Source organism: Pseudomonas sp. GT1P32 (assembly GCF_054897805.1).
Genome location: NZ_CM142704.1, coordinates 5,687,003 through 5,743,653, shown reverse-complemented (window position 1 = coordinate 5,743,653; position 56,651 = coordinate 5,687,003). Strand labels below are relative to the sequence as shown.

Annotated in this window: 54 protein-coding genes (2 of these 54 running past the window's edge); 33 read left to right on the top strand and 21 right to left on the bottom strand. The window is 59.1% G+C overall.

Going from position 1 to position 56,651, the window contains the following annotated elements; translation table 11 throughout:
• On the bottom strand, positions 1-617 hold the 5' portion of the coding sequence (locus tag ACYZUC_RS26335) for a LysR family transcriptional regulator ArgP (protein WP_461991365.1). 277 nt of this gene lie to the left of the window's left edge; 617 of the gene's 894 nt are visible here — the first part of the coding sequence; it begins with the start codon at positions 615-617; its stop codon lies beyond the left edge, outside the window.
• 96 nt (positions 618-713) lie between these two features.
• Between ACYZUC_RS26335 and ACYZUC_RS26330 the strand changes: the two genes are divergently transcribed.
• The 10 genes from ACYZUC_RS26330 to ACYZUC_RS26285 all read left to right on the top strand — a co-directional run bounded on the left by ACYZUC_RS26330 (position 714) and on the right by ACYZUC_RS26285 (position 15,513).
• Entirely contained in the window at positions 714-1,115 is a 402-nt protein-coding gene (locus ACYZUC_RS26330) for an ACT domain-containing protein (protein WP_461991362.1), read from the top strand.
• Positions 1,116-1,120: 5 nt separating this feature from the next.
• Positions 1,121-1,723 (top strand): LysE/ArgO family amino acid transporter, encoded by a 603-nt coding sequence (locus ACYZUC_RS26325; RefSeq protein ID WP_008034357.1) that lies wholly within the window; start codon positions 1,121-1,123, stop codon positions 1,721-1,723.
• Between the two features lie 175 nt (positions 1,724-1,898).
• Positions 1,899-2,495 carry a superoxide dismutase gene (locus tag ACYZUC_RS26320; protein ID WP_008034365.1) on the top strand — a complete coding sequence of 199 codons (597 nt, stop codon included), beginning with the start codon at positions 1,899-1,901 and terminating at the stop codon, positions 2,493-2,495.
• 1,047 nt (positions 2,496-3,542) lie between these two features.
• Entirely contained in the window at positions 3,543-5,594 is a 2,052-nt protein-coding gene (locus ACYZUC_RS26315) for a putative bifunctional diguanylate cyclase/phosphodiesterase (RefSeq protein WP_461991361.1), read from the top strand.
• A gap of 239 nt (positions 5,595-5,833) precedes the next feature.
• The gene (locus tag ACYZUC_RS26310) at positions 5,834-7,183 is read left to right on the top strand and encodes an imelysin family protein (RefSeq protein WP_461991360.1); all 1,350 of its coding nucleotides are present in this window, start codon (positions 5,834-5,836) and stop codon (positions 7,181-7,183) included.
• A gap of 293 nt (positions 7,184-7,476) precedes the next feature.
• The gene (locus ACYZUC_RS26305; protein WP_461991359.1) at positions 7,477-8,904 is read left to right on the top strand and encodes a di-heme oxidoreductase family protein; all 1,428 of its coding nucleotides are present in this window, start codon (positions 7,477-7,479) and stop codon (positions 8,902-8,904) included.
• Between the two features lie 25 nt (positions 8,905-8,929).
• On the top strand, positions 8,930-9,994 hold the full coding sequence (locus ACYZUC_RS26300) for an imelysin family protein (protein ID WP_461991357.1): 1,065 nt from the start codon (positions 8,930-8,932) through the stop codon (positions 9,992-9,994).
• 14 nt (positions 9,995-10,008) lie between these two features.
• Positions 10,009-11,109: a DUF1513 domain-containing protein gene (locus tag ACYZUC_RS26295; RefSeq protein ID WP_461991355.1), complete on the top strand. Its 1,101-nt coding sequence runs from the start codon at positions 10,009-10,011 to the stop codon at positions 11,107-11,109.
• Between the two features lie 215 nt (positions 11,110-11,324).
• The gene (locus ACYZUC_RS26290) at positions 11,325-12,473 is read left to right on the top strand and encodes an efflux RND transporter periplasmic adaptor subunit (RefSeq protein WP_461991353.1); all 1,149 of its coding nucleotides are present in this window, start codon (positions 11,325-11,327) and stop codon (positions 12,471-12,473) included.
• Positions 12,474-12,486: 13 nt separating this feature from the next.
• Positions 12,487-15,513, top strand: a complete 3,027-nt coding sequence (locus tag ACYZUC_RS26285) for a multidrug efflux RND transporter permease subunit (RefSeq protein ID WP_461991351.1) — start codon at positions 12,487-12,489, stop codon at positions 15,511-15,513.
• A gap of 139 nt (positions 15,514-15,652) precedes the next feature.
• On the opposite strand, the gene ACYZUC_RS26280 is transcribed toward ACYZUC_RS26285, so the two are convergent.
• The 5 genes from ACYZUC_RS26280 to colR form a co-directional block, all read right to left on the bottom strand.
• Positions 15,653-15,880 carry a hypothetical protein gene (locus ACYZUC_RS26280; RefSeq protein ID WP_253431340.1) on the bottom strand — a complete coding sequence of 76 codons (228 nt, stop codon included), beginning with the start codon at positions 15,878-15,880 and terminating at the stop codon, positions 15,653-15,655.
• Positions 15,881-15,882: 2 nt separating this feature from the next.
• Positions 15,883-16,596 (bottom strand): lipopolysaccharide kinase InaA family protein, encoded by a 714-nt coding sequence (locus ACYZUC_RS26275; RefSeq protein ID WP_461991349.1) that lies wholly within the window; start codon positions 16,594-16,596, stop codon positions 15,883-15,885.
• Positions 16,597-16,600: 4 nt separating this feature from the next.
• Complete coding sequence (locus ACYZUC_RS26270; RefSeq protein ID WP_461991348.1) at positions 16,601-17,269, bottom strand: class I SAM-dependent methyltransferase; 669 nt, start codon at positions 17,267-17,269, stop codon at positions 16,601-16,603.
• Between the two features lie 152 nt (positions 17,270-17,421).
• Positions 17,422-18,702: a sensor histidine kinase gene (locus tag ACYZUC_RS26265; RefSeq protein ID WP_461991346.1), complete on the bottom strand. Its 1,281-nt coding sequence runs from the start codon at positions 18,700-18,702 to the stop codon at positions 17,422-17,424.
• Positions 18,692-19,375, bottom strand: a complete 684-nt coding sequence (gene colR / locus ACYZUC_RS26260) for a two-component system response regulator ColR (protein ID WP_008032118.1) — start codon at positions 19,373-19,375, stop codon at positions 18,692-18,694. Before colR ends, ACYZUC_RS26265 begins: the two co-directional genes overlap by 11 nt.
• A gap of 219 nt (positions 19,376-19,594) precedes the next feature.
• Between colR and ACYZUC_RS26255 the strand changes: the two genes are divergently transcribed.
• On the top strand, positions 19,595-20,338 hold the full coding sequence (locus tag ACYZUC_RS26255) for a phosphatase PAP2 family protein (RefSeq protein WP_461991344.1): 744 nt from the start codon (positions 19,595-19,597) through the stop codon (positions 20,336-20,338).
• Positions 20,339-20,504: 166 nt separating this feature from the next.
• Here the strand turns inward: ACYZUC_RS26255 and groL are convergent, their stop codons facing one another.
• From groL to ACYZUC_RS26235, 4 genes are all read right to left on the bottom strand, one after another.
• Positions 20,505-22,148: a chaperonin GroEL gene (gene groL, locus ACYZUC_RS26250; protein ID WP_027922861.1), complete on the bottom strand. Its 1,644-nt coding sequence runs from the start codon at positions 22,146-22,148 to the stop codon at positions 20,505-20,507.
• Positions 22,149-22,197: 49 nt separating this feature from the next.
• Positions 22,198-22,491: a co-chaperone GroES gene (locus tag ACYZUC_RS26245; protein WP_008032125.1), complete on the bottom strand. Its 294-nt coding sequence runs from the start codon at positions 22,489-22,491 to the stop codon at positions 22,198-22,200.
• A gap of 247 nt (positions 22,492-22,738) precedes the next feature.
• Positions 22,739-23,215 (bottom strand): FxsA family protein, encoded by a 477-nt coding sequence (locus ACYZUC_RS26240; protein WP_008032127.1) that lies wholly within the window; start codon positions 23,213-23,215, stop codon positions 22,739-22,741.
• 66 nt (positions 23,216-23,281) lie between these two features.
• Positions 23,282-24,013 carry a HugZ family pyridoxamine 5'-phosphate oxidase gene (locus ACYZUC_RS26235; RefSeq protein WP_223415697.1) on the bottom strand — a complete coding sequence of 244 codons (732 nt, stop codon included), beginning with the start codon at positions 24,011-24,013 and terminating at the stop codon, positions 23,282-23,284.
• Between the two features lie 164 nt (positions 24,014-24,177).
• Between ACYZUC_RS26235 and ACYZUC_RS26230 the strand changes: the two genes are divergently transcribed.
• On the top strand, positions 24,178-24,936 hold the full coding sequence (locus ACYZUC_RS26230; protein WP_150709817.1) for an SDR family oxidoreductase: 759 nt from the start codon (positions 24,178-24,180) through the stop codon (positions 24,934-24,936).
• 120 nt (positions 24,937-25,056) lie between these two features.
• On the opposite strand, the gene apbC is transcribed toward ACYZUC_RS26230, so the two are convergent.
• Positions 25,057-26,151: an iron-sulfur cluster carrier protein ApbC gene (apbC, locus tag ACYZUC_RS26225; protein WP_461991340.1), complete on the bottom strand. Its 1,095-nt coding sequence runs from the start codon at positions 26,149-26,151 to the stop codon at positions 25,057-25,059.
• 267 nt (positions 26,152-26,418) lie between these two features.
• Between apbC and metG the strand changes: the two genes are divergently transcribed.
• The 8 genes from metG (at position 26,419) to ACYZUC_RS26185 (ending at position 33,423) form a co-directional block, all read left to right on the top strand.
• Positions 26,419-28,470, top strand: coding sequence for a methionine--tRNA ligase (gene metG, locus ACYZUC_RS26220; RefSeq protein WP_008036458.1), 2,052 nt, complete (start codon positions 26,419-26,421; stop codon positions 28,468-28,470).
• A 129-nt stretch (positions 28,471-28,599) separates the two neighbouring features.
• Positions 28,600-29,169, top strand: a complete 570-nt coding sequence (locus tag ACYZUC_RS26215; RefSeq protein ID WP_461991338.1) for an electron transport complex protein RnfA — start codon at positions 28,600-28,602, stop codon at positions 29,167-29,169.
• A complete protein-coding gene (gene rsxB, locus ACYZUC_RS26210; RefSeq protein ID WP_461991336.1) occupies positions 29,166-30,386 on the top strand; it encodes an electron transport complex subunit RsxB in 1,221 nt (406 codons plus the stop codon). The genes ACYZUC_RS26215 and rsxB overlap by 4 nt, the downstream gene beginning before the upstream one ends.
• A complete protein-coding gene (locus ACYZUC_RS26205; RefSeq protein ID WP_461991335.1) occupies positions 30,373-31,362 on the top strand; it encodes an RnfABCDGE type electron transport complex subunit D in 990 nt (329 codons plus the stop codon). Before rsxB ends, ACYZUC_RS26205 begins: the two co-directional genes overlap by 14 nt.
• Positions 31,359-31,970, top strand: a complete 612-nt coding sequence (locus ACYZUC_RS26200) for an RnfABCDGE type electron transport complex subunit G (protein WP_461991333.1) — start codon at positions 31,359-31,361, stop codon at positions 31,968-31,970. Before ACYZUC_RS26205 ends, ACYZUC_RS26200 begins: the two co-directional genes overlap by 4 nt.
• Entirely contained in the window at positions 31,963-32,472 is a 510-nt protein-coding gene (locus tag ACYZUC_RS26195) for an Rnf-Nqr domain containing protein (protein ID WP_461991331.1), read from the top strand. Before ACYZUC_RS26200 ends, ACYZUC_RS26195 begins: the two co-directional genes overlap by 8 nt.
• Before the next feature lie 25 nt (positions 32,473-32,497).
• The gene (gene nth / locus ACYZUC_RS26190) at positions 32,498-33,136 is read left to right on the top strand and encodes an endonuclease III (RefSeq protein WP_008032146.1); all 639 of its coding nucleotides are present in this window, start codon (positions 32,498-32,500) and stop codon (positions 33,134-33,136) included.
• A gap of 107 nt (positions 33,137-33,243) precedes the next feature.
• Positions 33,244-33,423 carry a PA3496 family putative envelope integrity protein gene (locus tag ACYZUC_RS26185; protein ID WP_007898493.1) on the top strand — a complete coding sequence of 60 codons (180 nt, stop codon included), beginning with the start codon at positions 33,244-33,246 and terminating at the stop codon, positions 33,421-33,423.
• Between the two features lie 90 nt (positions 33,424-33,513).
• Here the strand turns inward: ACYZUC_RS26185 and ACYZUC_RS26180 are convergent, their stop codons facing one another.
• Positions 33,514-34,140 carry a response regulator transcription factor gene (locus tag ACYZUC_RS26180; RefSeq protein WP_008032148.1) on the bottom strand — a complete coding sequence of 209 codons (627 nt, stop codon included), beginning with the start codon at positions 34,138-34,140 and terminating at the stop codon, positions 33,514-33,516.
• Positions 34,141-34,626: 486 nt separating this feature from the next.
• Here ACYZUC_RS26180 and ACYZUC_RS26175 point away from each other — a divergent pair, with 486 nt between their 5' ends.
• On the top strand, positions 34,627-35,262 hold the full coding sequence (locus ACYZUC_RS26175; RefSeq protein WP_461991329.1) for a hypothetical protein: 636 nt from the start codon (positions 34,627-34,629) through the stop codon (positions 35,260-35,262).
• A gap of 136 nt (positions 35,263-35,398) precedes the next feature.
• Here the strand turns inward: ACYZUC_RS26175 and ACYZUC_RS26170 are convergent, their stop codons facing one another.
• Together ACYZUC_RS26170 and ACYZUC_RS26165 are read right to left on the bottom strand one after the other, a co-directional pair.
• Positions 35,399-36,616, bottom strand: a complete 1,218-nt coding sequence (locus ACYZUC_RS26170) for an argininosuccinate synthase (protein WP_008032151.1) — start codon at positions 36,614-36,616, stop codon at positions 35,399-35,401.
• Positions 36,617-36,745: 129 nt separating this feature from the next.
• Positions 36,746-37,654, bottom strand: coding sequence for a flagellar protein MotY (locus ACYZUC_RS26165; protein ID WP_461991327.1), 909 nt, complete (start codon positions 37,652-37,654; stop codon positions 36,746-36,748).
• 159 nt (positions 37,655-37,813) lie between these two features.
• Here ACYZUC_RS26165 and pyrC point away from each other — a divergent pair, with 159 nt between their 5' ends.
• Positions 37,814-38,860, top strand: a complete 1,047-nt coding sequence (gene pyrC, locus ACYZUC_RS26160) for a dihydroorotase (RefSeq protein WP_008036439.1) — start codon at positions 37,814-37,816, stop codon at positions 38,858-38,860.
• Positions 38,857-39,534: a ribonuclease T gene (rnt, locus tag ACYZUC_RS26155; RefSeq protein WP_008036438.1), complete on the top strand. Its 678-nt coding sequence runs from the start codon at positions 38,857-38,859 to the stop codon at positions 39,532-39,534. The genes pyrC and rnt overlap by 4 nt, the downstream gene beginning before the upstream one ends.
• Positions 39,535-39,699: 165 nt before the next feature.
• Here the strand turns inward: rnt and ACYZUC_RS26150 are convergent, their stop codons facing one another.
• The gene (locus ACYZUC_RS26150) at positions 39,700-40,302 is read right to left on the bottom strand and encodes a peroxiredoxin C (protein WP_461984067.1); all 603 of its coding nucleotides are present in this window, start codon (positions 40,300-40,302) and stop codon (positions 39,700-39,702) included.
• A 312-nt stretch (positions 40,303-40,614) separates the two neighbouring features.
• On the opposite strand from ACYZUC_RS26150, the gene ACYZUC_RS26145 reads away from it, so the two are divergent.
• Positions 40,615-40,833, top strand: coding sequence for a bacterioferritin-associated ferredoxin (locus ACYZUC_RS26145; RefSeq protein ID WP_008032160.1), 219 nt, complete (start codon positions 40,615-40,617; stop codon positions 40,831-40,833).
• Positions 40,834-41,032: 199 nt separating this feature from the next.
• Positions 41,033-41,509 carry a bacterioferritin gene (gene bfr / locus ACYZUC_RS26140; protein WP_008032161.1) on the top strand — a complete coding sequence of 159 codons (477 nt, stop codon included), beginning with the start codon at positions 41,033-41,035 and terminating at the stop codon, positions 41,507-41,509.
• A 156-nt stretch (positions 41,510-41,665) separates the two neighbouring features.
• Here bfr and grxD read toward each other — a convergent pair whose 3' ends face one another.
• The 3 genes from grxD to ACYZUC_RS26125 all read right to left on the bottom strand — a co-directional run bounded on the left by grxD (position 41,666) and on the right by ACYZUC_RS26125 (position 44,632).
• Positions 41,666-42,004: a Grx4 family monothiol glutaredoxin gene (gene grxD / locus ACYZUC_RS26135; protein WP_208669683.1), complete on the bottom strand. Its 339-nt coding sequence runs from the start codon at positions 42,002-42,004 to the stop codon at positions 41,666-41,668.
• Between the two features lie 97 nt (positions 42,005-42,101).
• The gene (locus ACYZUC_RS26130) at positions 42,102-44,207 is read right to left on the bottom strand and encodes a molybdopterin oxidoreductase family protein (protein WP_461991324.1); all 2,106 of its coding nucleotides are present in this window, start codon (positions 44,205-44,207) and stop codon (positions 42,102-42,104) included.
• Positions 44,208-44,341: 134 nt separating this feature from the next.
• On the bottom strand, positions 44,342-44,632 hold the full coding sequence (locus ACYZUC_RS26125; protein WP_150639464.1) for a hypothetical protein: 291 nt from the start codon (positions 44,630-44,632) through the stop codon (positions 44,342-44,344).
• 407 nt (positions 44,633-45,039) lie between these two features.
• Between ACYZUC_RS26125 and argF the strand changes: the two genes are divergently transcribed.
• Positions 45,040-45,960: an ornithine carbamoyltransferase gene (argF, locus tag ACYZUC_RS26120; protein WP_032829003.1), complete on the top strand. Its 921-nt coding sequence runs from the start codon at positions 45,040-45,042 to the stop codon at positions 45,958-45,960.
• Positions 45,957-47,066 (top strand): ABC transporter ATP-binding protein, encoded by a 1,110-nt coding sequence (locus tag ACYZUC_RS26115; RefSeq protein ID WP_461991322.1) that lies wholly within the window; start codon positions 45,957-45,959, stop codon positions 47,064-47,066. The genes argF and ACYZUC_RS26115 overlap by 4 nt, the downstream gene beginning before the upstream one ends.
• Positions 47,067-47,172: 106 nt before the next feature.
• Here the strand turns inward: ACYZUC_RS26115 and ACYZUC_RS26110 are convergent, their stop codons facing one another.
• Positions 47,173-47,955 (bottom strand): PhzF family phenazine biosynthesis protein, encoded by a 783-nt coding sequence (locus tag ACYZUC_RS26110; RefSeq protein WP_461991320.1) that lies wholly within the window; start codon positions 47,953-47,955, stop codon positions 47,173-47,175.
• A gap of 15 nt (positions 47,956-47,970) precedes the next feature.
• Complete coding sequence (ybaK, locus tag ACYZUC_RS26105) at positions 47,971-48,441, bottom strand: Cys-tRNA(Pro) deacylase (RefSeq protein WP_007971306.1); 471 nt, start codon at positions 48,439-48,441, stop codon at positions 47,971-47,973.
• Between the two features lie 369 nt (positions 48,442-48,810).
• On the opposite strand from ybaK, the gene ACYZUC_RS26100 reads away from it, so the two are divergent.
• The 4 genes from ACYZUC_RS26100 to glpD all read left to right on the top strand — a co-directional run bounded on the left by ACYZUC_RS26100 (position 48,811) and on the right by glpD (position 54,055).
• On the top strand, positions 48,811-49,662 hold the full coding sequence (locus ACYZUC_RS26100) for an MIP/aquaporin family protein (protein WP_461991318.1): 852 nt from the start codon (positions 48,811-48,813) through the stop codon (positions 49,660-49,662).
• Positions 49,663-49,737: 75 nt separating this feature from the next.
• Entirely contained in the window at positions 49,738-51,243 is a 1,506-nt protein-coding gene (gene glpK / locus ACYZUC_RS26095; RefSeq protein ID WP_461991316.1) for a glycerol kinase GlpK, read from the top strand.
• Between the two features lie 239 nt (positions 51,244-51,482).
• A complete protein-coding gene (locus ACYZUC_RS26090) occupies positions 51,483-52,238 on the top strand; it encodes a DeoR/GlpR family transcriptional regulator (RefSeq protein ID WP_008032173.1) in 756 nt (251 codons plus the stop codon).
• Between the two features lie 278 nt (positions 52,239-52,516).
• The gene (gene glpD / locus ACYZUC_RS26085; protein ID WP_461991314.1) at positions 52,517-54,055 is read left to right on the top strand and encodes a glycerol-3-phosphate dehydrogenase; all 1,539 of its coding nucleotides are present in this window, start codon (positions 52,517-52,519) and stop codon (positions 54,053-54,055) included.
• Positions 54,056-54,141: 86 nt separating this feature from the next.
• On the opposite strand, the gene ACYZUC_RS26080 is transcribed toward glpD, so the two are convergent.
• Positions 54,142-55,020: a LysR family transcriptional regulator gene (locus ACYZUC_RS26080; protein WP_461991313.1), complete on the bottom strand. Its 879-nt coding sequence runs from the start codon at positions 55,018-55,020 to the stop codon at positions 54,142-54,144.
• A 95-nt stretch (positions 55,021-55,115) separates the two neighbouring features.
• On the opposite strand from ACYZUC_RS26080, the gene ACYZUC_RS26075 reads away from it, so the two are divergent.
• Together ACYZUC_RS26075 and ACYZUC_RS26070 are read left to right on the top strand one after the other, a co-directional pair.
• Entirely contained in the window at positions 55,116-56,120 is a 1,005-nt protein-coding gene (locus ACYZUC_RS26075; RefSeq protein WP_461991311.1) for a zinc-dependent alcohol dehydrogenase family protein, read from the top strand.
• Between the two features lie 76 nt (positions 56,121-56,196).
• Positions 56,197-56,651 carry the 5' portion of an SDR family NAD(P)-dependent oxidoreductase gene (locus ACYZUC_RS26070; RefSeq protein WP_461991309.1) on the top strand. 358 nt of this gene lie beyond the right edge of the window, so only the first 455 of its 813 coding nucleotides appear in the window; the start codon lies at positions 56,197-56,199; the stop codon falls past the right edge of the window.

Below are 56,651 nucleotides of genomic sequence, written 5' to 3'. Positions count from 1 at the left end.
AGGTAGCGATGCTGTAGGAAATCGTCCGGCCCAAACACCAGCGCCGGCGTTTTCGACAACTGATCGGCGCGAACGCCGTGCGGAAAATGCCGGGCGATGAACGCAGGACTGGCCAGCGCGCGATAACGCATGGCGCCCAACAGGACGCTGCGCGCCCCGGCCACCGGACGTTCGCTGGCACAGACACACGCCGCCACTTCGCCTGCACGCATGCGTTTGAGGCCGACGGTCTGGTCCTCGACCACCAGATCCAGCAGCAAGTGTTGCTCGGCGCAAAAATCGCCGACCGCCTCGGCCCACCAGGTGGCGAGGCTGTCGGCGTTCAGGGCGATGCGCAGACGTTCCGGCAGGCCTTCTTCATCCAGCGCCGGCACCAGTGTCTGGAGATCGCGCTCCAGCAAGCGCACCTGCTGCACGTGGTTGAGCAAGCGCCGACCGATTTCAGTCGGAGCCGGCGGCGTAACCCGCACCAGCACCGGTTGGCCGACCCGTGCTTCCAGCAGTTTGATGCGCTGGGAGATCGCCGATTGTGACAACCCGAGCACCTGCGCGGCACGTTCGAAACCGGCCTGTTCAACCACCGCGGCCAAGGCAGACAGCAATTTATAGTCGAACATCAGTTTTCCTAATGAGCGATCAGCATGATTGGTTTTTCTTATACAGGTTAGCAGCAGAGAATGCGCGGCAAGAACTCTTGAACAAGGATTACCGACATGGCTGGCGAAACTTCACTGGCAACATTGCTACGCAGCATGAGCCCGCAACTCAACGCCGGCGAATACGTGTTCTGCACCCTGCGGGACGGTCAATTGCCATCGAACCTTGAGATTGTCGGCAGCTTTCGCGAGCAGGAAGGACTGACGGTGATTCTGGAACGTTCCCACGCAGAACAGGCCGGTTTCAGCTTCGACTACGTCGCAGCCTGGATCACCCTCAACGTGCATTCGGCCCTCGAAGCCGTCGGCCTGACCGCCGCGTTCGCCACCGCGCTGGGCCAGGCCGGGATCAGTTGCAACGTGATCGCCGGTTACTACCACGATCATTTACTCGTCGGCCAGGCCGATGCCGAACGCGCCCTGCAAGTGTTGCGGGATCTGGCAGCCAACGCGGAGTAAAACTTATGTGGCAAAGCTATGTGAATGGCCTGTTGGTGGCCGCGGGGCTGATCATGGCGATCGGCACTCAGAATGCGTTTGTGCTGGCCCAGAGCCTGCGACGTGAACACCACCTGCCGGTGGCAGCGCTCTGCGTGACCTGCGATGCGTTGCTTGTGGCGGCCGGCGTATTCGGTCTGGCGACCGTGCTGGCGCAAAACCCGACATTGCTGGCCATCGCTCGCTGGGGCGGCGCGGCGTTTCTGCTGTGGTACGGCAGCCTCGCGCTGCGCCGGGCCTGCTCGAAGCAAAGTCTGCAACAGGGTGAAAACCAGACGGTCCGTTCACTGCGCGCGGTGATGCTCAGCGCCCTAGCGGTGACCTTGCTCAACCCGCATGTTTATCTGGATACCGTTTTACTGATTGGCTCTCTCGGTGCGCAACAAACCGAGCCAGGGGCTTATGTGGTCGGTGCGGCCAGCGCTTCGCTGCTTTGGTTTTTCACGTTGGCGCTGGGCGCCGCATGGTTGGCGCCATGGCTGGCTCGACCAAGCACATGGCGGATCCTTGATTTGTTGGTGGCCGTCATGATGTTCGCCGTAGCCGGCCAACTGATCATCGCTACCTGATATTCCAAATGGCTCTGGAACCTCTATTCCACACAGTTGTTGCGTGGTTATGCCGCACCCCCGGTGCTATGATCCGGTTCGATGCGCCGCAAAGAGTACAAACTCCCCGGCGCTTGTCTGGCCGCCCGTGATCGGCCTTGCGCTCACCGCAACTGACCTGATTAGGAGAATCATCATGGCTTTCGAATTGCCGCCGCTGCCTTACGCACACGATGCCCTGCAGCCGCACATTTCCAAGGAAACCTTGGAGTACCACCACGACAAGCACCACAACACCTACGTCGTGAACCTGAACAACCTGGTGCCAGGCACCGAGTTCGAAGGCAAGACCCTGGAAGAAATCGTCAAGTCTTCCTCGGGCGGTATCTTCAACAACGCCGCTCAAGTCTGGAACCACACTTTCTACTGGAACTGCCTGGCGCCAAACGCCGGCGGTCAACCAACCGGCGCACTGGCTGAAGCCATCAATGCTTCCTTCGGTTCGTTCGACAAGTTCAAGGAAGAATTCAGCAAGACTTCCATCGGCACCTTCGGTTCCGGTTGGGGCTGGCTGGTGAAAAAGGCTGACGGTTCCCTGGCCCTGGCCAGCACCATCGGCGCCGGCAACCCGCTGACCAACGGCGACACCCCGCTGCTGACCTGCGACGTCTGGGAACACGCTTACTACATCGACTACCGCAACGTTCGTCCGAAATACGTCGAAGCGTTCTGGAACCTGGTCAACTGGAAATTCGTGGCTGAGCAGTTCGAAGGCAAAACCTTCACCGCTTAAGCTCGACGCCAGTCAAAAAACCCGGCTTTTGCCGGGTTTTTTTATGGGTTTGGAAACGTACAAAGCCAGGTGTTCCCGTAAAACGGGTCGGCAGCTCTGCCGCCATCGCCGGAACGCCGCCCGCAGCAAGCCGGCTCCTACAAGGTCTGGGTACAGTCGAGAAAACAGGTCGGCTGTCAGGCCGTCATCGCCAGCAAGCCGGCTCCTACAGGGGGGTGGGGACAGCCGTGAAAACAGGTCGGCTGTCAGGCCGCCATCGCCGGCAAGCCGGCTCCTACAGGGGGTGGGTACAGTCGTGGAAGCAGGTTGGCTGCCAGGCCGTCATCGCCGGCAAGCCGGTTCCTACAAAAGCAGACAGGCGCCCACCACTCGCTTCTCACCACTCATCAGGCCGAGCGTTAGCTCGCCTTCAGCTTTTGATCTGAGCGCCCCTTCGGGAGGCCGAGTGGAGGTTCTGCGCAGTGGGCAGCCCGGCATGGATGCCGGGCTAGCCGCCCCCGGCCATGGATGGCCGATGGCGGCGGGCCCACGGAGCAGGACCGGAGCGAGGGAACGCCGAGCCTTAGCGAGGGGCCGGACGCTGGGGCAAGACTTTTTGGTTACTTTTGAGGCGTTTGTCAAAAGTGACTCGCCGTAAGGGCGAAACCATAAGCGGCCGTTACCGCAGGAACGGATATGTACACCCGAAAGAAAATGGTCCGCCATTAGGCCGCCATCGTCGGAACGCCGCCCGCAGCAAGCCGGCTCCTACAGGAGATCGAGGTGTTACAGAGGGGTGATTTCAGGCAATGAAACAAGCGTTAAGCCCCTTGCCCCAACACCACAGACGTCTACCATCAACCAAATGGAAAATAAGTCCAAATCCCCCTCAAGTTGAAGGACTCGACTACCGACACAGTACTAATAGGGCAAATACTCCAGGCAACAGCATTTCGGCCAACCCACAGGCAAATTCCCCTGTGTTTGATTGTCCCTTTGACTGCCATCACGGGATTGCCAATACTCATGGCAACTTGATGCTACCTGCACGGAACAAGGAATGACTCTTTGAAGCTGGAACTCAAGAACAGCTTGTCGGTGAAGTTGCTCCGGGTCGTGCTCCTGTCGGCATTGATCGTCGGCGTGGTCTTGAGCTGCGCGCAGATCGTTTTCGATGCCTATAAAACACGCCAGGCCGTGGCAGGCGATGCCCAGCGCATCCTCGACATGTTCCGCGACCCCTCGACCCAGGCCGTCTACAGCCTGGACCGGGAGATGGGCATGCAGGTGATTGAAGGCCTGTTTCAGGACGACGCCGTCCGCCAGGCCTCCATCGGCCACCCCAATGAAGCCATGCTCGCGCAAAAATCCCGCGAGTTGCAGCAGTCCAGCAGCCGCTGGCTGACCGACCTGATCCTCGGCAAGGAACGCACCTTCACCACTCAACTGGTGGGTCGCGGCCCGTACAGCGAGTACTACGGCGACCTGAGCATCACCCTCGACACCGCCACCTACGGACAAGGGTTCATCGTCAGCTCGGTGATCATCTTCATTTCCGGGGTATTGCGCGCCCTCGCCATGGGGCTGGTGCTGTATCTGGTCTACCACTGGCTGTTGACCAAACCGCTGTCGCGGATCATCGAGCACCTGACCGAAATCAACCCGGACCGCCCCAGCGAGCACAAGATTCCACAGCTCAGAGGCCACGAGAAAAACGAACTGGGCATCTGGATCAACACCGCCAACCAGTTGCTCGAGTCTATCGAGCGCAACACCCACCTGCGCCACGAAGCGGAAAACAGCCTGCTGCGCATGGCCCAGTACGATTTCCTCACCGGCCTGCCGAACCGCCAGCAATTGCAACAGCAACTGGACAAGATCCTCGTCGACGCCGGCAAACTGCAACGCCGGGTCGCGGTGTTGTGTGTTGGCCTCGATGACTTCAAGGGCATCAACGAACAGTTCAGCTATCAGACCGGCGACCAACTGCTGCTGGCGCTGGCTGATCGCCTGCGGGGCCACAGCGGTCGCCTTGGCGCCCTCGCCCGACTGGGTGGCGATCAGTTCGCCCTGGTTCAGGCCGATATCGAACAACCCTACGAAGCCGCCGAACTGGCGCAAAGCATTCTCGATGACCTGGAAGCGGCATTCGCCCTCGATCATCAGGAGATTCGCCTGCGCGCCACCATCGGCATCACCCTGTTCCCCGAGGATGGCGACAGCACCGAGAAGCTGCTGCAAAAAGCCGAGCAGACCATGACCCTGGCCAAGACTCGCTCGCGCAACCGTTATCAGTTCTATATCGCCAGTGTCGACACCGAGATGCGTCGTCGTCGCGAACTGGAAAAGGACCTGCGCGACGCGTTGATCCGCAACCAGTTCTACCTCGTCTACCAACCGCAGATCAGCTACCGCGATCATCGGGTGGTGGGCGTCGAAGCATTGATTCGCTGGCAACATCCCGAACACGGGCTGGTGCCGCCGGACCTGTTCATCCCGCTGGCCGAGCAGAACGGCACCATCATTGCCATTGGCGAATGGGTGCTGGATCAGGCCTGCAAACAATTGCGCGACTGGCATGACCAGGGCTTCACCGACCTGCGCATGGCGGTGAACCTGTCCACGGTGCAATTGCACCACGCCGAGCTGCCGAGGGTGGTCAACAACCTGTTGCAAATGTACCGCCTGCCACCGCGCAGCCTGGAGCTGGAAGTCACCGAAACCGGCCTGATGGAAGACATCAGCACCGCCGCCCAGCACCTGCTGAGCCTGCGTCGCTCCGGTGCGTTGATCGCCATCGACGACTTCGGCACCGGTTACTCATCGCTGAGTTACCTGAAAAGCCTGCCGCTGGACAAGATCAAGATCGACAAGAGCTTCGTACAAGACCTGCTCGATGACGACGACGATGCAACCATCGTTCGGGCCATCATCCAGTTGGGCAAGAGCCTTGGCATGCAGGTCATTGCAGAGGGGGTGGAAACCGTCGAGCAAGAGGCCTACATCATTTCCGAAGGCTGCCACGAAGGTCAGGGCTACTTTTACAGCAAGCCATTGCCGGCGCGAGAACTGGGCGCCTATCTCAAGCAGGCCCAGCGCAGCAACGCGGCTATTTTGTAAAAATCAAAAGAGATCGCCGCCTCGTTTCACTCGACAGCTCCTACATTGGACCTCGTGCGCCTGTAGGAGCTGTCGAGTGAAACGAGGCGGCGATCTTTTGATCTGCGACACAATCCCTGTCTGAATAAGAAATATTTCCAAGAACAACCCTTTACACATAATGCGAAAGATTTGCATTATGTCGCAGTTTTGCGCGCTAGCTGCGCCATTCCACCCCCTCTCGAAGCAGGATGTTCGCCATGATTCGTATGCCTCTGGCTACCGCCAGTCTGTTGGCCATCGCTATTTCCCTCGCCGGTTGTGGCGAAGGCAAAGACAAAGCTGCCGCCCCAGCGCCTACGCCAGCCGCCACTACCACTGCCCCCGCTGCCGCACCTGCGCCAGCTGCTGCCGGTAAAGTCGACGAAGCCGCTGCCAAAGCCGTTGTCGCGCATTACGCCGACATCGTCTTCGCCGTTTACAGCGATGCCGAATCCACCGCGAAAACCCTGCAAACCGCCGTCGACGCCTTCCTTGCCAAGCCGAACGCCGAAACCCTGAAAGCCGCCAAGGCTGCCTGGATCGCTGCTCGCGTTCCTTACCTGCAGAGCGAAGTGTTCCGCTTCGGCAACACCATCATCGACGACTGGGAAGGTCAGGTGAACGCCTGGCCACTGGACGAAGGCCTGATCGACTACGTCGATAAATCCTACGAGCACGCACTGGGTAATCCGGGCGCTACCGCCAACATCATCGCCCACACTGAAGTTCAGGTCGGCGAAGACAAGATCGACGTGAAAGACATCACCCCGGAAAAACTCGCCAGCCTGAACGAGCTGGGTGGTTCCGAGGCCAACGTCGCCACCGGCTACCACGCCATCGAATTCCTGCTCTGGGGCCAGGACCTGAACGGCACCGGCCCTGGCGCCGGCAACCGTCCAGCCTCCGACTACCTGGAAGGCAAAGGCGCCACCGGCGGTCACAACGATCGTCGTCGCGCCTACCTGAAGTCCGTGACCCAACTGCTGGTCAGCGACCTGGAAGAAATGGTCGGTAACTGGAAGCCGAACGTGGCCGACAACTACCGCGCCACCCTGGAAGCGGAACCAGTGGATTCCGGCCTGCGCAAAATGCTGTTCGGCATGGGCAGCCTGTCCCTGGGCGAACTGGCGGGCGAGCGCATGAAGGTTTCCCTGGAAGCCAACTCCCCTGAAGACGAACACGATTGCTTCAGCGACAACACCCACAACTCGCAGTTCTACGATGCCAAAGGCATTCGTAACGTGTACCTGGGCGAATACACCCGTGTCGACGGCACCAAAATGACCGGCGCCAGCCTGTCCTCCCTGGTGGCCAAGGCGGACCCGGCGGCCGACACCGCGCTGAAAGCCGACCTGGCTGCAACCGAAGCCAAGATGCAGGTCATTGTCGATCACGCCAACAAGGGTGAGCACTACGACCAGTTGATCGCCGCCGGCAACACCGCTGGCAACCAGATCGTTCGTGACGCCATCGCTTCGCTGGTCAAGCAGACCGGTTCGATCGAAGCCGCCGCTGGCAAGCTGGGCATCAGCGACCTGAACCCGGACAACGCTGATCACGAATTCTGATCAACGCTGGCTGAATAAAAAGGCGACCTTCGGGTCGCCTTTTTCATGCCTGCCTGAATGCATTCCCTGTGGGAGCGGGCTTGCCCGCGATGGCGGCAGCACATTCAACACATGTATTTACTGGCCCACCGCTTTCGCGGGCAAGCCCGCTCCCACAGGAATTTCGATTAACCTGATGCAGTGATCATCTCCAAACCCTGCCCCACATCAACCAAACGATAATTCCTCTTATTCAATCTCCCCTGCCCTGTTAGACTTTACGCCCTTGTTTTGCTCGTCTTGCAGGATGTCTGATGCCCTCGCTGCCTCTTCGCTTGTCCGCACTGTTTCTGGCCCTGGGCCTGAGTGCCTGCGATGACGCCCCGCGTTTTACCCAGGCCGAACCCGGTGAAGCCAGGTCCGGTGGCAGCGCGACCGTGCGCAAGACCGATCAGAACGCCTTTTCCCTGCCCTCCGCCAACCTGCCGCCTTCACGGCGCGTGGACTTCAGCGTCGGCAACAGTTTCTTCCGCAACCCCTGGGTGATCGCCCCGTCGACCACCACGGCCCGCGACGGCCTCGGCCCACTGTTCAACACCAACGCTTGCCAGGGCTGCCATATCAAGGACGGTCGCGGTCACCCGCCTGCACCTGATGCAGTGAATGCCGTTTCGATGCTGGTGCGCCTGTCGATACCCGACTCACCGACCTACGCCAAAATCATCGAGCAGCAAGGTGTCGTGCCGGAGCCGGTCTACGGCGGCCAGTTCCAGGACATGTCGGTGCCCGGCGTGACTCCGGAAGGCAAGGTGCGGGTCGATTACACGCCGGTGCCGGTGCGTTTCAAGGACGGCACCGAAGTCGAGTTGCGCAAGCCGACATTGCAGATCACCCAACTCGGCTACGGCCCGATGCACCCGGACACGCGTTTCTCGGCGCGCGTCGCCCCTCCAATGATTGGCCTCGGTTTGCTTGAGGCGATCCCGGAAGAAGCGATCCTGGCCAATGCCGCCGCGCAGGCCAAAGAGAAAAACGGCATCAATGGCCGACCGAACCAGGTCTGGGATGACGCACAACAGAAAACTGTCCTCGGCCGATTCGGCTGGAAGGCCGGGCAACCGAACCTCAATCAACAGAATGTTCACGCGTTTTCTGGTGATATGGGCCTCACGACCAGCCTGAGACCCTTTGATGACTGCACCGATGCGCAAACCGCCTGCAAACAGGCGCCGAACGGCAACGGCCCGGACGGCGAACCGGAAGTCAGCGATAACATTCTGCGTCTGGTGCTGTTCTACAGCCGTAACCTTGCCGTACCGGCTCGCCGCGATGTCGGCACACCGCAAGTGCTGGCCGGCAAGACCCTGTTTTTCCAGGCTGGATGCCAGTCCTGCCACACACCGAAATACACCACCGCCGCCAACGCGGCAGAACCTGAACTGGCCAATCAAGTGATTCGCCCTTACAGCGATCTGCTGCTGCACGACATGGGCGACGGCCTGGCCGACAACCGCAGCGAATTCCAGGCCAGTGGCCGCGACTGGCGCACGCCGCCGTTGTGGGGCATAGGCCTGACGCAGGCAGTCAGTGGCCACACCCAGTTCTTGCATGACGGCCGCGCCCGCAATCTGCTCGAAGCCGTGCTCTGGCATGGCGGCGAAGCAAAAGCGGCCCAGCAACAGGTTTTGTCTTTCAATGCCGAGCAGCGCGCTGCGTTGCTGGCGTTTTTGAATTCCCTTTAAACGTATTCCTTAGCGGGAGCCCTAAATGTTCCGTCCCAAGTTGTTGTTCACCAGCCTTGCCGCACTCGCCCTCGGCGCCTGCTCACCGCAGGATCCACAGGCTGTCACGTCGGCGGCCATCGCCAAGTCGGTGATCCTGCCGACCTACACGCGCTGGGTTGAAGCCGATCGCCAGTTGGCCGTCAGTGCGTTGGCCTATTGCGAAGGCAAGGAAAACCTCGACACCGCCCGCGCCGATTTCCTGCATGCGCAGAAAGCCTGGGCCGAACTGCAACCGCTGCTGATCGGGCCGCTGGCCGAAGGCAATCGCGCCTGGCAGGTGCAATTCTGGCCGGACAAGAAAAACCTGGTGGGCCGTCAGGTCGAGCAACTGGTCACCGCCCAACCACAGATCGATGCCGCCGCCCTGGCCAAATCCAGCGTTGTGGTGCAAGGCCTTTCGGCCTACGAATACATCCTGTTCGACAGCAAGCCTGACGTGGCCAACGAGGCGCAAAAAGCCAAGTATTGCCCTCTGCTGAAAGCCATTGGCGAGCGCCAGAAACAGCTGGCCGAAGAGATTCTGAAAACCTGGAACAACACCGACGGCATGCTCGCGCAGTTGAGCAAATTCCCGAACCAGCGCTACGCCGACTCCCACGAAGCGATTGCCGATCTCCTGCGTGTACAGGTCACCGCTCTCGACAGCCTGAAGAAAAAACTCGGCACGCCGATGGGCCGCCAGACCAAGGGTGTTCCGCAACCATTCCAGGCTGACCTGTGGCGCAGCCAGTCGTCCCTGACGAGTATGGAAGCGAGCCTCGCCGCCGCCAAAACCGTGTGGGAAGGCGTCGACAACAAAGGCCTGCGCGGCTTGCTGCCAAGCGAGCAGAAGCCTTTGGCCGACAAGATCGACGCCGCTTATGCCGCGTCCCTGAAACTGTTCGCCAGTAATCAGCGCTCGCTGACCGAGATGCTCAACGACGACGCCGGTCGCCAGCAACTCAACGACATCTACGACAGCCTCAACGTGGTCCACCGCCTGCACGAAGGCGAACTGGCCAAGGCGCTGGGCATCCAACTGGGCTTCAACGCCAACGACGGTGACTGATGAGGGCGAGTGCCATGCTGCGACGACAGGCTCTGACGTTAGGTAGTTTGCTGCTGGGAGCAGTGACACTGGGCGGCTGGACGCTGTTCAAGCAAAAGGACAAGAGCCCGCTGCTGCTTTCGGCGCGGGACGATGGCGACGGCAAGCACTACGCCGTCGGTTATCGGCTGGACGGTACGCGGGTGTTCGCCACCCAGGTCGGCCAGCGTTGCCACGACATCATCAACCACCCGACGCTGCCGATCGCGCTGTTCGTCGCCCGGCGCCCGGGCACCGAAAGCTATCTGATCGACCTGCGCGACGGCACGCTGCTGCAAACCGTGGTCTCGCAACCGAACCGGCATTTCTACGGTCACGCGGTGATTCACCAGAGCGGCGACTGGCTGTATGCCACCGAGAACAACACGTCCGATCCCGGTCGCGGCTTGCTCGGTGTGTACAAGTTCGAAGGCGAGCGTCTGGTGCACAGCGGCGAGATTTCGACCCACGGCATCGGTCCGCATCAGGTGTCGTGGATGCCCGATGGCGAAACCCTGGTGGTGGCCAACGGAGGCATTCGCACCGAGGCAGAAAGCCGCGTCGAGATGAACCTCAACGCCATGGAACCGAGCCTGGTGCTGATGCAGCGCGACGGTACCTTGCTGAGCAAGGAAACCCTCGTCCAGCCGATGAACAGCGTGCGGCACCTGGGGATCGCCAGCGATGGCACCATCGTCGCCAGTCAGCAATTCATGGGGCCGTCCCATGAGTCGTCGGAGCTGTTGGCGATCAAGCGTCCGGGGCAACCGTTCGTGGCGTTCCCGGTGCCCGAGCATCAATTGCAGGCCATGGGGCATTACACCGCCAGCGTCGCGGTGCACAGTGATTTGCGCCTGATCGCGTTGACGGCGCCACGGGGCAATCGCTTTTTCATCTGGGACATGGACAGCGGTGAAGTGCGCCTGGATGCGCCGCTTCCCGATTGCGCCGGGGTGGGTGCGGTGGCCGATGGTTTTGTCGTGACCTCGGGTCAAGGCCGATGCCGGTACTACGATTGCCGTCAGACAAATCTTGTTGCAAAACCCCTCGAACTGCCTGCGGGGCTCTGGGATAACCACCTGCATTTGATGGCGTAATGACCCGGTTCCTTCAGCAAACGTACCCCTTGTAGGAGCCGGCTTGCTGGCGATGGCGATCTAGAGATCACCGCACCGTTTAACGGCCAAATCGCCAGCAAGCTGGCTCCTACAGGTTTTGCGGTGGCCTGTAAAAAGTGGCAGTTGGAATACCCGGCACACTCGGAGTAATGTGCCCGACTGTCTCACCTGATTTTCTCCAAGGAAGTGGAAATATGCTGCGTCGCCGCATGCTGATCATGTTGGGTGTTGTTCTGTTGATCGTGCTGGTCCTGGCCGGTTACAAAGCCTTCTCCATCTACACGATGATTCAAGGCTTCGCTGTGCCGAAACCGCCGATCAGCGTCGCCGTGGCTACTGCTACCGAGCAACCGTGGCAGGAACGCCTGCCTACCGTCGGCACGCTCAAGGCGCTGCAAGGCGTGGACCTGAGCCTGGAGACTGACGGCACCGTCATCGATTTGCAGTTCGAGTCAGGGCAGAAGGTCAAGGCCGGTCAACCACTCCTGCGCCTCGACAGCGCCGTGGAAAGTGCCTTGCTGGAAACCGCCCAGGCCGACCTCGGGCTGGCCCAGCTCGATTACGGTCGCGGTAGCCAACTGGTGGGCAGCCAGGCCATTTCCAAAGGTGAATTCGACCGACTTTCGGCGGTGCTGAAAAAGAGCAAAGCCACGGTCAATCAACTCAAGGCTGCGCTCGGCAAAAAAAGCATCGTTGCCCCCTTCAGCGGGACCATCGGCATTCGGCAGGTGGACGTTGGCGACTATCTTGCCAGCGGCACCATGATTGCCACCCTGCAAGACCTCAGCAGTCTCTACGTCGACTTTTTCGTGCCCGAACAGTCGGTGCCGAAGATCGCCATCGGCCAGCCGGTTGCAATCATCGTCGCGGCTTACCCGGCGCAGACCTTCCCCGGCACCATCAGCGCGATCAATCCGAAAATCGAGAACAGCACGCGCAACATGCAGGTCCGCGCGACCCTGGCCAACCCCGACGGCAAACTGTTACCGGGCATGTTCGCCAGCCTCCAGGTGATGCTGCCCGACCCGCAGCCCCGCATCGTCGTGCCGGAAAGCGCGATCACGTACACGCTGTACGGCAACTCGCTGTACGTCGTCGCACAGAAAAAAACCGAAGACGGCAAGCTGGAAAAAGACGACAAGGGCCAACCGATCCTGATTGCCGAACGCCGTTTCATCGAAACCGGCGAGCGACGCGATGGGCAGGTGATGATTACCAAAGGCGTGCAGAGCGGCGAAAAAGTGGTCACCGCCGGCCAGATCAAACTGGACAACGGCGCGCACATTGCCATCAGCGACGACAAGACTTTAGCCGAGAAGAACAGCCCGCCACGCGCGGACTGATCAAGGAATCCCCATGGCTTTTACCGACCCGTTCATCCGCCGCCCGGTGCTCGCCACCGTGGTCAGCCTGTTGATTGTGCTGCTGGGCTTTCAGGCCTGGAGCAAGCTGCCGCTGCGCCAATATCCGCAAATGGAAAACGCCCTGATCACGGTGACCACCGCGTACCCCGGGGCGAACGCCGAAACCATTCAGGGCTACATCACCCAACCGATGCAACAGAGTCTGGCGAGCGCCGAGGGCATCGACTACATGACCTCGGTCAGTCGCCAGAACTTCTCGGTGATCTCGATCTACGCGCGCATCGGTTCCAACAGCGACCGCTTGTTCACCGAGCTGCTGGCCAAGGCCAACGAAGTGAAAAACCAGTTGCCTCAGGACGCCGAAGACCCGGTACTGAGCAAGGAAGCCGCCGATGCGTCGGCGCTGATGTACATCAGCTTCTTCAGCAAGGAAATGACCAACCCGCAGATTACCGACTACCTCTCGCGAGTGATTCAGCCAAAACTGGCGACCCTGCCAGGCATGGCCGAGGCCGAGATTCTCGGCAACCAGGTATTCGCCATGCGCCTGTGGCTGGACCCGGTGAAACTGGCGGGGTTCGGCCTCAGCGCCAGCGATGTGACCGATGCCGTGCGCAAGTACAACTTCCTCTCCGCCGCCGGCGAAGTGAAAGGCGAGTACGTGGTCACCAGCATCAACGCCAACACCGAGCTCAAATCCGCCGAAGCCTTCGCCGCGATTCCGCTCAAGGTCGACGGTGACAGCCGGGTGCTGCTCAGCGATGTCGCGCGGGTCGAGATGGGCGCCGAAAACTACGACACCATCAGCTCCTTCGGTGGCACGCCCTCGGTGTACATCGGCATCAAGGCCACGCCCGGCGCCAACCCGCTGGACGTGATCAAGGAAGTGCGCAAGATCATGCCGGACCTGGAAGCCCAGCTGCCGCCGAACCTCAAGGGTGAAATTGCCTACGACGCCACGCTGTTCATCCAGGCCTCGATCGACGAAGTGGTGAAAACCCTGTTCGAAGCGGTGCTGATCGTGATCGTCGTGGTGTTTCTGTTCCTCGGTGCGCTGCGTTCGGTGGTGATCCCGGTGGTGACCATTCCGTTGTCGATGATCGGCGTGATGTTCTTCATGCAGATGATGGGCTACTCGATCAACCTGCTGACCCTGCTGGCGATGGTATTGGCCATTGGCCTGGTGGTGGACGACGCCATCGTGGTGGTGGAAAACATCCACCGCCACATCGAAGAAGGCAAGACGCCGCTGGACGCCGCCATTGAAGGCGCCCGGGAAATCGCCATGCCGGTGGTCTCGATGACCATCACACTGGCGGCGGTCTACGCCCCGATCGGCTTCCTGACCGGCCTCACCGGGGCGCTGTTCAAGGAGTTCGCCCTGACACTGGCCGGGGCGGTGGTGATCTCCGGCATCGTCGCCCTGACGTTGTCGCCGATGATGTGCGCCTTTCTGCTGCGCCACGACGAAAACCCCAGCGGCCTTGCTCACCGGCTGGACCTGATTTTCGAAGGGCTCAAGCGCCGCTACCAGCGCATGCTGCACGGCACGCTCAACACTCGGCCGGTGGTGCTGGTGTTCGCGGTGATCGTGCTGTGCCTGATTCCGGTGCTGCTCACCTTCACCAAATCGGAACTGGCACCGGACGAGGACCAGGGCGTCATTTTCATGCTGGCCAGCGCCCCGCAGCCGACCAACCTTGATTACCTGAACACCTACACCGACGAGTTCGTCAGCATCTTCAAGGCGTTTCCCGAGTACTACTCCTCGTTCCAGATCAACGGCTTCAACGGCGTGCAATCGGGGATTGGCGGTTTCCTGCTCAAACCGTGGAACGAGCGTGACCGCACGCAAATGCAGATCCTGCCTGCGGTCCAGAGCAAACTGGAAAGCATTCCAGGGTTGCAGATTTTCGGCTTCAACCTGCCTTCCCTGCCAGGGACCGGCGAAGGGCTGCCGTTTCAATTCGTCGTCAATACCGCCAACAATTACGAGTCGCTGCTGCAAGTGATGGACCGGGTGAAAAAACGCGCGATGGAGTCCGGCAAATTTGCCTTCGTCGACGTTGACCTGGCCTTCGACAAACCCGAAGTCGTGGTCGATATCGACCGAGCGAAGGCCGCGCAAATGGGCGTGTCCATGCAGGATTTGGGCGGCACGCTGGCGACGTTGCTGGGCGAGGCGGAGATCAACCGGTTCACCATTGAAGGTCGCAGCTACAAAGTCATCGCGCAGGTCGAACGGCCCTTCCGGGACAACCCCGACTGGCTGAACAACTATTACGTGAAGAACACCAAGGGCGAACTGCTGGCCCTGTCGACCCTGATTACCGTGACCGACCGGGCACGCCCGCGGCAACTGAATCAGTTCCAGCAACTCAACTCGGCGATCCTGTCCGGGGTCCCGCTGGTGAGCATGGGTGAAGCCCTCGACGCGGTGCGTCAGATTGCCCGGGAAGAGGCACCCGCGGGTTTTGCCGTCGACTATGCCGGTGCATCGCGGCAGTACGTGCAGGAAGGCAGTGCGCTGTGGGTCACTTTTGCCTTGGCATTGGCGATCATTTTCCTGGTGCTGGCGGCGCAGTTCGAAAGCTTCCGTGATCCGCTGGTGATTCTGGTGACCGTGCCGCTGTCGATCTGCGGCGCACTGATTCCGCTGTTCCTCGGCTGGTCGAGCATGAACATCTACACCCAGGTCGGGCTGGTGACGTTGATCGGGTTGATCAGCAAGCACGGGATCCTGATCGTCGAGTTCGCCAACCAGTTGCGCAAGGACAAGGGCCTGACGCCGCGCGAAGCGGTGGAAGAAGCGGCGGCCATTCGTCTGCGGCCGGTGCTGATGACCACCGCGGCGATGGTGTTTGGCATGGTGCCGTTGATCATTGCCACGGGGGCGGGAGCTGTCAGCCGGTTCGACATCGGCACGGTGATCGCCACGGGGATGTCGATCGGGACGTTGTTTACACTGTTTGTGCTGCCGTGCGTGTACACGTTACTGGCTAAACCCGATAAACCATAAAAAGCTGTGTAGGAGCGAGGCTTGCCCGCGAAAGCGGTGTGTCAGGCACGACGCCTTCGCGGGCAAGCCTCGCTCCTACAATAACGGGCATGAAAAAGGCCTCGCATATGCGAGGCCTTTTATTTGGGCTTCAATCTGGTCAACTCTGCGGCCTCAGTCCTTGAGAAAGTCCGAACATGAACAGCAATAAATCATGATCGGGTTGGGTTGCAACGGTCGCCTTCGCAACCCGCGGCATAGGACAACGCGCGTCCCCGTTCACTGAACTGAGGACTTGCGTGCGGGGCTGCTCCCAAGCCGCCACCGCCAGTGAAGCAACTGCCAAGGCTCCTATCAAGAACAAACCTCTAGCAATTTCGAGTTTCATTGCTATAAACCTTTGATAGCGCTGCCAAACGCCGTCTCATAAAGGTAGACGAGATTTTTCCAGTCCGTATCGCTGAACGACGAGTGGCGACGCAGTTGCCTCATGTCATGGGTAGCGGCGCGACGGGCGGTCAAACGCCGCCGACTCTTCTCCAGATCGAGCATGGCAACCTCGACGTTCGCGGCCTCGCCCTCGCCAGTGACGCGTACGAATACGTGCTTCATATAGAGGCAGCCGTGCTGCCAGCGGTTCTTGTGCATGCGGGCCAGATTCTCGGCCAGATCCTTCAGGACCCGATCATGCACCGCCTCGCCATGACGCTCGCGAGCACCGCCTGCATACCATTGTTCGATTTCTTCGAAACCGTCCAGTGCCTTGGTCACCAGCAATGCGCGCCACTTGTGAACCGGGTCATGCTGCGCACCACAGAAAACGATTTCCGGAACGCGCACGTCGATCAGGCGCATGCCCAGGAGCGCATCTCGCTCACGCAACACCGTCGGCCGACCGAAAGGATGCAGCCAACTCCGATAGGTATGTCCGGTCTGACGTTTGACGTAGAGCAGTTGTCCCTTGCTGCTCTTGATACGCTGCACGCCACTTTCCCCGCCGCGACGGACATTGGGTTCTTCAACCCATTCACCGCGTTGATTCCAGAAATAGTCAAAGCGGTCTTGGGAAGCGACGTCCGTTTCTGCTGCACACTGCACTGCCATTGAGTTACCTCTTGCGTAATACATAAATCCGCCACATGGCATAGAGCGGTAGAAAGTCCAGTTGTTCCTGGATTCGAAAACCCGCCTGCTCGAACTCCTTTTCGACCGTAGCCACAGGTAACACAAATCGGTTTTGGTAACCGAGATGCCCACGTGTTTTTTCAAGCCGCCTGCGTTTCCAGGCTTTGAAGTTGCCGTCCACCCACAACGAAAGGATCACGCTATCACGCGTGACGCGTTCGAGTTCACGCAGAATGACCAGTCGATGCTCGGCTTCACCGATGTGGTGCAGCAAGCGCATACAAAAAATGCTGTCGACGGCATTATCAGGCAAGGCAATGTCGAATGCAGATGTGTGCAAGGGTTGTACCCGTTTCACCACATCGGCCGGTTGCGCCTTCAAAGCGATCTTCAGCATGGACTCGGAGTTGTCCGCACCGATAATCACCCGATTGGTTTTTTCCGCCAGTAGTGGCCAGAAGCGCCCGGCACCGCAGGGCAAATCGAGAACCAGGCCAGGTTCACCGGCCAGTGCCAAAGCCTTGCGCACCAGTTGCTCGTCACGCCAGTGAGACAGTCGGCGACCGAGTCCGTCCTGATGTTTGTGCAGGTCTTTCTGAGCGTGTTGATCGTCGTATTTTTCGGAAAAATCAAGTTTGATCGGGCCCGCCATCACGAAGGACTCCTGCGTTTCTGATGACCACTATCCTAGGGGATGGCGTGTCAGCGTCAGGTCATGCCTTCGTGAAAAAATCGTGGTGTAAAACCCCGAATTATTTCGAAGTTTTACAGGTTGACGGCGGTGGCCGAGGGCCACCAACGAAATCAACTGTCGCGCTGACTCAACGTCACCTGAAAGCGACAGCCATTGGGCTCCATGGTCGTCAGGCTGACATTCCACCCCTGGTTCTCGCAGATCCGCTGCACCAGCGACAGGCCCAGCCCCAGGCCTTCACCGCGTTTCTCGTTGCCACGCACAAACGGCTCGAACATCGCCTCGCGTTTTTCCTCGGGAATGCCCACACCACTGTCCTCGACCGTGAAACCGGTGGTCGTCAGCGTCAAACGGATGAAGCCCCGTTCGGTGTAATGCAGCGCGTTACGCAGCAGGTTACCCATGACTGCGTGCAACAGGGTTGCGTTGTAGCAGGTGCTGACCGGATTGCCCGGTTCAAATATCAGCGACAGCCTTTTTGCCTCGATCGGTTCTCGCCATAAATTGAGCAGCCCGTCGGCGACCTGGCTCAAGGACTGCTGCGGCGCCATGCTGGCGTCTTCATGCTGGGCGCGGGCCAGCATCAGGAAGGTTTGCACCAGCTCACGCATCTCCTCGCAGGCGCGGGCGATTCGTTCTACCTGAGCCCGCCCCCGCTGGTCGATGCCGGGGTTTTCCAGCAACAGCTCACAGGAACTGGCCAGCACCATCAACGGGGTGCGCAATTCGTGGCTGACGTCACTGGTGAACAATCGCTCCCGGGTCAATGCCTGCCGCAAGCGCCCGAGGGTGGCGTCGAAGGCGACCGCCAGCTCGCCCACTTCATCAGCGGCGTAGTCCGGTGCCAACGGAGGCGCCAGCCCCAGGAGCTGATCACGGTGACGCACCTGCCGGGCGAGACGCACCACCGGCGCCATCACTTTGCGCGCAAGGATCCAGCCGAGGAAGACCGCCAACGCCAGGCTCAGGACGAAGCCCACCAGCACCACCGCGAACAACACCCGCTCGCGCTCTTCGAAATCACTCTGGTCTTGCAGCAGCACATAACGCCGGCCGTCGACGACTTCGACCATCGCGTGATACGACAGCTGCTCCCGGAACACCTCGTGAAAACCCGGCTCCAGATGACGTAAATCCTTAGGCAAGTCGAAATCGCCCGGCCCGCCGCTGAAGTAGAACAGCTGGTCTGGTTCCGGACGATGGCTCCAGTCCGAGACACTGTCCATCAACAACAGACGTTGCAGATCGCCACCCAGGCCTGCCGAAATCAGTTTTTCTTCCACCAGGTGCACGGTTGCCACAATGCCCATGGCGAAGGCGCCCGCCACCAATGCGCTCATCAGCGCAAAGGCGATGATGATCCGCTGAGCAAGGCTTTGTTTAAACTCCATCACGGCCCTCGGCCAAGCGATAACCCACACCGTGTACGGTTTGCAGCAACGGTTTGGCGAACGGTTTGTCGATCACCTGACGCAATTGGTGGACGTGGCTGCGCAGGCTGTCGCTGTCCGGACAGTCATCGCCCCACAGGGCCTCTTCGAGAATTTCCCGACGCAAGACGTGCGGACTTTTCTGCATCAGCACGGCCAACAGTTTCAGGCCGACCGGGTTGAGTTTCAGCAAGCGCCCTTCGCGGGTGACTTCCAGAGTATCGAGGTCGTAGCTCAGATCCCCGACTTGCAGGGTACGACGACCGCCGCCCTGCGCCCGGCGCATCACCGCTTCGATCCGCGCGGCCAGTTCAGACAGGGCGAAAGGTTTGATCAGGTAATCATCGGCCCCGGACTTGAAGCCTTGCAGCCGGTCGTCCAGTTGATCGCGAGCGGTCAGCATGATCACCGGGGTGTCACGACGAGCGTCTTCGCGCAGGCGTTTGCACAGGGTATAACCGTCGATGCCGGGCAACATGATGTCGAGCACGATCAAGTCGTAGTGCTCGGTGGCCGCCAGGTGCAGGCCTGACAAACCGTCCTGCGCGCAATCCACGGTGTAGCCTTTGAGCCCCAGGTAATCAGCCAGATTGGCCAGGATATCGCGGTTGTCTTCAACCAAAAGAATTCGCATGGGCACCTCCTCCGTACACAGTAACGGCCGTCTTGGCCCGCGCAGCTTAAGGCCTGGCGTGGCGCAGAGCCAGAACTGTGTGCAGTGGTCAAATCCATTGATAAGCCGGGTGTGACGTTGACGATTTTTTCACTATCGATTCACACAGCAGCGACAGAAACAGGCCCAAACTCCGCGCGGCTGCGCTCTCAAGAACATTTAACCAACCAAGGAACTGCCATGGTTTCGACCACTGCCCGCCCCGCCTCTCGCCCTCTAAACTTCTGGGTGTGCCTGGGTGTGCCCGCCGTTGCGGCGATCATTCTGGTGCTGCTCGAACTGACGCCCGTGGACATGGACCTGGCGAGGATGTTTTACGACCCGGCTGCGGGGGATTTCATCGGACGACACAGTTACTTCCTCGAAAACATCCTGCATGACCGCGCCAAGCAAGTGGTCATCGCGTTTTCGGTGTTGGCCATCTTCGGCTTCATCGGCGCCTTTTTCATCGACCGGCTCAAACCCTTCAAACGGGAACTGGGCTGCCTGGTGCTGTCTCTAGGCCTGGCGACCTCTTTTGTCACGCCCGTCAAAGCGGTAACCGCAGTTCAATGCCCATGGAGCCTGGAGCAATTCGGCGGTCATGAAACCTACAGCGAACTGCTCAGCCCGCGCCCACCTACCGACAAACCTGGCCGTTGCTGGCCGGGGGGTCATGCCGCCACCGGTTTCACGTTGTTTGCGCTGTTTTTCGTGCTGCGCGACCGACGTCCGCGTCTGGCGAGCAAGGCGCTGGTATTCGCGTTTGCGCTGGGCACGGTGTTTTCTATCGGCCGGATGCTGCAGGGCGCGCATTTTTTCTCGCACAACGTGTGGACAGCGATTTTCTGCTGGCTGATTTGTCTCGGGTCGTATTACTTCCTCCTGTATCGGCCTGTGGTGAAAGTCGAACAAGCAGCCAAGGCAGAACCAGTCAGCGCCTGATCTGACGCCTTCGCGGGCAAGCCTCGCTCCTACGGTGTGTGATTAACCTGTAGGAGCGAGGCTTGCCCGCGAAGGGGTCCTCAAAGACAACACAACTTTCCGGCACGCAATAAAAAACCCCGCCTGCTTTCGCAGGCGGGGTTTTTTCGTACGGGGTAAGGCTGGCTTACATCATGCCGCCCATGCCGCCCATACCGCCCATGTCTGGCATACCGCCGCCAGCTGGAGCGTCGTCCTTGATCTCGGCGATCATGGCTTCGGTAGTGATCATCAGGCTGGCAATCGACGAAGCCGCTTGCAGAGCCGAACGAGTCACTTTGGCCGGGTCCAGGATACCCATTTCGATCATGTCGCCGTATTCGCCGGTCGCAGCGTTGTAACCGTAGTTACCCGAACCCTGCTTGACCTTGTCCACAACTACGCTTGGCTCGTCGCCGGAGTTGGCAACGATCTGGCGCAGTGGAGCTTCTACAGCGCGACGCAGCAACTGGATGCCAACGTTCTGGTCATCGTTGTCGCCTTTCAGCTCGGAGATAGCCTGCAGAGCGCGAACCAGTGCCACGCCGCCACCAGGTACCACGCCTTCTTCAACGGCTGCACGGGTAGCGTGCAGGGCGTCTTCAACGCGGGCTTTCTTCTCTTTCATTTCAACTTCGGAACCAGCGCCAACCTTAATCACTGCAACGCCGCCGGACAGCTTGGCCAGACGCTCTTGCAGTTTTTCACGGTCGTAGTCGGACGAAGTGTCGGCCACTTGCTGACGGATCTGCAGAACGCGAGCCTGGATGTCAGCCTCAACGCCGGCACCGTCGATCACGGTGGTGTTTTCTTTGGACAGGATCACGCGCTTGGCATTACCCAGGTGTTCCAGGGTAGTGCTTTCCAGGCTCAGACCGATCTCTTCGGAGATAACGGTACCGCCAGTCAGAACAGCGATGTCCTGCAGCATGGCCTTGCGACGGTCGCCGAAGCCTGGAGCCTTGACGGCTGCGACTTTGACGATGCCACGCATGTTGTTCACAACCAGAGTCGCCAGGGCTTCGCCTTCAACGTCTTCGGCCACGATCAGCAGTGGACGGCCGGCTTTGGCAACGGCTTCCAGTACTGGCAGCATTTCGCGGATGTTCGAGATTTTTTTGTCGACCAGCAGGATCAGCGGACCGTCCAGCTCGGCAGTCATGGTCTCTGGCTTGTTGACGAAGTACGGAGACAGGTAGCCACGGTCGAACTGCATGCCTTCAACAACCGACAGTTCGTTTTCCAGGCCCGAGCCTTCTTCAACGGTGATCACGCCTTCTTTACCGACTTTTTCCATGGCTTCGGCAATGATGTCGCCGATGGAGTTGTCGGAGTTGGCCGAGATGGTGCCGACCTGAGCGATTGCCTTGGTGTCAGCGCATGGCTTGGACAGGGCTTTCAGCTCTTTGACGATCGCGATGGTCGCTTTGTCGATACCGCGCTTGAGGTCCATCGGGTTCATGCCGGCAGCGACGGCTTTCAGGCCTTCGTTGACGATCGATTGAGCCAGAACGGTAGCGGTGGTGGTGCCGTCGCCTGCGTCATCGTTGGCACGGGAGGCAACGTCTTTGACCAGCTGCGCGCCCATGTTTTCGAAGCGATCTTTCAGCTCGATTTCTTTGGCAACGGATACGCCGTCCTTGGTGATGGTCGGAGCGCCGAAGCTCTTCTCGATGATCACGTTACGGCCTTTAGGGCCCAGGGTCGCTTTTACTGCGTCAGCCAGGACGTTTACACCGGCGAGCATTTTCTTGCGGGCGGAGTCGCCGAATTTAACTTCTTTAGCAGCCATGATCGATATTCCTTAAATACTTTGTAGTAGCGGGAAAATGAGCGGGGAATCAGCCTTCGATAACAGCGAGAATCTCGTTCTCAGCCATTACCAGCAGGTCTTCGCCGTCGACTTTCACGGTGTTGCTGCCGGAGTACGGGCCGAACACAACCTTGTCACCCACTTTCACGGCCAGCGCACGCACTTCACCGTTGTCCAGCACGCGGCCGGTACCTACAGCGAGCACTTCGCCGCTGTTGGCTTTTTCAGCAGCCGAACCTGGCAGGACGATACCGCCAGCGGTTTTCTTTTCTTCTTCGCTGCGACGGATGACGACGCGGTCATGCAGAGGACGAAGCTTCATTGTCGATCTCTCCTAATTGTGGTTTTCATCGGCCGGTGTAATCCCGGCGGGTTTAACAAATCCGGCGGTGCCGGGTGCGTCTCGACGAGCGTGACGCGGAAGTCTGTCTGGCGTGATTGCCAGAAACCTTGCGGTGACCGTTACATAAGGGCGCATAAGCTTATTACAAGGGCGGGGATCGAAATTTTTTACGTTGATGCCCCGAAAACGAACACGGCACCCGAAGGTGCCGTGCAGGTGAAACGATTTACTTGGAATCGCGGTGTTCGAACTCACCTTCGATCACGTTCGGCTCTCGGCCCAACGGCTCGCGCGGGGCAGGACCGCCACGCGGCTGCAGATCATCGGCGAACGCGCGCTGACGGATCGCCGCCTCTTCGGCGCGCTGGCGCATTTTATTGGCCAGCAGTCGACGCGAGATCGGCAGCAGCATGATCAGGCCCAGCACGTCGGTGACGAAGCCCGGCAGAATCAACAGACCACCGGCCAGGGCCAGCATCAGGCCTTCGAGCATGGTCTGGGCTGGCAGTTCGCCGCGGTTCAGACTTTCACGCGCACGCAGCGCAGTTGCCAGGCCGGCGATACGCAGCACGAACACGCCGAGCATCGAGCCGAGAATGACCAGCAGCAGCGCCGGGAAAAACCCGATCGCACCGCTGACCTTGACGAATACGAACAGCTCCAACACCGGAAACAGTACAAAGAGCAATAAAAAAGGGCGCATCAAATGGTTCCTCAACGCAAGAATGCCTTGCCAGTCTTCCCTAGATGACGTCGCCCTTTCGTGAATTCAAGCACCGGCCACTTCATTTTTCGGCCAATGTTCGGCGTGAGCCAGGAAAACCAAGGCCTCCCGAACTTGTGTCGGCGTATTACATGGGGCTTGAAACGGTAGCCAGTACAGCGCCTGACCAATGCGCAGGTGCATGCCTTCAGTGTCGATCCCGGCCAGTTGCGCCGGCTCGGTTTTCGGCAGCCCCGCCAGTTCGACGTAGTGGGCGATGGCTTTGGCGTGATCGGCGTTCATGTGCTCGACCATGCTCACTTCGGCCTTGCCGGCGAACGGATTGGCCAACGTCAGTTGATCGACCCAATGAATCGCGCCGAAGCCGCCGATGTAACGGTGACGCACGGGTTTGAGCACCCAGAAATCGAAATCGTGGGCCTTGTGATAATTCTGCGAATCCGGGAAGTAGCGGTAGTAGCGCTCGGCGGCCGCTTCAATTGCAGCCGCGTCCTCGAGTTTTTCTGCTTCGGCGAGGTAAGTCAGGCGGCCGACTGCTTGCACGTCTTCGGCCCCGCGCTCACCGACGAACAGCGAACACTTCGGGTCTTTCTGCAGGTTGTGGGTGTGCTGGGCGATGCGGCTGATCAGGATCAGCGGCCGGCCCTGCTCGTCCAGACAGTAAGGAACCACGGAGCCAAACGGGAAACCGGGCATCGCCTTGGAGTGCGTCGACAGCACTCCGCGGTATTCCTTGAGAAGCAATTCTCGGGCATTCTTGGCCGCTTCTACGCTCAATTTATGACTCCTTAAATAGAATCCGTCAAAAAAACGGACAGGCGACTGGTGAAAGTTCCAGTCCGCCATCGGGGCAGTTCTCATGTGCAACCAGGCCACATCAGGTGCAGATCGAGAGGCTCTCTAGAAGGAAGACCACTCCAACCTGCAACTGGGGCATGCGAATGCAACTCACTGACAAAGTAATCATTATCACCGGCGGTTGCCAGGGTTTAGGCCGTTCGATGGCCGAGTATTTCGCCGGCAAAGGCGCGAAGCTTGCGCTGGTTGACCTGAACCAGGAAAAGCTCGATGACGCCGTTGCCGCGTGCAAGGCCAAGGGTGTCGAGGCCCGCGCCTACCTGTGCAACGTCGCGAATGAAGAGCAAGTGACGCACATGGTCGCTCAGGTGGCCGAAGATTTCGGCGCGATCCATGGCTTGATCAACAACGCCGGGATCCTGCGTGACGGGCTGCTGTTGAAGGTCAAGGACGGCGAGATGACCAAGATGAGCCTGGCACAATGGCAGGCGGTCATCGACGTCAACCTGACCGGCGTGTTCCTGTGCACCCGCGAAGTCGCGGCGAAAATGGTCGAACTGAAGAATAGCGGCGCGATCATCAACATCTCGTCGATCTCCCGCGCCGGCAACGTCGGCCAGACCAACTACTCGGCGGCCAAGGCCGGGGTTGCGGCGGCGACCGTCACTTGGGCAAAGGAATTGGCGCGTTACGGCATTCGCGTGGCGGGCATTGCACCGGGCTTTATCGAGACCGAGATGACGCTGGGCATGAAGCCTGAAGCGCTGGAAAAAATGACGTCCGGGATTCCGCTCAAGCGCATGGGCAAACCGGAAGAGATCGCCCATTCGGCGGCGTACATTTTCGAGAACGACTATTACACCGGCCGGATTCTGGAAATGGATGGCGGGTTGCGGATCTGACCAACACCGCAAAACAAATGTGGGAGCGAGCCTGCTCGCGATGGCGGATCAACATTCAACAGATGCGTTGACTGGTACACCGTTATCGCGAGCAAGCTCGCTCCCACAATTGGATCGCGTTTAATCGTCGCTGATGGTGATGTTCGGCATCGCCGGGGTCGCCGCTTCCTGCAACACGATCCGTGCGCCGACATGGCGGGCGAGTTCCTGATACACCAGCGCAATCGGGCTGTCCGGCTCGGCGATCACCGTTGGCTTGCCGCCATCGGCCTGCTCGCGAATGGCCATCGCCAGCGGCAACGACGCCAGCAGTTCGACACCATATTGATTGGCCAGCTTCACACCACCGCCCTCACCGAACAAATGCTCGGCATGCCCGCAGTTCGAGCAGATGTGCACCGCCATGTTTTCCACCACGCCCAGCACCGGGATGTTGACCTTGCGGAACATCTCCACGCCTTTGCGCGCGTCCAGCAACGCCAGGTCTTGCGGGGTGGTGACGATGACGGCGCCCGCTACCGGGACTTTCTGCGCCAGGGTCAGCTGGATGTCACCGGTGCCGGGCGGCATGTCGATGACCAGGTAATCCAGATCGCCCCAGGCGGTTTGTGTCACCAGTTGCAACAGTGCGCCAGAGACCATCGGCCCGCGCCAGACCATCGGCGTGTTGTCGTCGGTCAAAAACGCCATGGACATCACTTCGACGCCATGGGACTCAATCGGCACGAACCACTTCTGATCCTTGACCTTTGGTCGGGTGCCTTCGGGAATGCCAAACATGATGCCCTGGCTCGGACCGTAAATGTCCGCATCCAGAATCCCCACCTTCGCGCCTTCGCGGGCCAGGGCCAACGCGAGGTTGGCGGCGGTGGTGGACTTGCCCACGCCGCCCTTGCCGGACGCCACGGCCACGACATTCTTGACGTTGGCCAGGCCCGGGATTTGTGCCTGAGCCTTGTGCGCAGCGATCACACTGGTGATATCAACGCGGGCGCTGGTGACGCCGTCAAGGCCTTCGATGGCCATTTGCAGCATCTGCGCCCAGCCACTTTTGAACAGGCCGGCGGCGTAACCCAACTCCAGCTCGACGCTGACGCGATCACCCTGGATGTCGATGTTGCGCACACACCCGGCGCTGACCGGGTCCTGGTTCAGGTAAGGGTCGGTGTATTGGCGAAGGACGGCTTCCACCGCTGCGCGATTGACGGCGCTCATGGGCAACTCCGATAGCAAGACTGGAAAATCAGGCGGGTATCGTACCTGTTCTGATCGTTTGGCGGCATGCCGAAAAGTTCTGTAGGAGCCGGCTTGCCGGCGATAGCTGACTTGAGGACGCCATCGCCGGCAAGCCGGGCTCCTACAGGAACGCGGCGCATCGCATGAATCCACGTCAGTCATCCAATGAAACAGGCGCACGGGGTGAAAAATATGCGCCGGCGCTTTATAGTGGCCGACCTCCGTTTCATCAAGTAGCCGAGCCCCATGTCCGAGCCACGCAAGATCCTCGTCACCAGCGCCCTGCCCTATGCCAATGGTTCGATCCATCTTGGCCACATGCTGGAATACATCCAGACCGATATGTGGGTGCGCTTCCAGAAGCACCGCGGCAACCAATGCATTTATGTCTGCGCCGACGACGCCCACGGTTCGGCCATCATGCTGCGCGCGGAAAAGGAAGGCATCACCCCGGAACAACTGATCGCCAACGTCCAGGCTGAACACAGCGCCGACTTTGCCGAGTTCCTGGTGGACTTCGACAACTTCCACTCCACTCACGCTGAAGAAAACCGTGAGCTGTCGAGCCAGATCTACCTGAAGCTGCGCGACGCCGGGCACATCGCCACGCGCTCGATCACGCAGTATTTCGACCCGGAAAAGAAAATGTTCCTGGCCGACCGCTTCATCAAGGGCACCTGCCCGAAATGCGGCACCGAAGACCAGTACGGCGACAACTGCGAGAAATGCGGCGCGACCTACGCACCGACTGACTTGAAGGATCCGAAGTCGGCCATCTCTGGCGCCACCCCGGTGCTCAAGGATTCCCAGCACTTCTTCTTCAAACTGCCGGACTTCCAGGAAATGCTGCAAACCTGGACCCGCAGCGGCACTTTGCAAGACGCCGTCGCGAACAAGATCGCCGAATGGCTGGATGCCGGCCTGCAACAGTGGGACATCTCCCGCGATGCGCCGTACTTCGGTTTCGAAATCCCAGGCGAGCCGGGCAAGTACTTCTACGTCTGGCTGGACGCGCCGATCGGCTACATGGCCAGCTTCAAGAACCTGTGCAACCGCACGCCGGAGCTGGATTTCGATGCGTTCTGGGGCAAGGATTCCACCGCCGAGCTGTACCACTTCATCGGCAAGGACATCGTCAACTTCCACGCGCTGTTCTGGCCTGCAATGCTCGAAGGCGCCGGCTTCCGCAAGCCGACCGGCATCAACGTGCACGGCTACCTGACCGTCAACGGCCAGAAAATGTCCAAGTCCCGTGGCACCTTCATCAAGGCCCGGACCTACCTGGATCACCTGTCGCCGGAATACCTGCGTTATTACTACGCGGCCAAGCTGGGACGTGGTGTCGACGACCTCGACCTGAACCTCGAAGACTTCGTGCAGAAGGTCAACTCCGACCTCGTCGGCAAAGTCGTCAACATCGCCAGCCGCTGCGCCGGTTTCATCCACAAAGGCAACGCCGGTGTGCTGGTGGCCGGTAACGCCGCACCGGAACTGACCGAAGCTTTCCTCGCCGCAGCGCCAAGCATTGCCGAAGCCTACGAGGCTCGCGACTTTGCCCGTGCCATGCGCGAAATCATGGGCCTGGCCGACCGCGCCAACGCCTGGATCGCCGACAAGGCACCGTGGTCGCTGAACAAACAGGAAGGCAAGCACGACGAAGTCCAGGCGATCTGCGCGCTGGGCATCAACCTGTTCCGCCAACTGGTGATCTTCCTCAAACCGGTGCTGCCACTGCTGGCCGCCGACGCCGAGGCGTTCCTCAACGTCGCGCCGCTGACCTGGAACGATCACGCGACCTTGCTCAGCAACCATCAGTTGAACGAGTTCAAGCCGCTGATGACCCGCATCGACCCGGTGAAAGTGCAAGCCATGACCGACGCTTCGAAAGAAGACCTGACCGCCAGCCAGACCGACACCGGCGACGCGGCACCGGCCGGCAACGGCGAACTGGCGAAGGATCCGCTGTCGCCAGAGATCGAATTCGATGCGTTTGCCGCCGTCGACCTGCGCGTTGCGTTGATCGTCAAGGCCGAAGCCGTGGAAGGCGCCGACAAGCTGCTGCGCCTGACCCTCGACATCGGGGACGAGCAACGCAACGTGTTCTCCGGGATCAAGAGCGCTTACCCGGATCCGTCCAAGCTCGATGGTCGCCTGACCATGATGATCGCCAACCTCAAGCCACGGAAAATGAAGTTCGGCATCTCCGAAGGCATGGTGATGGCAGCCGGTCCTGGCGGTGAAGAAATCTACCTGCTCAGCCCCGACAGCGGTGCCAAGCCAGGTCAGCGTATCAAGTAAGATCCTGCGGTAAACCGATCCCACAGTCGTGCCCGGCGCGACTGTGGGATTTTCATGTCTGGCCCCCCCTCCTTCCTTGCCGGATAATGCCTAACCTTGTTAGCAAGGCTTCTTTCTTCCGGCACGATCATGACCGAGATGCTTCTTACGCTTATCAGCGCTGCCCTGATCAACAACGTCGTGTTGCACTGGCCGCTGGGCGTCGATCCGCTGCTGGGCTCCGAGCGCCGTCAGGTGCATGCGCTGGGCATTGCGACGACGTGCCTGACGCTGATCGTCGGAATGCTCGGCTACGCGCTCTACCACTGGCTACTGGCGCCGCTTGAGCTGACTTCGCTGCGTTTGTTCGCGTTTCTGCCGCTGAGCGTGTTGTTGATCACACCGCTGCTGAAGCTGCTGCCGAAAGTGTTTTCGACGCTTTCGTTCAAAGGGCTCTGGCCGCTGCTGCTCGGCAATGCCGGCGTGCTCGGTCTGGCGCTGATCAACGCCCAGGAAAACCACGGATTTTTCCACGCCACAGCCCTGAGCCTCGGCGCCGGGCTGGGGTTCTGGCTGGTGCTGAGTCTGTTCAGCGACTTGCGCCAGCGCACCCTCGATAACGATGTTCCCCTGCCCTTTCGCGGCCTGCCGATCGACCTGATCGGCGCCGGACTGATCGCAGTGGCTTTTCTCGGTTTCAGCGGACTGATCAAAACATGAGTCTGATTCAACGCATCGACGCCCTCTTGCCGCAGACCCAGTGCGGCAAATGTGGTCATCCCGGATGCAAGCCGTACGCAGAAGGCATCGCCAGCGGCGAGCCGATCAACAAGTGCCCGCCCGGCGGCAGCGAAACCATTGCAGCCCTGGCTCAATTGCTGAAAGTGCCGGTGCTGGAGCTGGACGTCAGTCGCGGTTCGGCCCCGGCGCAAATCGCCTACATCCGCGAAGCCGAGTGCATCGGTTGCACCAAGTGCATTCAGGCCTGCCCGGTAGACGCCATCGTCGGCGCAGCGAAATTGATGCACACGGTGATCATCGACGAATGCACCGGTTGCGACCTTTGCGTGGCTCCTTGCCCGGTGGACTGCATCGAAATGCGGCCGTTGCCGCTGGCCACGGTGTTGCCGATTGTCGGTGGCCTGGCGATCAGCCCTGAAGAGCAACAGGCGCGTACCGCCAAACGCAATCACGCCCGGCGTCGCTTTGAACAGCGCAACGCCCGCTTGCACCGCGAAGAAGAACAGAAACTCGCCGAGCGTCAGGCCCGGGCACATCGCGCCGCGCAACAGCAGCACAGTGAAGTGACAACGCTAGACCCGGTTCAAGCCGCACTGGAGAGAGTTCGTGCGCAGAAAGCGGCCAATGCCGACGCGGCGTTGAAAAAAGCCAAAATAGATCTGGCGATGAGCCGCGCGCAACTGAACAAATCGCTCAAGGCGTTCGGCCATCCGCCGACCTTCGAACAGCAGTCGCAACTGATCGTCCTGCAACAGCAATTCGACGCCGCCGAACACGCCTTGGCGCAGTTGGAAAACAGCGCACCACCCGCCGCTGCGCCTGCGGCGCCAGTGAAGGACGCGGAGCTGAAACGGGCGAAAATACAGTTGGCCATGCGCCGCGCCGAACTCAAGAAAGCGCAAACCAATGACGCGCCGGCCGAGCAGATCGAAGCGCTGGAGCGTGCACTCGGCGACGCTGAAAAAGCCCTGCACGCGGCAGAAACTGCAAGCGAGCAGCCTTTACCTGACCTGACGCGTATCGAAAAACGCCCCATCGACAGCCAGCTTCGACAGCTGAAAACCGAATTGGCTTACGCTCGGGCTGATGTCAGCAAACTCGAACGTCGCACCGACACACCCGCTGAGTTATTGGACAAGGCGCGCGCCCGCCTGCAAGAAGCCGAGCACCAGGTGGATGCCTATGTCGCCCCTTGAATCGGTCGACGAGCGCCTTCAGCAGGCCATGAAGCTGGTGTTGCTGGCCACCGTGCCGGGAATGCTGGTGCTGTTCTGGCTGTATGGCTGGGGCGTGTTGATCAATTTGATGCTGGCCGGCGTTACCGCGCTGGCCACTGAAGCGGCCGTGTTGTGGCTGCGCAAACGCCAGCTCAAACCGACCTTGAGCGATGGCAGCGCGCTGGTCAGCGCGACGCTGCTGGCCCTGGCCTTGCCGCCGTATTGCCCATGGTGGCTGACGGTCTGCGCCGCAGCATTCGCGCTGCTCGGAAAACAGTTGTATGGCGGCGTGGGGAAAAACCCGTTCAACCCGGCGATGCTTGGTTTCGCTTTGGTGCTGGTGACCTTTCCCCAACCAATGACTCACTGGCCTTCGTCCCACGGCATGGACCTGCTCGGTGGTCTGCAGCAAGTGTTCGGTTTCAGCCTCAGCCAGACGCCGGATGCGTGGGTCCAGGCCACGGCGCTGGACAGCTTGCGAATCAACAAAAGCCTGACCATGGACGAACTCTTCGCCGGCAATCCGGCGTTCGGCCACTTCGGCGCGCGCGGCGTGGAATGGGTCAACCTGGCGTTTCTGGCGGGCGGTTTGTTTCTGCTGCAACGGCGGGTGTTCAGCTGGCACGCGCCGGTGGGTATGCTCGCCAGCCTGTTCGTCATCAGCCTGCTGTGCTGGAACGGCTCGGGCTCCGACTCCCATGGCTCCCCCTTGTTTCATCTGCTCACGGGCGCGAGCATGCTGGGCGCATTTTTTATCGTCACGGAGCCGGTGTCCGGCGCAAAAAACCCAAGCGCCCGACTGCTGTTCGGTGCGGGCGTGGGATTGCTGACTTACCTGATTCGAACCTGGGGCGGCTATCCGGACGGCGTTGCGTTTGCAGTGTTGTTGATGAATCTTTGCGTGCCGGCGCTGGAGCGGTTTGTCGCGTCCAGGCGGGAGCCGATTTCGCCATGAGCCGAACATCGAGCGTTGTGATTCTGCTGTTGCTGGCAGGCCTGGGGATTGGCGCGACTTACCTTGTGCAGTACAGCAGCGCGCCACGTATCGCAGCCGAACAGCGACGGATCGACAGCCGCAACCTGCTGGATCTGCTGCCTTCCGACAGTTACGACAATCAACCGTTGGAGCAGCCGCTGCACCTCGGCAACACGGCATTGACCAACAGCACCTTGCTGGGCGGCTACCTCGCAACCAAGGCCGGTCAACCCGTTGCGGTCTTGCTGCGCAGCCAGACGATCGGGTATGCGGGCGCCATAGACTTGCTGATCGCCATTGACGCGAACGGCAAGTTGCTGGGGGTCAAGACCCTGAAACAATCGGAAACCCCGGGGTTGGGTGCGCGTATCGCCGACTGGCCCAATACCTGGCTTCAGGCGTTCACTGGCAAATCCTTGAATGAACCCGCCGACAGCGGTTGGGCGTTGAAAAAAGATCAGGGTCAATTTGATCAAATCGCTGGCGCGACCATTACCTCTAGAGCGGTGATCAATGCGATCCACGATGCTCTGCGCTACTTCGATGAACGCTCGCGTCAGTTGATCGGGAGCAGCCTGCATGAATAAGTCCGCGAATTTACAGAACTCGCTGATGCTCGCGCCTCTGATTGGCGCCACTGACTCGTTAGTGACCGCACTGGGTGTGTGGCTGATGTTCATCGTGGTGATCAGTGCGTTTGGAGCAAGCATGGCCGCCTTGCGATCCCGACTGATCCCGGCATCACGCTTGCTGGCCGGCATCCTGCTGGCGGCCACGCTGACCAGCTGCGCGGAACTCGCTGCGCAGGTCTGGTCACTTCAATGGCACCAGCATTCGGGATTTTATGCAGCACTGATCGCTTTGCAGTGCGTCGTGTTGGAACACAGCGGTTTTTTCCAGAGTGCATGGCGTGAACGCCTGCGCCTGTGTGTCCTGTTCGGCGCGCTGATGGTCGGCCTGGGCCTGCTGCGCGAACTCCTCGGCGACGCAGGCTTGCGCCTGGCCACGTTGGCACCTGGCGGATTCATTCTGCTGGGACTGCTGATCGCCGCCTGGCAAGCCTGGACCCGCCCGACTCCCTCACATTGATCGCTTTCGAGGAAACGCACTGCCCATGAATGCCGCAAAACGTCTGGAAATTTTCCGCAGGCTGCATGAAGACAACCCGGAGCCGAAGACCGAACTGGCTTACTCCTCGCCATTCGAATTGCTGATCTCGGTGATTCTCTCGGCACAATCGACCGATGTCGGCGTCAATAAAGCCACCGCCAAACTCTACCCGGTGGCCAATACGCCGCAGGCGATTTACGCGCTGGGCGTGGAAGGTCTGTCCGAGTACATCAAGACCATCGGCCTGTTCAACAGCAAGGCAAAAAACGTGATCGAAACCTGCCGCTTGCTGGTGGAACGCCATGGCGGGGAAGTGCCGCAGACCCGTGAAGAGCTGGAAGCGTTGCCCGGTGTCGGCCGCAAGACGGCCAACGTTGTGCTCAATACTGCTTTCCGCCAATTGACCATGGCCGTGGATACGCATATTTTCCGGGTCAGCAATCGTACCGGCATCGCTCCCGGCAAGAATGTAGTCGAGGTCGAGAAAAAACTGATGAAGTTCGTGCCGAAGGAATATCTGCTCGATTCCCATCACTGGCTGATTCTTCATGGGCGTTACGTTTGCCTGGCTCGCAAGCCGCGCTGCGGCAGTTGCCGGATAGAAGACCTGTGCGAATACAAGCACAAGACTTCGGACGATTGAGGCGCTATTAGGTTTTTTGATTTATCGATTGAAAAAATCTTTTTTACCCGCGAGGCGATTATCGATATAAGGAGCGCCAAAGGCAGTCTTAGCCTGGAGTTAACCTTATGAGCACTGGCAAAGAGCAATTGGACGTAGAAGACGACTTCACACCCGTTGAGGCCGATGACGCGGAACCGGTGGTTGAAGTGGCAAAGACCAACCTGAGCAAACGCCGCACCATCGACAATCTGCTGGAGGAGCGCCGACTGCAAAAGCAATTGGCCGATTACGATTTTGACCTATGACACCTGAAAGCCTCCCGAAACGGAGGCTTTTTACTAGGTGCGAAACCTTGAAAACGCCCACTCTTTACGCCCCTTCAAGCACTGGCGCAGTCATACCAACCCATTGCGTTGAGCCAGTTCGATCAGGTCAACCAGGGACCGCGCATTGAGTTTCAACAACAGCCGCGTCTTGTAAGTACTGACGGTTTTATTGCTGAGAAACATTCCATCGGCAATTTCCTTGTTGGTCTTGCCGCGAGCCAACTGTTGCAAGACCATCATCTCCCGCCCCGAAAGACGATCCACCATATCGGCTTCACTGGCATTCCCCAGACTGGAGCGCACGGTATGCAAGGCTTGATTGGGAAAGTAACTGTAGCCCGACAATACAGCCTTTATTGCACTGAGCAACTCAGTGAGATCCTGTTGTTTGCAAACATATCCTGCAGCACCGGATTGCATGCAACGCATCGAAAAATGCCCGGGAGCCTGTGAAGTCAATATCAGTACTTTCATTGGCATCGCTGCCGATGCCAGACGTGCAATGACTTCCAGCCCATCCAGTTTGGGTATTCCAATATCCAGGATGACAATATCCGGCATATGTTCACGAGCTAGTTGCAATGCATCCACGCCATTATCTGTTTCTGCAATGACTTCGTAGCCATGACGCTCCATCAGCATACGTACCGCAAGACGAATGACGGGGTGATCATCCACGATCAGCACTTTATTCATGGGCAAGTCCAATTTTCGCTGTTCGAATTTTTAGAGCCCGCACAATAGCCTAGTCGTTTCACCCATGGCATGCCGCTCCCCCCGGCCACCTACACCGAGAGACATTCCCTACAAACAACGCGGAATAATCTTACAAAAAATCTTGAAACACAGCGCACCAGAAACTTTATCTGTCTCATGATATTTCAGTATTCAACAGTTTTTTGTTTCGATTTACAACCAGCGCACCACACAACAACAGTTGACCAAGATGATCCGACACACGCCAACGATTAGTCTACCCTTGTAGGGTAATTGATATTTCCCGGCCGCCCCTTACACCAGAAATATCAAACACAAAACCTTACACCAAAAGTCAATTAACAATAAATGAATAGCAAAACAGATATATCCGAACTATAAATCCACCGCTACCATATCAACTCAACACCTTAACAACCACCCACTAACATAATGAGAAAAGACGAACTAATATGAGTAAAAAATATGATAAAACTCAAACAACGAATCACCAACCCCATGACAGTCATCGCGATATTCGCAACACTGTCTGAAACATCAGCCGCCATCTCTCTGCCCTTCCTCGATGACGAAGACAAAGAGATCTACATCTGGTTTTTGATCAGCTTTCCCTTTTATTTGCTTTTTCTTTTCTTCGCCACCCTTAACTTCAATTATCGATCGCTTTACGCGCCTTCCGATTTTGAAAAGGGAAAGCATTTCATAAAGGTGATGGACAACGCAGAGCGCCCAGGTAACGCGCAAGGTCCGCCCGACGAGATCGGCTTACAGCCAAGTCTCTCGGTTCAGTACCCTATTCGGCTGCCCGAGTCACTCAAGGACCTGCATATCATTGATGCACGGTGGATGAACAAAAAAAATGAGTTCCGTGCCCTTCTGGAAAAGCTTCGCCAGCCCAAGGGGAATCCGGCACACGTTGTCGTGTTTCTCGTTGTTGGCGAATCGGAGACGTTACTGAAAGAAAGCGCACTCAAGTTTTGCCGAAACGCAAAAAAACGCAGCAGCGCAACGTTCTGTATTGCCTACAATTTGAGTTCACGTGATGTGACTGTCATTGATCAATATTGCCGGGCTGACACACAGCAGGCAGTCGCTCTTTAAGATCAATGGGAGAGGACAGGAAGGTATTTAAAACAACAAGAATGTTGAATCGCAATGTCAGATAGAAAATCCCTGTTTTCAAATGTGTGGCCTTGTCCTGGACAAGGCCACACATTCCATCAGCGTGTCAAAGATCTCAGAACAGCTTGCGACCTTTGTTTGCCGCGATACGCATGCGCAGCGCGTTGAGCTTGATGAAGCCCGCCGCGTCGGCCTGGTTGTAAGCGCCGCCATCTTCCTCGAAGGTCGCGATGTTGGCATCGAACAACGATTCGTCGGACTTGCGACCAGTGACGATCACGTTGCCCTTGTACAGCTTCAGGCGCACGACGCCGTTCACGTGAGCCTGGGACGCATCGATCATCTGTTGCAGCATCAGACGCTCAGGGCTCCACCAGTAACCGGTGTAGATCAGGCTGGCGTATTTAGGCATCAGCTCGTCTTTGAGGTGAGCCACTTCGCGATCCAGCGTGATCGATTCGATCGCACGGTGGGCGCGCAGCATGATGGTGCCGCCAGGGGTCTCGTAGCAGCCACGGGACTTCATGCCCACGTAACGGTTCTCGACGATGTCGAGACGGCCGATACCGTGTTCGCCACCGATACGGTTCAGGGTCGCCAGCACGGTGGCCGGAGTCATTTCGACGCCGTCCAGTGCAACGATGTCGCCGTTACGGTAAGTCAGTTCGAGGTATTGCGCCTTGTCAGGAGCCTTCTCCGGGGAGACGGTCCATTTCCACATGTCTTCTTCGTGCTCGGTCCAGGTGTCTTCCAGCACGCCGCCTTCATAGGAGATGTGCAGCAGGTTGGCATCCATCGAGTACGGGGATTTTTTCTTGCCATGACGCTCGATCGGGATCGCGTGCTTTTCAGCGTAATCCATCAGCTTTTCACGGGAGAGCAGGTCCCATTCGCGCCACGGAGCGATCACTTTCACACCTGGCTTCAAGGCATAAGCGCCCAGTTCGAAACGAACCTGGTCGTTACCCTTGCCGGTGGCACCGTGGGAAATGGCGTCAGCGCCGGTTTCGTTGGCGATTTCGATCAGGCGTTTGGCGATCAACGGACGAGCGATGGAAGTACCCAGCAGGTACTCGCCTTCGTAAACGGTGTTGGCGCGGAACATCGGGAATACGAAGTCACGCACGAATTCTTCGCGCAGATCGTCGATGTAGATTTCTTTTACGCCCATGGCCTGAGCCTTGGCGCGAGCCGGCTCGACCTCTTCGCCCTGACCCAGGTCAGCGGTAAAGGTCACCACTTCACAGTTATAAGTATCCTGCAGCCACTTGAGGATCACCGAAGTGTCCAGGCCGCCGGAATACGCCAGAACGACCTTGTTTACGTCCGCCATGCCATCACTCCACGGGGTTCTACGGAAAGCCGTCAAGTCTACCGGTCATGCAGGATAATTTACAGAGGCGCGACAGCTTATGACGACGAAGCGACAGATTATGTCGAGCGGGCGACGATGACAGCCGGTTCAGGATGTCTTCGCGGGGCTCGCCGATGCGGTTGTCTGAGGCGCCGGTTGCTCGGTGGGTGCGACCCGCGCCAAGTGCACATTGACCCGACGGTTCTTCGCCCGATTGGCGGCATTGGTGTTGGGTGCCAATGGATAACGCTCGCCGTGAAAACGCACGGTGATCTGCGATTCCTGAAAACCGTTGGCCTTGAAGAACTCCATGACCGCCAAGGCCCGACGCCGCGACAGGTCACGATTGGCCAGGCGATTGCCGCTGTTGTCGGAGTGGCCGTCGAGTTCGATGTGATTGACCGTCGGATCGGCCTTCATGAACTCCAGCATGACCTGCAACTGAGCCTTGGCTTGCGCGTCGAGATCCAGGCCGTCGCCGGGAAAGCCGATCTGCGTTTGTTTGACTTGCTCGAAATTCTTCGGCAGCAGCTTCGCCACACAGCCTTGATAATCGTTAAACGCCTTGCTGAACTTGACCGGCAACAACCGCACTTCCGACACCCGGCCATCGCCCGAATAATGTCGAACGACCGGGCTGCGCCCATCCATCAAGCCACTGATCAGGCGCCCGGCCTGAACTTGCGAGCTGTTGAACAGCACATTGCCGCTGCCAATCTGCACGGAGCCCAGATTGATGTCGCCCCGTCCCGGCTGCCAGGGCGCTGCGGCTGCCAGCAGGGTCGCCGAGCCGCCGCCGACCATCGAGTTATAGGCTTTCAGACGAAACGTCGCCTGCTCGCCGGCGCGGCGCACGAACTCACCCGAACCGAAATCGGTGATCGGTTGAGTCAGGCGGCACTCGAACTTGTCCCCTTCGACCGTCCACTCGATGCTCTCCAGACGGGTCTGGAAAGTGAGCGCCATCGCGGGAAGGCTGGCAAACACGCTGAGCAAGGCTAAATAACGCTGGCGCACGGGAGGCTCCACTGGCTTCTACAACAAAAAGACCGACACACACATGTTTACGGCATACCTGTTGGATATCGGAAGCTTCCTGCAAAACTTGATAGCGAGTGCCTGAGAGAGTCTTTTCCGGTAGCATTCCCTTCAGTTTGACCCGCCTGGAATCCCCTCATGTCCGACCGCCTGACCCTGCTGCGTCCCGACGACTGGCATATTCATCTTCGCGATGGTGCCGTGTTGACCAATACCGTTGCGGATGTCGCGCGCACCTTTGGTCGCGCCATCATCATGCCCAACCTGGTACCTCCGGTGCGCAACGCCGCTGAAGCCGACGGCTATCGCCAGCGGATTCTCGCTGCACGTCCGGCCGGCAGCCGTTTCGAACCGTTGATGGTCCTTTACCTGACCGACCGCACCCAGCCCGAAGAAATTCGCGAGGCCAAGGCCAGCGGTTTCATTCATGCCGCCAAGTTGTACCCGGCCGGCGCGACCACCAACTCGGACTCTGGCGTCACCAGCATCGACAAGATCTTCCCTGCACTTGAGGCCATGGCCGAAGTCGGGATGCCTTTGTTGGTGCACGGTGAAGTCACCCGTGGCGATGTCGACGTGTTCGACCGCGAAAAAATCTTCATCGATGAGCACATGCGTCGAGTGGTCGAGCGTTTCCCGACGCTCAAAGTGGTGTTCGAACACATCACCACCGCGGACGCCGTGCAGTTCGTCAACGAGGCTTCGGCCAACGTTGGCGCGACCATCACCGCGCATCACCTCTTGTACAACCGCAACCACATGCTGGTGGGCGGGATTCGGCCGCACTTCTATTGCCTGCCGATCCTCAAGCGCAATACGCATCAGGAAGCCCTGCTCGACGCCGCCACCAGCGGCAGCGAAAAGTTCTTCCTCGGCACCGACTCGGCGCCTCACGCCCAGCATGCCAAAGAAGCCGCGTGCGGCTGTGCCGGTTGCTACACCGCTTATGCGGCGATCGAGATGTACGCCGAAGCGTTCGAACAACGTAACGCACTGGACAAGCTCGAAGCCTTCGCCAGCCTCAACGGCCCGCGCTTCTATGGCCTGCCGGTGAACACCGATCGCATTACTCTGGTCCGCGACGAGTGGACCGCCCCAACCAGCCTGCCATTTGGCGAGCTGACCGTTATCCCGCTGCGCGCCGGTGAAAAACTGCGCTGGCGCCTGCTGGAGGAACACGCGTGAGTGAAGACCATTACGACGACGAACAGGACGGTCAAGGCGGCGGAGGTGGTCCACGCCACCCGATGGCAGCTCGATTCCGTGGATACCTGCCAGTCGTTGTCGACGTTGAAACCGGTGGTTTCAACTCTGCCACTGACGCTTTGCTGGAAATAGCCGCTACCACGATCGCCATGGACGAGAAGGGTTTTGTATACCCTGACCACACCTACTTCTTCCGCGTCGAGCCTTTTGAAGGCGCCAACATCGAAGCGGCCGCGCTGGAGTTCACCGGGATCAAACTCGATCACCCGCTGCGCATGGCGGTGAGTGAAGAAGCGGCGCTGACAGACATCTTCCGCGGCATCCGCAAGGCGTTGAAAGCCAACGGCTGCAAGCGGGCGATTCTGGTCGGGCACAACAGCAGCTTCGATCTGGGCTTCCTGAACGCGGCGGTTGCGCGTCTGGACATGAAGCGCAATCCGTTTCATCCGTTCTCCAGCTTCGACACGGCCACCCTGGCCGGTCTGGCGTACGGTCAGACGGTGCTGGCGAAAGCCTGTCAGGCCGCCGATATCGACTTCGATGGTCGCGAGGCTCACTCGGCTCGCTACGACACCGAGAAGACGGCTGAGCTGTTCTGCGGCATCGTCAATCGCTGGAAACAGATGGGCGGCTGGGAAGACTACAACGACTGATCGGCTTTTCGTAGGAGCCGGCTTGCTGGCGATTCAGCCACCGCGGTCTGTCTGATTACCGAGGTGCCTGGATCGCCAGCAAGCCGGCTCCTACAGGAATCACCGTTTCTCCACCCATAAAAAAACCGGCCTCAACGGCCGGTTTTTTTGTGCCTCGAATGCGCCTTACAGGGCAGCAGCATTCTCGGTCAGGTAAGCCGCGACGCCTTCGGTCGAAGCGGTCATGCCTTTGTCGCCTTTTTTCCAGTTGGCCGGGCAAACTTCGCCGTGCTCTTCGTGGAATTGCAGAGCGTCGACCAGACGGATCAGCTCTTCGATGTTACGGCCCAGTGGCAGGTCGTTGATGATCTGCGAACGGACAACGCCTTTGTCGTCGATCAGGAACGCGCCACGGAAAGCCACGCCGCCTTCGGATTCAACGTCGTAGGCCTTGGCGATTTCGTGCTTCAGGTCGGCTGCCATGGTGTAGCGAACTTCGCCGATGCCACCATTGTTGACCGGGGTGTTGCGCCACGCGTTGTGGGTGAAGTGCGAGTCGATCGAAACAGCGATCACTTCAACGTTGCGGGACTTGAAGTCGGACATGCGGTTGTCCAGAGCGATCAGCTCGGATGGGCAAACGAAGGTGAAGTCCAACGGGTAGAAGAACACCAGGCCGTATTTGCCTTTGATGGCCGACGACAGGGTGAAGCTGTCGACGATTTCGCCATTGCCGAGTACGGCCGGTACGGTGAAGTCAGGGGCTTGCTTGCCTACGAGTACGCTCATTGAATATCTCCTGGTGTAAAAACGTGAAGTTCCGGGTTTGCGCCAGCCTGCCACCCTCAGGCGACAGCCCTGTGACACCCACCCGCTTCATAAGGACCGGCCATCATACACTGCGTTTTTGAGCTGTCCTCAACGGATTTTCACCGACAGGCTAAATTCCCGGCGACACGCTTACTGGCAGATTGCCCGAAGAAAACCGTTCGTCAGTCACCCTCGCTTATAACGCAAAGCTTTCAGAAACCACTTTGACAATCATTCTCGTTAACATTAAGATCCATCGCAATTGAGTCATAACCAGCGACGGTTTCAGTTATGTATGTCTGCCTCTGCACTGGCGTCACCGACGGACAAATCCGCGAAGCAATCTATGAAGGTTGCTGCAGCTACAAGGAAGTCCGCCAAGCTACCGGCGTAGCAAGCCAATGCGGCAAATGCGCCTGCCTTGCCAAGGAAGTGGTGCGTGAAACCCTGACCAAATTGCAAACAGCCCAGGCTGCGATTCCTTTCCCTGTAGAATTTACTGCCGCGTAAATACCCTATTCCAAAGAACCGGACTTCATGTCCGGTTTTTTTATGCCTGAAAATCAATTGGTTACGCCCTAGACGCGGAACACAAACATTCTTATTCCGATTAATTTTCACTTAAGTTTCAATAACTTAGGTTTGACACTCTTAGTTGTGCGGCTCAAACTCTACTTTATAGACGGCTAATACAGGGCAGGACCCCATCATGAAAGGCGACATTACAGTCATCCAGCATCTCAACAAGATCCTTGCCAATGAGCTGGTCGCGATCAATCAATATTTTCTGCATGCGCGCATGTATGAAGATTGGGGTCTGAACAAGCTCGGCAAGCACGAATACCACGAGTCCATCGACGAGATGAAACACGCGGACAAGCTGATCAAGCGCATCCTGTTCCTGGAAGGCCTGCCTAACGTGCAGGACCTGGGCAAGCTGCAGATCGGCGAGCACACTCAGGAAATGCTTGAGTGCGACCTGCGCATCGAACGCACCGGCCATGCAGACCTGAAAGTCGCGATCGCTCATTGCGAAACCGTTGGCGACTACGGTAGCCGTGAACTGCTCGAAGATATTCTTGAATCCGAAGAAGAACATATCGACTGGCTGGAAACCCAACTGGGCCTGATCGACAAAATCGGTCTTGAGAACTATCTGCAATCGCAGATGGGCGACGACGAGTAAGTTAGCGCCCGTTAAACTCAAGACAATAAAAAGCCCCGCTCTCTTTTAAGAGGCGGGGCTTTTTTATGCCTGCTCTTGTAGGAGCGAAGCTTGCTCGCGAAAGCAGTGTGTCAGATACGACGCCTTCGCGGGCAAGCCTCGCTCCTACAAGTCGGGTCAGGCTTCGGTCTTGGCAGCAGCAGCTTCAACAGCCGCTTTGATGGTGCTTTGCAGCGAACCGTCTGCAGCCATCTCGGTCATGATGTCGCTACCGCCGACCAGCTCACCACCGACCCACAGTTGCGGGAAAGTTGGCCAGTTGGCGTATTTTGGCAGGTTGGCGCGGATTTCCGGGTTCTGCAGGATGTCCACGTACGCAAACTTTTCGCCACATGCCATCACGGCCTGCGCGGCTTTCGCGGAGAAGCCACACTGCGGGGCATTCGGCGAACCTTTCATGTAAAGCAGAATGGTGTTGTTAGCAATCTGCTCTTTAATCGTTTCGATGATATCCATGAAGCACCTCGGCTGAACTTTCCGACTCGGGGGTCGGCACGGTGGCGCATTGTAACGGAAAGCCGAGCGCCATGCTCTGTCTCCCCGACAGACTCAATCAAGCCGCCGCTACGGTCACCGGCACACCGTTCAATGCCGCATTCCCCGACAACTCATCGAGCTGACACTCGTCGGTCAGGTCATTGGCACTGGAACCCGGCTGGCCGCTGGCAATCGTCATCTGCACGCCAGGTCGCGCATGGCCCCAACCGTGCGGCAGGCTGACCACTCCTTTCATCATATCCTGACTGCCCAGTACTTCCACTTCGATCATGCCGACCCGGGAACTGACCCGCACCCGCTGCCCATCGCTGAGCCCGCGACTGGCAAGATCGTCCGGATGCATCAGCAATTGATGACGCGGCTTGCCCTTCACCAGTCGATGATAGTTGTGCATCCACGAGTTATTGCTGCGCACGTGACGACGGCCAATCATCAGCAGTTCATCGGCCGCCGGTGCTTGCAACGCTGCAAATCGCGAGAGGTCGGCAAGGATCGCCGCCGGCGCTGCCTGAACGCGCTGGTTGGCGGTTTTCAGGCGTGGTGCCAGGTTGGATTTCAGTGCGCCAAGATCAACGCCATGCGGTTGATCAAACAGCGTCGCCAAAGACAGCTTGTGCGGCGAGGCGTCGCCATACAGCCCCATTCGCAAGCCACGATCGATCATCTGCGCGGGGGGAATCGTCGGTTTCAGTTCCTTGCCGGTCTTCGCGGCAAAGGCCTTGGCCAGCCCGACGAAAATCTCCCAGTCGTGCAACGCGCCTTCCGGCTTGGCCAGGATCGCGCGGTTGAACCGGCTGACGTTACGCACCGCAAACATGTTGAACGTGGTGTCGTAGTGATCGTTTTCCAGGGCTGAAGTGGACGGCAGGATCAGGTCGGCATAGCGCGTGGTTTCGTTAATGTACAAGTCAACACTGACCATGAACTCCAACCCGTCCAGCGCCTGCTCCAGTTGCCGGCCATTAGGCGTCGACAGCACCGGATTACCGGCCACGGTAATCAGCGCGCGGACCTGCCCCTCCCCTTCAGTGAGCATCTCTTCGGCCAGCGCCGACACTGGCAGCTCGCCGCCGTATTCCGGACGCCCGGACACGCGGCTCTGCCACAGATTGAAATGCCCGCCCGAGGTAGACGCCACCAGGTCCACCGCCGGCTCGGTACACACCGCGCCACCGACACGATCAAGGTTGCCGGTGACCAGGTTGATCAACTGCACCAGCCAATGGCACAACGTACCAAACGCCTGGGTGGAAACGCCCATGCGCCCGTAACAGACCGCACTCGGCGCCGCCGCGAAGTCCCGCGCCAATTGGCGGATCTGCTCGGCCGGCACGGCACACAGCGGGCTCATGGCTTCGGCGGTAAAAGCCGCGACGGCCTCGCGCACGTCATCCAGGCCGTCGACCGGCAAATGGCTGTCGCGGGTCAGACCTTCAGCAAACAACGTGTTGAGCAGCCCGAACAGCAATGCTGCGTCTCCGCCCGGACGGACGAACAGATGCTGATCGGCAATCGCCGCCGTTTCGCTGCGACGCGGATCGACCACCACCACTTTGCCGCCCCGGGCCTGTATCGCTTTCAGGCGCTTTTCAACATCCGGCACGGTCATGATGCTGCCGTTGGAGGCCAGCGGATTACCACCAAGAATCAACATGAAATCGGTGTGATCGATATCCGGGATCGGCAACAGCAAGCCGTGGCCGTACATCAAATGGCTGGTCAGGTGATGAGGCAACTGATCGACCGAGGTCGCGGAAAACCGGTTGCGGGTTTTCAGCAAGCCAAGAAAGTAATTGCTGTGGGTCATCAGCCCGTAGTTGTGCACGCTGGGGTTGCCTTGATAAACCGCCACCGAGTTCTGGCCGTGGCGCTCCTGTATCCCCGCCAGACGTTCGGCGACAAGGTTGAAGGCATCTTCCCACTCGATAGGTTGCCATTCGCTGCCGACGCGCAGCATCGGCTGACGCAGACGGTCAGGATCGTTCTGGATGTCTTGCAGGGCAACGGCCTTGGGGCAGATGTGCCCGCGGCTGAACGTATCGAGGGCATCGCCCTTGATCGAGGTGATCTGCACATCGCCATCGAGCTCGGTGGTCTCGATGGTCAGGCCGCAGATGGCTTCACACAGGTGGCACGCACGGTGATGGAGAGTCTTGGTCATGGCCAGTCTCTGTCTTGTTCTGGGCGGGCAATAACGGCCGCGGGAACAAAACTATGGCGCCTGCCCCGCCACTGCGCCAGCGACGTTCGTCTTGTGAATCGGTGGCCATCAGGCCAGCCGATGACCGCTCGGGATCAGTTCGACGGCAGCCTCGGCGGCGCCTGCAACTGAATCTCCTGGATGGTTTCAATCTGTTCGTGGGCGACATGCACGCCGGTGAGCTCGCCGATCAGTCGCCAGTGCTCGTCGAGCCCGGCGCTGATGGTGGCCATGCGGTCGATCATCCGCCGGCCAGCGGCCTTTGTCACCTCGTCGTTACTTCGCAAAAGCTCAAAGGACATTGAGGTCATGGAAGCGGTGAGATGCGTCAGTGAGCGGGCCGTGAGACCTAGTAATTCCATCAATTGCTGTTCTTTCGATTCCATTCCGAAGGCTTCCTGCGTCGCTCGTGACTTAGTTATAACCCAGCACATTGCATTAGCAAGTGTTACAAACGAGGCACATTGCCATCAGTAGGCTGGAATGCCGGGTCAGAAACCGACCATCAGCGCACCATGCCCGCCCTGTTTGATTGCAAAGCCCCGCAGCCGCAGTGTACAAATGAGCGGCTGCTGTCAGGAAACAGGCTTCAAAAGCGCTACTGCGGTCACCCCATAGCCCCTCTGAAATCCCCTAAAAACCGTAGCCCTATTGGTAAGACGCGACATTTAATTATAAGATCGCGCCTTCCCCTATTTCGTCGCCCTGTGCGGCTTACGCCGCAGGTCTCGCCCGTTTTCCAGTTAAACAAGGCTTTGAGCATCTGCGGTTTGTAGCAAAAAGGTAGTCAATGATGAGCGCAAGGCACTTTCTCTCCCTGATGGATTGCACGCCCGAAGAGCTGGTCAGCGTGATCCGTCGAGGCGTTGAGCTCAAAGACCTGCGTAACCGCGGCGTACTGTTCGAGCCTCTGAAAAACCGCGTGCTCGGGATGATTTTCGAGAAGTCCTCGACCCGTACCCGGATCTCGTTCGAGGCCGGCATGATCCAGCTCGGTGGCCAGGCGATCTTCCTGTCGCCGCGCGACACGCAACTGGGCCGTGGCGAACCGATTGGCGACGCCGCCATCGTCATGTCGAGCATGCTCGATGCGGTGATGATCCGTACGTTTTCCCACAGCACCCTGACCGAATTCGCCGCCAATTCGCGCGTCCCGCTGATCAACGGCCTGTCCGATGACCTGCACCCGTGCCAGTTGCTGGCCGACATGCAAACCTTCCTCGAACATCGCGGCTCGATCCAGGGCAAGACCGTTGCCTGGATCGGCGATGGCAACAACATGTGCAACAGCTATATAGAAGCGGCGATCCAGTTCGACTTCCAGTTGCGCATCGCGTGCCCTGAAGGCTATGAACCCAATCCTGAGTTCGTGGCCAGCGCCGGTGACCGGGTGACCATCGTCCGGGATCCGAAGGACGCCGTGCGCGGCGCGCACCTGGTGAGCACCGACGTCTGGACCTCCATGGGCCAGGAAGAGGAAACCGCCAAGCGCCTGAAGCTGTTCGCGCCGTTCCAGGTCAACCGTGCCCTGCTGGACCTGGCCGCCGATGACGTGCTGTTCATGCATTGCCTGCCCGCCCACCGTGGCGAGGAAATCAGCCTCGACCTGCTCGATGACCCGCGCTCAGTCGCCTGGGATCAAGCGGAAAACCGTCTTCACGCACAAAAGGCCCTGCTCGAGTTTCTCGTCCCGCCTTCGTACCACCACGCATGAGCCAGCCATTACTGCTAAATCTGCGCAACCTCGCTTGCGGCTATCAAGACCAGCGCGTTGTGCAGAACCTCAACCTGCATTTGAATGCCGGCGACATCGGTTGCCTGCTCGGTTCCTCGGGCTGCGGCAAAACCACAACCCTGCGGGCGATTGCCGGTTTCGAACCGGTGCACGAAGGTGAAATCACCCTGGCGGGCGAGACGATCTCCAGCGCCGGTTTCACCCTCGCGCCGGAGAAACGCCGGATCGGCATGGTGTTCCAGGATTACGCGCTGTTTCCGCATTTGAGCGTGGCCGAAAACATCGCGTTCGGGATTCGCAAGCATCCACAAAAGGATCGCGTGACCGAAGAGCTGCTGGAACTGGTCAACCTGAAAAACCTCGGCAAACGCTTTCCGCACGAGCTTTCCGGCGGTCAGCAACAGCGTGTTGCCCTGGCTCGCGCCCTGGCTCCGGAACCGCAACTGTTGCTGCTCGACGAACCGTTCTCCAACCTCGACGGCGAACTGCGGCGCAAGCTCAGCCACGAAGTGCGCGACATCCTCAAGGCCCGTGGCACCAGCGCGATTCTGGTGACCCACGACCAGGAAGAAGCCTTTGCGGTAAGCGACCATGTCGGGGTATTCAAGGAAGGTCGCCTGGAACAGTGGGACACGCCCTACAACCTGTATCACGAACCGCTGACGCCCTATGTGGCCAGTTTCATCGGTCAGGGATACTTCATTCGTGGTCAGCTGAGCAGCCCGGAATCGGTGCAGACCGAATTGGGTGAGTTGCGCGGCAATCGGGCCTACACCTGGCCGATTGGTGGCGCCGTGGACGTATTGTTGCGCCCGGACGATATCGTTTATGCACCGGACAGTGACTTGAAGGCGCGGATTGTCGGCAAGTCGTTCCAGGGTGCGTCGACGTTGTATCGGTTGCAGATGCCGACGGGCGCGCAACTGGAATCGATCTTCCCGAGCCATGCCGATCATCTGGTCGGTGCAGAAGTTGGCATTCGGGTTGCCGCTGAACACTTGGTGTTGTTCCAGGCGTCCGGCAGCATCGCCGCGCAGATCCCGACGGTCGAATCCGGCGTTCGGCGTTACAGCACCGCTAGCTGATACCTAAATCTGTAGGAGCCGGCTTGCTGGCGATGCAGGCAACTCGGTCTTCCCGTTGCACCGAGTTGTCTGCATCGCCAGCAAGCCGGCTCCTACGGGATTGGGGTTAACCCAACATCAGCATTCCACTCGCAACCAGCGTCGCATTCCCGCCGATCTTCACCCGATCGCCTTCCAGCCGACAGAACAACTCCCCGCCTCGCTTCGAACACTGATACGCCGTCAGGCTCGACTTGCCCAAACGCTTCGACCAATACGGGATCAAACTGCAATGGGTCGAACCGGTCACCGGATCCTCATTGATACCGATCGCCGGCGCGAAGTACCGCGACACAAAATCATGCTTGCTGCCCTTGGCGGTGACGATGGCGCCCGGCCACGGCAGTTTGGCCAACGCGACCATGTCGGGCTGACAGTCGAGCACGGCCTGCTCCGACTCCAGCACCACGAATAATTCATTCGAACCCAACACATCGACCACGTCGACGCCCAAGGCGCGTTCGACATCCAGGGTCACGCCGACTGCAGACGGCACGATTGCCGGGAAATCCAGCCACAAGCGACCGCCCTCACGACTCACGCTCAGCGGGCCGGATTTACAAATGAAGTCCAGGCGTTCGACCGGCTCTTTATAGATCTCGAACAAGACATAAGCGCTGGCCAGGGTCGCATGCCCACACAAAGGCACCTCGGTGGTCGGAGTGAACCAGCGGATGTGCCAACCCTGCCCTTCACGCACTACAAAGGCGGTTTCGGCGAGGTTATGTTCAGCGGCGATTTTCTGCATCAACTCATCGGCGAGCCAGGCATCGAGGCGATAGAGCATCGCCGGATTACCGCTGAACGGTCGCTCACTGAACGCATCGACCTGATGAAACTCAAGCTGCATAACCTTCTCCCTGATTCAGGCGCGGCCGATATCGGCGAACTTGGCCTGGGTATGTTCGGCCAGTACCGCGGGGGCCAGTTCCACTTCCAGACCACGTCGACCGGCACTGACAAAAATGCTGGCAAAGGGCTGGGCCGAATTATCGATAAAGGTGCGCAGGCGCTTTTTCTGTCCCAGCGGGCTGATGCCACCCAACAGATAACCTGTCGAGCGCTGCGCAGCGGCAGGGTCGGCCATTTCGACTTTTTTCACCCCGGCGGCATGCGCCAGGCCCTTCAAGTCCAGACTTCCGACGACCGGCACCACCGCCACCAGCAATTCCCCTTTCTCGCTGGCCGCCAGCAACGTCTTGAACACTTGCGCCGGGTCCAACCCCAGTTTCTCCGCGGCCTCCAACCCATAGGACGCCGCCTTCGGATCATGTTCGTAACTGTGCACGCGATGTTCGGCACGAACTTTTTTCAACAAATCCAATGCGGGGGTCATGACAGCTCCAGACTGGGCGGCAGAGAAAAAATACTGCGCTGGATTCTAGGACATTGCTCCATAAAAGGCTCTATCACGGCAGCGTTTCCGGCGCTTGGCGCGATTCTTTACCGCTCGTCAGAGTTCGTCCCGCCCACAAAACAAAACGATCATTCATGTGACTAATAGTTGCATTGTGACTGATAGTTCACTTTCGACCTTTGACAGCAGTGTTTCTTGTCTATATTTTTTCGAATCTGAATACCGTAAAACGTGACAATGCAAAACCCAGCAGTAAGCCAGGAACAGGATGGGGATCCTGCCCTGGTGAAAATCGCGCTTTGGCCATGACGAAAAAAGCGCCAGACAACAAAAACAAAGAGGTTTTCAATGACAACTGCTTTACAACAACCGTCGCTTTCGAGCCAATGCATGGCCGAGTTTCTGGGCACTGCACTGCTGATCTTTTTTGGTACCGGTTGCGTTGCCGCGCTCAAGGTCGCGGGTGCCAGTTTTGGCTTGTGGGAAATCAGCATCATCTGGGGCGTCGGCGTCAGCATGGCGATCTACCTGACCGCCGGGGTTTCGGGGGCTCATCTCAATCCTGCCGTGAGCATCGCGCTGAGCATTTTCGCCGACTTCGAAAAACGCAAACTGCCGTTCTATATTCTTGCCCAGGTGGCTGGTGCCTTCTGCGGTGCGTTGTTGGTTTACACGCTGTACAGCAATCTATTCTTCGATTACGAACAAACTCACCATATGGTTCGTGGCACTCAAGCCAGCCTCGAACTGGCGTCGGTGTTCTCCACGTTCCCCAACCCGGTCTTGTCCACCGCCCAGGCCTTCCTGGTTGAAGTGATCATCACCGCGGTCCTGATGGGCGTGATCATGTCCCTGACCGATGACAACAACGGTCTGCCAAACGGGCCGATGGCGCCGCTGCTGATCGGCCTGCTGATTGCAGTGATCGGCAGCTCGATGGGCCCGCTGACCGGTTTTGCGATGAACCCGGCGCGTGACTTCGGTCCCAAACTGATGACTTTCTTCGCTGGCTGGGGTGAAATTTCCTTCACCGGCGGGCGCGATATCCCGTATTTCCTGATCCCGATTTTTGCACCGATTGCCGGTGCTTGCCTCGGTGCTGCAGCGTATCGCGGGCTGATTGCCCGTCATCTGCCCAGCGCCGAACCTGCTACAAAGGACGCAACACCGGCCATTGACGGCAAACCAAGAACTTCTTGATACCGTAGGCGCGTGATCCTGCCCATTTGGTCCCGCGCCTGACCTCACTCCCTTATTTCGTCCAAGGCAATCGACATGACCGACATTCAGAATAAGAACTACATCATTGCCCTCGATCAGGGTACGACCAGCTCCCGCGCGATCATTTTCGACCGCGACGCGAACGTGGTTTGCACCGCCCAACGCGAATTCGCCCAGCATTACCCGCAAGCCGGTTGGGTCGAACACGACCCGATGGAAATCTTCGCCACCCAAAGCGCCGTGATGGTCGAGGCCCTGGCGCAAGCCGGCCTGCATCACGACCAGGTCGCGGCCATCGGCATCACCAACCAGCGCGAAACCACTGTGGTCTGGGACAAGACCACCGGCCGCCCGATCTACAACGCGATCGTCTGGCAGTGCCGGCGCAGCACCGAGATCTGCCAGCAGCTCAAACGTGACGGCCACGAGCAATACATCAGCGACACCACCGGCCTGGTCACCGACCCGTACTTCTCCGGCACCAAACTCAAGTGGATCCTCGATAACGTCGAAGGCAGCCGCGAGCGTGCGCGCAAAGGCGAACTGCTGTTCGGCACCGTGGACAGCTGGCTGATCTGGAAATTTACCGGCGGCAAAGTCCACGTCACCGATTACACCAACGCCTCGCGCACCATGCTCTTCAACATCCACACCCTGGAGTGGGATGCGAAGATGCTGGAGGTGCTGGATATTCCACGCGAGATGCTGCCGGAAGTTAAGTCCTCGTCAGAAATCTACGGCCACACCAAAAGCGGCATCGCCATCGGCGGTATCGCCGGTGATCAGCAGGCTGCCCTGTTCGGCCAGATGTGCGTCGAGCCAGGCCAGGCAAAAAACACCTACGGCACCGGTTGCTTCCTGCTGATGAACACCGGCGACAAAGCGGTGAAGTCCAAGCACGGCATGCTGACCACCATCGCTTGCGGCCCGCGTGGCGAAGTGGCCTACGCGCTGGAAGGCGCGGTGTTCAACGGCGGCTCCACCGTTCAGTGGCTGCGTGACGAACTGAAAATCATCAACGACGCCCACGACACCGAATACTTCGCCAACAAGGTCAAGGACAGCAACGGCGTGTACCTGGTGCCAGCCTTCACCGGCCTGGGCGCTCCGTACTGGGACCCGTATGCCCGTGGCGCATTGTTCGGCCTGACTCGCGGCGTACGCGTGGATCACATTATTCGTGCAGCGCTGGAGTCGATTGCCTACCAGACCCGCGACGTGCTCGACGCCATGCAACAGGATTCCGGCGAACGCCTCAAAGCCCTGCGTGTAGACGGCGGCGCAGTGGCAAACAACTTCCTGATGCAATTCCAGGCCGACATCCTCGGCACTCAGGTCGAGCGCCCGCAAATGCGCGAAACCACCGCACTTGGTGCGGCGTACCTGGCCGGTCTGGCGTGTGGCTTCTGGGGTAGCCTGGAAGAACTGCGCGGCAAGGCGGTGATCGAGCGCGAATTCGAGCCGGCACTGGACGAAACAGCCAAGGAAAAACTCTACGCTGGCTGGAAAAAAGCGGTCAGCCGCACGCGTGACTGGGAACCTCATGAAGGCGCTGAATAAGCCAACGTAAGTACTCGTATCTGTATGTCCAAATAACGTGAAAGCGTAGCGAGCGAAGGCAAGACAAGGCAAAAACAGGCGAGGACGCGGAGTTTACGAGGTTGTAAATGAGCAGTCCGAGCCTGTTTTTAACGCAGGATTGCCGAGCGCAGTAGCTTTCACGTTGTTTGGAAACTGGTAGGGAGCAGATTCCTGCGTCATCATGGGCAAATTTTGCACGGCAGCCCAAAGGAAGCCCCATGAATCTGCCTCCCCGTCAGCAGCAAATCCTCGAACTGGTCCGCGAACGCGGCTATGTCAGCATCGAGGAAATGGCCACGCTGTTCGTCGTTACACCGCAGACCATCCGCCGCGACATCAATCAGCTCGCGGAATCCAATTTATTGCGTCGCTACCATGGTGGCGCAGCCTACGATTCCAGTGTCGAAAACACCGCCTACGCCATGCGTGCCGATCAGATGCGCGATGAAAAGCAGCGTATCGGCGAAGCCATTGCCGCACAGATCCCCGATCACGCCTCGCTGTTCATCAATATCGGTACCACGACCGAATCGATTGCCCGGGCGCTGCTCAACCACAACCACCTGAAGATCATCACCAACAACCTGCACGTGGCTTCGATGCTCAGCGCCAAGGACGACTTCGACGTTCTGCTGACCGGTGGCAATGTGCGGCGCGACGGTGGCGTGGTCGGTCAGGCGAGTGTCGACTTCATCAACCAGTTCAAGGTCGACTTCGCCCTGGTCGGCATCAGCGGTATTGATGAAGACGGCAGCCTGCTGGACTTCGATTATCAGGAAGTGCGGGTGTCGCAGGCGATCATCGCCAATGCGCGGCAGGTGATTCTGGCGGCGGACTCCAGCAAATTCGGGCGCAATGCCATGATTCGCCTGGGGCCGATCAGCTTGATCGATTGCCTGGTGACGGATCAGCAGCCAGTGCCGGCGCTGGCGCAGTTGTTGAGTCAGCACAAGATTCGGCTTGAGGTCGTTTAACCCCCCTGACTGCTAAACAACCTCCTTGTAGGAGCCGGCTTGCCGGCGATGGCGTACTTGAGGACGCCATCGCCGGCAAGCCGGCTCCTACAAATGTGTGTCCCGCAACACCCTCTCTTTCTCTATTAATGTTCGTAAATTTTCCTTTAACGGCCCTTCGATCAGTATTTTCAATCGAAGTTAACTGGCTGTGGGCGGCTTTATGGGCTACCATTTTCGCAAATGAACATTAATGTTCGAAATCCAATATCGACAATCAAAAAAACCGAGGCCAGCCGATGCCCACTTCTACCTTGCCTACGCCCCCACTCGCCGAGGTCTACGATATCGCCGTCATCGGTGGCGGGATCAATGGCGTGGGGATCGCAGCGGATGCCGCCGGCCGCGGTCTTTCGGTGTTCCTTTGCGAAAAGGATGATCTGGCCAGCCACACCTCGTCGGCCAGCAGCAAACTGATCCACGGTGGCCTGCGCTACCTCGAACATTACGAATTCCGCCTGGTCCGCGAAGCCCTCGCCGAGCGCGAAGTGTTGCTGGCCAAGGCGCCGCACATCGTCAAGCAAATGCGCTTCGTCCTGCCGCACCGTCCGCACCTGCGTCCGGCCTGGATGATCCGCGCCGGCCTGTTCCTGTATGACAACCTGGGCAAACGGGAAAAACTGGAAGGTTCGAAAAGCCTGAAGTTCGGCCCGGACAGCCCGTTGAAAAGCGAAATCACCAAAGGCTTCGAATATTCCGATTGCTGGGTCGACGACGCGCGCCTGGTGGTCCTGAACGCCATGGCGGCCCGCGAAAACGGCGCCCATGTGCACACCCAAACCCGTTGCGTCAGCGCCCGTCGCACCAAAGGCCTTTGGCATCTGCACCTGGAACGCGCCGACGGCAGCCTGCTTTCGATCCGCGCCAAGGCGCTGGTGAATGCGGCCGGCCCATGGGTTGCCAAGTTCATTCGTGATGATTTGAAGATGGAATCGCCGTACGGCATCCGCCTGATCCAGGGCAGTCACCTGATCGTGCCGAAACTGTACGAAGGCGATCACGCGCACATTCTGCAAAACGAAGATCAGCGCATCGTATTCACCATTCCGTACCTGAACCATTTCACCCTGATCGGCACCACCGACCGCGAGTACACCGGCGATCCGGCTAAAGTGGCGATCACCGAAGGCGAAACCGATTACCTGTTGAAAGTGGTCAACGCCCACTTCAAGAAGCAGATCAGCCGCGACGACATCCTGCACAGCTATTCCGGTGTTCGTCCGCTGTGCAACGACGAATCCGACAATCCGTCGGCCGTCACCCGCGACTACACCCTCGCGCTTTCGGGCACGGGCGAAGAAGCGCCGTTGCTGTCGGTGTTCGGCGGCAAGCTGACCACCTACCGCAAACTGGCCGAGTCGGCGCTGGCGCAACTGGCGCCTTACTTCACGCACATCAAGCCGAGCTGGACCGCCAGCGCCACCCTGCCGGGCGGCGAAGACATGACCACCCCGCAGGCGCTGAGCTCACGCATTCGTGACCAGTTCGACTGGGTACCGACCGAAATCGCCCGTCGTTGGGCCACCACTTACGGCAGCCGCACCTGGCGCATGCTTGAAGGCGTGCAAAGCCTCAGCGACCTGGGCGAGCACATCGGCGGCGGTCTCTACACCCGCGAAGTCGATTACCTGTGCAGCGAAGAGTGGGCAACCACAGCGCACGACATTCTGTGGCGTCGCAGCAAGCTGGGCTTGTTCACCACCCTGGCCGAGCAGCAAGCGCTGGCGGACTATCTGAGCAAGGTCGAGCAGAACCGCAGCAAGATCGAAGCGGCCTGATCGGTAATCCGCTTAAACGAAAGCCCCTGAATCTCACGATTCAGGGGCTTTTTTTATGCACAAGAGAAGATCAGGAACCGCGAAGGTCAGGCAAACCGCTCCAGCATGAAATTGACGAAACTGCTCAGGGTGGAGGAGCGGTATCGGTCTGGCAGGTACACCAGGTGCATGGGGCGACTGGTCAACTCATAGTCGGCGAACAGCTGCACCAGCCGTCCTTCGCGGATATCGGCTTCCAGCAGCACGGCAGGCTGCATGACAATCCCGACGCCATGCAGCGCGGCAACTCGCAGGGCCTCACCGTTGTTAATCTGCAAATGCCCGTCGATCGCCACCCGCACAGTCCGCTCTCGACTTTTCAAGCTCCAATCGGTCAACGCCGACTGACTGAAGGACAGGCATTCATGCTGGCCAAGCTCCTCCGGCTCTCGTGGCGTCCCGCGACGCTGCAAGTAGTCGGGCGATGCACAAATGATCATTCGGTAAGGCGCCAGTGGGCGTGCGATCAGGCCCGAATCGGGCAAGGTACCGATGCGTATCGCCGCCTCAAAGCCCTCCTCCACCAGATCGACGACGCGATCAGCCAGGGTGAGCTGAACTCGGACCTCGGGATAACGGGACATGTACTCAGACAATGCCGGCACCAGCGCCTGGGTCCCGAACGAGACGGGAGCACTGATACGCAACTTCCCGGCCGGTACCTGCAACTGGTCCTGAGCAAGGGAGTCGCTTTCGGTAATCAGCCTGAGTATCTGCTGACATTTGGGGAAGTACTCCTCGCCGAATCCGGTCAGGTGCACGCTGCGGGTGGTGCGATTGATCAGCCGGGCCCCCAGTCGTTTTTCCAGGGCGCGCAAGTGGTTGCCCACCATGGTTGCGGAGATGTTGCAGACTTTCGCCGCCGCAACCAGGCTGCCTTTTTCAACGATGGCGACGAAGGCTTGCATGCTTTCCAGCGTATCCATTGCACAGCCCTGATTGTTACTGCATAAATTTTTGCTCAGTTTATCTCTATTTATTTCTCAATAGACTCAAAACCTTCGACATAGAAGGTCACCCCATGAAAGCCATAGAACTGTTTGCCCCCTCGCTCGAGTCTTTTCGCGCCAGTGTTTTACCGGACCCAGTACCAGGCCCGGGTGAGGTGTTGGTGAGGTTACGCGCGGCAACGTTGAACTATGTGGACGTAGCAATCGCCACGGGGCAGTTTCCAGGCCCTGCGTTTCCCTTTATTCCGGTCGCCGATGGTGCCGGCGAGGTTGTCCAGTCAGGCCCGGACACCCCGGGTTTTACGTCGGGCGATCGGGTGATTCCGCATTTTATGCCGCAGTGGCAGACGGGCCCGATCAGCGCCGCCAACGTGGCGGCCATGCGCGGGGTGACGCTGCCCGGCTCGCTCGCCGAATACGTCGTGGTCCCCGCCAGCAGCCTGGTGCGCTTGCCGGAGCACTTGAGTTTCGCTCAAGGCGCAGCCCTGCCGATTGCCGCCACCACAGCCTGGAACGCACAACGTGCGGCACAGATTCGTCCCGGATCGACCGTGGTGATACTGGGCACCGGCGGCGTCAGCATTTTTGCCTTGCAGTTTGCCAAGGCCGCCGGGGCCACGGTGATCCTGGCATCGTCCGATGACGAGAAACTGGAACGGGCACGTCAGCTGGGCGCGGACTACCTGATCAACTACCGGGCTTTTCCCGAATGGGACCAACAGGTGTTGCTGTTCACCGAGGGCCGAGGTGCAGACCTGGTTGTCGATACGGTTGGAGAGGCAACGATCGGTCGCTCGCTGAATGCCGCTGCGTACGGAGGAACGGTTTTCACGGTCGGTTTTTTGAGCGGTACGAAGCCCGCGCTGGACTTGCTGCCGATCATTATCAAGGCGCTGAAAGTGATCGGTAACAACACCGGCTCTGTCGCGGATCTGGGTGAAGCCGTTCGAGCGATCGAGGCTAATCGCCTCCTGCCAGTGATCGACAGCATCCACTCCATTGATGAGGTCAGTCGAGCCTATGCGCACCTCGCCAGCGGTGGCCGGCATTTCGGCAAGGTTGCCATTGCGCACTGAAGCCCTGTGATCGCCGTGCCAGCACCGAGGCCTGATTCAGGCCAGCACTTTTTACCTATTCGCCGAGAGCATCAACATGACAACCACTGAACAGCGTTTTATCGACCGTACCGTCCTGATCACCGGTGGCGGAACCGGCATGGGCAAGGCCGCAGCCCTGCGCCTTGGGCGAGAGGGAGCCAATGTAGTGATCGCCGGACGCCGCAGCGCCGAACTGGAGGGCGTCGCCCTGCAAATCCGTGAAGGCGGAGGCCGGGCGTTGGCCGTGGTCACCGATGTGTCCGTCCCCGAGCAGGTCGAAGCACTGATCGACACCACGCTGCAGACGTTCGGCGGCCTGCATATGGCCTGGAACAATGCCGGTGTCCTGGGGCCGTTCATGCCGCTTCAGGACCTGAGTTTCGAAGACTTCGATGCGCTGATCGCCACCAACTTTCGCGGCGTATTCGCCTGCCTGAAATATGAAATCGCGGCGATGCTCAAACACAACATTGCCGGATCGATCGTCAATACGTCGTCCTGGACCGCTCA

Coding starts and splice junctions, on each gene's coding strand:
- ACYZUC_RS26330 (WP_461991362.1), top strand. CDS start 714: ATGGCTGGCGAAACTTCACTGGCAACATTGCTACGCAGCATGAGCCCG.
- ACYZUC_RS26325 (WP_008034357.1), top strand. CDS start 1,121: ATGTGGCAAAGCTATGTGAATGGCCTGTTGGTGGCCGCGGGGCTGATC.
- ACYZUC_RS26320 (WP_008034365.1), top strand. CDS start 1,899: ATGGCTTTCGAATTGCCGCCGCTGCCTTACGCACACGATGCCCTGCAG.
- ACYZUC_RS26310 (WP_461991360.1), top strand. CDS start 5,834: ATGATTCGTATGCCTCTGGCTACCGCCAGTCTGTTGGCCATCGCTATT.
- ACYZUC_RS26305 (WP_461991359.1), top strand. CDS start 7,477: ATGCCCTCGCTGCCTCTTCGCTTGTCCGCACTGTTTCTGGCCCTGGGC.
- ACYZUC_RS26300 (WP_461991357.1), top strand. CDS start 8,930: ATGTTCCGTCCCAAGTTGTTGTTCACCAGCCTTGCCGCACTCGCCCTC.
- ACYZUC_RS26295 (WP_461991355.1), top strand. CDS start 10,009: ATGCTGCGACGACAGGCTCTGACGTTAGGTAGTTTGCTGCTGGGAGCA.
- ACYZUC_RS26290 (WP_461991353.1), top strand. CDS start 11,325: ATGCTGCGTCGCCGCATGCTGATCATGTTGGGTGTTGTTCTGTTGATC.
- ACYZUC_RS26285 (WP_461991351.1), top strand. CDS start 12,487: ATGGCTTTTACCGACCCGTTCATCCGCCGCCCGGTGCTCGCCACCGTG.
- ACYZUC_RS26280 (WP_253431340.1), bottom strand. CDS start 15,880: ATGAAACTCGAAATTGCTAGAGGTTTGTTCTTGATAGGAGCCTTGGCA.
- ACYZUC_RS26275 (WP_461991349.1), bottom strand. CDS start 16,596: ATGGCAGTGCAGTGTGCAGCAGAAACGGACGTCGCTTCCCAAGACCGC.
- ACYZUC_RS26270 (WP_461991348.1), bottom strand. CDS start 17,269: ATGGCGGGCCCGATCAAACTTGATTTTTCCGAAAAATACGACGATCAA.
- ACYZUC_RS26265 (WP_461991346.1), bottom strand. CDS start 18,702: ATGGAGTTTAAACAAAGCCTTGCTCAGCGGATCATCATCGCCTTTGCG.
- colR (WP_008032118.1), bottom strand. CDS start 19,375: ATGCGAATTCTTTTGGTTGAAGACAACCGCGATATCCTGGCCAATCTG.
- ACYZUC_RS26255 (WP_461991344.1), top strand. CDS start 19,595: ATGGTTTCGACCACTGCCCGCCCCGCCTCTCGCCCTCTAAACTTCTGG.
- groL (WP_027922861.1), bottom strand. CDS start 22,148: ATGGCTGCTAAAGAAGTTAAATTCGGCGACTCCGCCCGCAAGAAAATG.
- ACYZUC_RS26245 (WP_008032125.1), bottom strand. CDS start 22,491: ATGAAGCTTCGTCCTCTGCATGACCGCGTCGTCATCCGTCGCAGCGAA.
- ACYZUC_RS26240 (WP_008032127.1), bottom strand. CDS start 23,215: ATGCGCCCTTTTTTATTGCTCTTTGTACTGTTTCCGGTGTTGGAGCTG.
- ACYZUC_RS26230 (WP_150709817.1), top strand. CDS start 24,178: ATGCAACTCACTGACAAAGTAATCATTATCACCGGCGGTTGCCAGGGT.
- apbC (WP_461991340.1), bottom strand. CDS start 26,151: ATGAGCGCCGTCAATCGCGCAGCGGTGGAAGCCGTCCTTCGCCAATAC.
- metG (WP_008036458.1), top strand. CDS start 26,419: ATGTCCGAGCCACGCAAGATCCTCGTCACCAGCGCCCTGCCCTATGCC.
- ACYZUC_RS26215 (WP_461991338.1), top strand. CDS start 28,600: ATGACCGAGATGCTTCTTACGCTTATCAGCGCTGCCCTGATCAACAAC.
- rsxB (WP_461991336.1), top strand. CDS start 29,166: ATGAGTCTGATTCAACGCATCGACGCCCTCTTGCCGCAGACCCAGTGC.
- ACYZUC_RS26205 (WP_461991335.1), top strand. CDS start 30,373: ATGTCGCCCCTTGAATCGGTCGACGAGCGCCTTCAGCAGGCCATGAAG.
- ACYZUC_RS26200 (WP_461991333.1), top strand. CDS start 31,359: ATGAGCCGAACATCGAGCGTTGTGATTCTGCTGTTGCTGGCAGGCCTG.
- ACYZUC_RS26195 (WP_461991331.1), top strand. CDS start 31,963: ATGAATAAGTCCGCGAATTTACAGAACTCGCTGATGCTCGCGCCTCTG.
- nth (WP_008032146.1), top strand. CDS start 32,498: ATGAATGCCGCAAAACGTCTGGAAATTTTCCGCAGGCTGCATGAAGAC.
- ACYZUC_RS26185 (WP_007898493.1), top strand. CDS start 33,244: ATGAGCACTGGCAAAGAGCAATTGGACGTAGAAGACGACTTCACACCC.
- ACYZUC_RS26180 (WP_008032148.1), bottom strand. CDS start 34,140: ATGAATAAAGTGCTGATCGTGGATGATCACCCCGTCATTCGTCTTGCG.
- ACYZUC_RS26175 (WP_461991329.1), top strand. CDS start 34,627: ATGATAAAACTCAAACAACGAATCACCAACCCCATGACAGTCATCGCG.
- ACYZUC_RS26170 (WP_008032151.1), bottom strand. CDS start 36,616: ATGGCGGACGTAAACAAGGTCGTTCTGGCGTATTCCGGCGGCCTGGAC.
- pyrC (WP_008036439.1), top strand. CDS start 37,814: ATGTCCGACCGCCTGACCCTGCTGCGTCCCGACGACTGGCATATTCAT.
- ACYZUC_RS26150 (WP_461984067.1), bottom strand. CDS start 40,302: ATGAGCGTACTCGTAGGCAAGCAAGCCCCTGACTTCACCGTACCGGCC.
- ACYZUC_RS26145 (WP_008032160.1), top strand. CDS start 40,615: ATGTATGTCTGCCTCTGCACTGGCGTCACCGACGGACAAATCCGCGAA.
- bfr (WP_008032161.1), top strand. CDS start 41,033: ATGAAAGGCGACATTACAGTCATCCAGCATCTCAACAAGATCCTTGCC.
- grxD (WP_208669683.1), bottom strand. CDS start 42,004: ATGGATATCATCGAAACGATTAAAGAGCAGATTGCTAACAACACCATT.
- ACYZUC_RS26130 (WP_461991324.1), bottom strand. CDS start 44,207: ATGACCAAGACTCTCCATCACCGTGCGTGCCACCTGTGTGAAGCCATC.
- ACYZUC_RS26125 (WP_150639464.1), bottom strand. CDS start 44,632: ATGGAATCGAAAGAACAGCAATTGATGGAATTACTAGGTCTCACGGCC.
- argF (WP_032829003.1), top strand. CDS start 45,040: ATGAGCGCAAGGCACTTTCTCTCCCTGATGGATTGCACGCCCGAAGAG.
- ACYZUC_RS26115 (WP_461991322.1), top strand. CDS start 45,957: ATGAGCCAGCCATTACTGCTAAATCTGCGCAACCTCGCTTGCGGCTAT.
- ACYZUC_RS26110 (WP_461991320.1), bottom strand. CDS start 47,955: ATGCAGCTTGAGTTTCATCAGGTCGATGCGTTCAGTGAGCGACCGTTC.
- ybaK (WP_007971306.1), bottom strand. CDS start 48,441: ATGACCCCCGCATTGGATTTGTTGAAAAAAGTTCGTGCCGAACATCGC.
- ACYZUC_RS26100 (WP_461991318.1), top strand. CDS start 48,811: ATGACAACTGCTTTACAACAACCGTCGCTTTCGAGCCAATGCATGGCC.
- glpK (WP_461991316.1), top strand. CDS start 49,738: ATGACCGACATTCAGAATAAGAACTACATCATTGCCCTCGATCAGGGT.
- ACYZUC_RS26090 (WP_008032173.1), top strand. CDS start 51,483: ATGAATCTGCCTCCCCGTCAGCAGCAAATCCTCGAACTGGTCCGCGAA.
- glpD (WP_461991314.1), top strand. CDS start 52,517: ATGCCCACTTCTACCTTGCCTACGCCCCCACTCGCCGAGGTCTACGAT.
- ACYZUC_RS26080 (WP_461991313.1), bottom strand. CDS start 55,020: ATGGATACGCTGGAAAGCATGCAAGCCTTCGTCGCCATCGTTGAAAAA.
- ACYZUC_RS26075 (WP_461991311.1), top strand. CDS start 55,116: ATGAAAGCCATAGAACTGTTTGCCCCCTCGCTCGAGTCTTTTCGCGCC.